General features: G+C 65.8%; 51 protein-coding genes and 2 pseudogenes (2 of these 53 only partly in view). 31 read left to right on the forward strand and 22 right to left on the reverse strand.

The window, feature by feature from the left end; all coding sequences use genetic code 11:
* From ACQCS0_RS18010 to ACQCS0_RS18025, 4 genes and pseudogenes are all read right to left on the reverse strand, one after another.
* A pseudogene (locus tag ACQCS0_RS18010) lies at positions 1–234 on the reverse strand (LLM class flavin-dependent oxidoreductase); it reaches 613 nt to the left of the window's first position.
* A gap of 74 nt (positions 235–308) precedes the next feature.
* Positions 309–707, reverse strand: a complete 399-nt coding sequence (locus ACQCS0_RS18015; RefSeq protein ID WP_426938881.1) for a hypothetical protein — start codon at positions 705–707, stop codon at positions 309–311.
* Positions 708–760: 53 nt separating this feature from the next.
* Positions 761–1,252 carry a DUF2848 family protein gene (locus tag ACQCS0_RS18020; RefSeq protein ID WP_426939940.1) on the reverse strand — a complete coding sequence of 164 codons (492 nt, stop codon included), beginning with the start codon at positions 1,250–1,252 and terminating at the stop codon, positions 761–763.
* A gap of 44 nt (positions 1,253–1,296) precedes the next feature.
* Positions 1,297–1,953 carry a GntR family transcriptional regulator gene (locus ACQCS0_RS18025; RefSeq protein ID WP_426938883.1) on the reverse strand — a complete coding sequence of 219 codons (657 nt, stop codon included), beginning with the start codon at positions 1,951–1,953 and terminating at the stop codon, positions 1,297–1,299.
* 32 nt (positions 1,954–1,985) lie between these two features.
* On the opposite strand from ACQCS0_RS18025, the gene ACQCS0_RS18030 reads away from it, so the two are divergent.
* Both ACQCS0_RS18030 and ACQCS0_RS18035 read left to right on the forward strand, forming a co-directional pair.
* Complete coding sequence (locus ACQCS0_RS18030; protein ID WP_354154527.1) at positions 1,986–2,780, forward strand: carbon-nitrogen hydrolase family protein; 795 nt, start codon at positions 1,986–1,988, stop codon at positions 2,778–2,780.
* Positions 2,781–3,147: 367 nt separating this feature from the next.
* A complete protein-coding gene (locus tag ACQCS0_RS18035) occupies positions 3,148–4,455 on the forward strand; it encodes an ammonium transporter (RefSeq protein ID WP_354154526.1) in 1,308 nt (435 codons plus the stop codon).
* 66 nt (positions 4,456–4,521) lie between these two features.
* Here ACQCS0_RS18035 and ACQCS0_RS18040 read toward each other — a convergent pair whose 3' ends face one another.
* Positions 4,522–5,118 carry a PadR family transcriptional regulator gene (locus ACQCS0_RS18040; RefSeq protein ID WP_354154525.1) on the reverse strand — a complete coding sequence of 199 codons (597 nt, stop codon included), beginning with the start codon at positions 5,116–5,118 and terminating at the stop codon, positions 4,522–4,524.
* A 213-nt stretch (positions 5,119–5,331) separates the two neighbouring features.
* Here ACQCS0_RS18040 and ACQCS0_RS18045 point away from each other — a divergent pair, with 213 nt between their 5' ends.
* Complete coding sequence (locus ACQCS0_RS18045; RefSeq protein ID WP_354154524.1) at positions 5,332–7,689, forward strand: transglycosylase domain-containing protein; 2,358 nt, start codon at positions 5,332–5,334, stop codon at positions 7,687–7,689.
* Between the two features lie 56 nt (positions 7,690–7,745).
* Here the strand turns inward: ACQCS0_RS18045 and ACQCS0_RS18050 are convergent, their stop codons facing one another.
* On the reverse strand, positions 7,746–8,336 hold the full coding sequence (locus ACQCS0_RS18050; protein WP_354154523.1) for a DUF1992 domain-containing protein: 591 nt from the start codon (positions 8,334–8,336) through the stop codon (positions 7,746–7,748).
* A gap of 104 nt (positions 8,337–8,440) precedes the next feature.
* Positions 8,441–9,478, reverse strand: coding sequence for an AsnC family transcriptional regulator (locus ACQCS0_RS18055; protein ID WP_354154615.1), 1,038 nt, complete (start codon positions 9,476–9,478; stop codon positions 8,441–8,443).
* Between the two features lie 145 nt (positions 9,479–9,623).
* Here ACQCS0_RS18055 and ACQCS0_RS18060 point away from each other — a divergent pair, with 145 nt between their 5' ends.
* The 4 genes from ACQCS0_RS18060 to ACQCS0_RS18075 all read left to right on the forward strand — a co-directional run bounded on the left by ACQCS0_RS18060 (position 9,624) and on the right by ACQCS0_RS18075 (position 13,489).
* The gene (locus ACQCS0_RS18060; protein WP_354154522.1) at positions 9,624–10,844 is read left to right on the forward strand and encodes a M20 family metallopeptidase; all 1,221 of its coding nucleotides are present in this window, start codon (positions 9,624–9,626) and stop codon (positions 10,842–10,844) included.
* Between the two features lie 26 nt (positions 10,845–10,870).
* Positions 10,871–12,163, forward strand: a complete 1,293-nt coding sequence (locus ACQCS0_RS18065; protein WP_354154521.1) for an MFS transporter — start codon at positions 10,871–10,873, stop codon at positions 12,161–12,163.
* 400 nt (positions 12,164–12,563) lie between these two features.
* Positions 12,564–13,106, forward strand: a complete 543-nt coding sequence (locus ACQCS0_RS18070) for a TspO/MBR family protein (RefSeq protein WP_354154520.1) — start codon at positions 12,564–12,566, stop codon at positions 13,104–13,106.
* Between the two features lie 185 nt (positions 13,107–13,291).
* The gene (locus ACQCS0_RS18075; RefSeq protein ID WP_354154519.1) at positions 13,292–13,489 is read left to right on the forward strand and encodes a hypothetical protein; all 198 of its coding nucleotides are present in this window, start codon (positions 13,292–13,294) and stop codon (positions 13,487–13,489) included.
* 85 nt (positions 13,490–13,574) lie between these two features.
* Here ACQCS0_RS18075 and ACQCS0_RS18080 read toward each other — a convergent pair whose 3' ends face one another.
* The 4 genes from ACQCS0_RS18080 to ACQCS0_RS18095 form a co-directional block, all read right to left on the reverse strand.
* Complete coding sequence (locus ACQCS0_RS18080; protein WP_354154518.1) at positions 13,575–14,258, reverse strand: DNA alkylation repair protein; 684 nt, start codon at positions 14,256–14,258, stop codon at positions 13,575–13,577.
* Between the two features lie 100 nt (positions 14,259–14,358).
* Positions 14,359–14,928 carry a GNAT family N-acetyltransferase gene (locus ACQCS0_RS18085; RefSeq protein ID WP_354154517.1) on the reverse strand — a complete coding sequence of 190 codons (570 nt, stop codon included), beginning with the start codon at positions 14,926–14,928 and terminating at the stop codon, positions 14,359–14,361.
* A 63-nt stretch (positions 14,929–14,991) separates the two neighbouring features.
* Entirely contained in the window at positions 14,992–15,171 is a 180-nt protein-coding gene (locus ACQCS0_RS18090) for a hypothetical protein (protein ID WP_282330225.1), read from the reverse strand.
* Between the two features lie 376 nt (positions 15,172–15,547).
* Positions 15,548–16,321: an oxygenase MpaB family protein gene (locus tag ACQCS0_RS18095; RefSeq protein ID WP_354154516.1), complete on the reverse strand. Its 774-nt coding sequence runs from the start codon at positions 16,319–16,321 to the stop codon at positions 15,548–15,550.
* 35 nt (positions 16,322–16,356) lie between these two features.
* On the opposite strand from ACQCS0_RS18095, the gene ACQCS0_RS18100 reads away from it, so the two are divergent.
* The 5 genes from ACQCS0_RS18100 to nboR all read left to right on the forward strand — a co-directional run bounded on the left by ACQCS0_RS18100 (position 16,357) and on the right by nboR (position 21,364).
* On the forward strand, positions 16,357–16,602 hold the full coding sequence (locus tag ACQCS0_RS18100; RefSeq protein WP_354154515.1) for a matrixin family metalloprotease: 246 nt from the start codon (positions 16,357–16,359) through the stop codon (positions 16,600–16,602).
* A gap of 240 nt (positions 16,603–16,842) precedes the next feature.
* A complete protein-coding gene (gene uraD / locus ACQCS0_RS18105; RefSeq protein ID WP_354154514.1) occupies positions 16,843–17,340 on the forward strand; it encodes a 2-oxo-4-hydroxy-4-carboxy-5-ureidoimidazoline decarboxylase in 498 nt (165 codons plus the stop codon).
* Entirely contained in the window at positions 17,337–17,678 is a 342-nt protein-coding gene (gene uraH, locus ACQCS0_RS18110) for a hydroxyisourate hydrolase (RefSeq protein WP_354154513.1), read from the forward strand. The genes uraD and uraH overlap by 4 nt, the downstream gene beginning before the upstream one ends.
* Before the next feature lie 173 nt (positions 17,679–17,851).
* Positions 17,852–20,617, forward strand: a complete 2,766-nt coding sequence (gene aceE, locus ACQCS0_RS18115; RefSeq protein ID WP_354154512.1) for a pyruvate dehydrogenase (acetyl-transferring), homodimeric type — start codon at positions 17,852–17,854, stop codon at positions 20,615–20,617.
* Positions 20,618–20,701: 84 nt separating this feature from the next.
* On the forward strand, positions 20,702–21,364 hold the full coding sequence (gene nboR, locus ACQCS0_RS18120; protein ID WP_354154511.1) for a nicotine blue oxidoreductase: 663 nt from the start codon (positions 20,702–20,704) through the stop codon (positions 21,362–21,364).
* Positions 21,365–21,386: 22 nt separating this feature from the next.
* On the opposite strand, the gene ACQCS0_RS18125 is transcribed toward nboR, so the two are convergent.
* The 8 genes from ACQCS0_RS18125 to ACQCS0_RS18160 all read right to left on the reverse strand — a co-directional run bounded on the left by ACQCS0_RS18125 (position 21,387) and on the right by ACQCS0_RS18160 (position 32,031).
* Entirely contained in the window at positions 21,387–22,166 is a 780-nt protein-coding gene (locus tag ACQCS0_RS18125) for an SDR family oxidoreductase (protein ID WP_354154510.1), read from the reverse strand.
* A gap of 41 nt (positions 22,167–22,207) precedes the next feature.
* A complete protein-coding gene (locus ACQCS0_RS18130) occupies positions 22,208–22,951 on the reverse strand; it encodes an aspartate/glutamate racemase family protein (protein WP_354154509.1) in 744 nt (247 codons plus the stop codon).
* 42 nt (positions 22,952–22,993) lie between these two features.
* Positions 22,994–24,568 (reverse strand): NCS1 family nucleobase:cation symporter-1, encoded by a 1,575-nt coding sequence (locus tag ACQCS0_RS18135; RefSeq protein ID WP_354154508.1) that lies wholly within the window; start codon positions 24,566–24,568, stop codon positions 22,994–22,996.
* Positions 24,569–24,830: 262 nt separating this feature from the next.
* Positions 24,831–27,665: a molybdopterin-dependent oxidoreductase gene (locus ACQCS0_RS18140; protein WP_426939941.1), complete on the reverse strand. Its 2,835-nt coding sequence runs from the start codon at positions 27,663–27,665 to the stop codon at positions 24,831–24,833.
* A 2-nt stretch (positions 27,666–27,667) separates the two neighbouring features.
* Positions 27,668–28,627: an FAD binding domain-containing protein gene (locus ACQCS0_RS18145; RefSeq protein ID WP_426939942.1), complete on the reverse strand. Its 960-nt coding sequence runs from the start codon at positions 28,625–28,627 to the stop codon at positions 27,668–27,670.
* Positions 28,618–29,856: an XdhC family protein gene (locus ACQCS0_RS18150; RefSeq protein ID WP_426939943.1), complete on the reverse strand. Its 1,239-nt coding sequence runs from the start codon at positions 29,854–29,856 to the stop codon at positions 28,618–28,620. The genes ACQCS0_RS18145 and ACQCS0_RS18150 overlap by 10 nt, the downstream gene beginning before the upstream one ends.
* Before the next feature lie 138 nt (positions 29,857–29,994).
* Positions 29,995–31,521 (reverse strand): NCS2 family permease, encoded by a 1,527-nt coding sequence (locus ACQCS0_RS18155; protein ID WP_426939944.1) that lies wholly within the window; start codon positions 31,519–31,521, stop codon positions 29,995–29,997.
* A 15-nt stretch (positions 31,522–31,536) separates the two neighbouring features.
* Positions 31,537–32,031 (reverse strand): nucleoside deaminase, encoded by a 495-nt coding sequence (locus ACQCS0_RS18160; protein WP_354161586.1) that lies wholly within the window; start codon positions 32,029–32,031, stop codon positions 31,537–31,539.
* 389 nt (positions 32,032–32,420) lie between these two features.
* On the opposite strand from ACQCS0_RS18160, the gene ACQCS0_RS18165 reads away from it, so the two are divergent.
* On the forward strand, positions 32,421–33,791 hold the full coding sequence (locus ACQCS0_RS18165; protein ID WP_426938892.1) for an 8-oxoguanine deaminase: 1,371 nt from the start codon (positions 32,421–32,423) through the stop codon (positions 33,789–33,791).
* A gap of 61 nt (positions 33,792–33,852) precedes the next feature.
* Positions 33,853–35,097, forward strand: a complete 1,245-nt coding sequence (gene ligD / locus ACQCS0_RS18170; protein WP_426938893.1) for a non-homologous end-joining DNA ligase — start codon at positions 33,853–33,855, stop codon at positions 35,095–35,097.
* Between the two features lie 17 nt (positions 35,098–35,114).
* Here the strand turns inward: ligD and ACQCS0_RS18175 are convergent, their stop codons facing one another.
* Positions 35,115–35,303 carry a hypothetical protein gene (locus ACQCS0_RS18175; RefSeq protein ID WP_354154501.1) on the reverse strand — a complete coding sequence of 63 codons (189 nt, stop codon included), beginning with the start codon at positions 35,301–35,303 and terminating at the stop codon, positions 35,115–35,117.
* Between the two features lie 362 nt (positions 35,304–35,665).
* Between ACQCS0_RS18175 and pucL the strand changes: the two genes are divergently transcribed.
* Together pucL and ACQCS0_RS18185 are read left to right on the forward strand one after the other, a co-directional pair.
* Complete coding sequence (pucL, locus tag ACQCS0_RS18180; protein WP_354154500.1) at positions 35,666–36,574, forward strand: factor-independent urate hydroxylase; 909 nt, start codon at positions 35,666–35,668, stop codon at positions 36,572–36,574.
* A 147-nt stretch (positions 36,575–36,721) separates the two neighbouring features.
* The gene (locus ACQCS0_RS18185; protein WP_354154499.1) at positions 36,722–38,221 is read left to right on the forward strand and encodes a nucleobase:cation symporter-2 family protein; all 1,500 of its coding nucleotides are present in this window, start codon (positions 36,722–36,724) and stop codon (positions 38,219–38,221) included.
* A 116-nt stretch (positions 38,222–38,337) separates the two neighbouring features.
* On the opposite strand, the gene ACQCS0_RS18190 is transcribed toward ACQCS0_RS18185, so the two are convergent.
* Positions 38,338–39,093, reverse strand: coding sequence for an IclR family transcriptional regulator (locus tag ACQCS0_RS18190; RefSeq protein WP_354154498.1), 756 nt, complete (start codon positions 39,091–39,093; stop codon positions 38,338–38,340).
* Positions 39,094–39,313: 220 nt separating this feature from the next.
* On the opposite strand from ACQCS0_RS18190, the gene ACQCS0_RS18195 reads away from it, so the two are divergent.
* The 9 genes from ACQCS0_RS18195 to ACQCS0_RS18235 all read left to right on the forward strand — a co-directional run bounded on the left by ACQCS0_RS18195 (position 39,314) and on the right by ACQCS0_RS18235 (position 49,607).
* Entirely contained in the window at positions 39,314–40,714 is a 1,401-nt protein-coding gene (locus ACQCS0_RS18195; protein ID WP_354222524.1) for an NAD-dependent malic enzyme, read from the forward strand.
* Positions 40,715–40,730: 16 nt separating this feature from the next.
* Positions 40,731–42,329 (forward strand): malate synthase A, encoded by a 1,599-nt coding sequence (aceB, locus tag ACQCS0_RS18200; RefSeq protein WP_354183772.1) that lies wholly within the window; start codon positions 40,731–40,733, stop codon positions 42,327–42,329.
* Positions 42,330–42,332: 3 nt separating this feature from the next.
* Positions 42,333–43,610, forward strand: a complete 1,278-nt coding sequence (locus tag ACQCS0_RS18205; RefSeq protein ID WP_354222526.1) for a DUF6986 family protein — start codon at positions 42,333–42,335, stop codon at positions 43,608–43,610.
* A gap of 10 nt (positions 43,611–43,620) precedes the next feature.
* Positions 43,621–44,433, forward strand: a complete 813-nt coding sequence (locus ACQCS0_RS18210; RefSeq protein ID WP_354222528.1) for a bifunctional allantoicase/(S)-ureidoglycine aminohydrolase — start codon at positions 43,621–43,623, stop codon at positions 44,431–44,433.
* A gap of 203 nt (positions 44,434–44,636) precedes the next feature.
* Complete coding sequence (locus ACQCS0_RS18215) at positions 44,637–45,392, forward strand: IclR family transcriptional regulator domain-containing protein (RefSeq protein WP_354222530.1); 756 nt, start codon at positions 44,637–44,639, stop codon at positions 45,390–45,392.
* Positions 45,389–46,369, forward strand: coding sequence for a formimidoylglutamase (gene hutG, locus ACQCS0_RS18220; protein ID WP_426939945.1), 981 nt, complete (start codon positions 45,389–45,391; stop codon positions 46,367–46,369). Before ACQCS0_RS18215 ends, hutG begins: the two co-directional genes overlap by 4 nt.
* A gap of 37 nt (positions 46,370–46,406) precedes the next feature.
* Complete coding sequence (locus tag ACQCS0_RS18225) at positions 46,407–47,912, forward strand: ABC transporter substrate-binding protein/permease (RefSeq protein WP_426939946.1); 1,506 nt, start codon at positions 46,407–46,409, stop codon at positions 47,910–47,912.
* Positions 47,912–48,643 carry an amino acid ABC transporter ATP-binding protein gene (locus tag ACQCS0_RS18230; protein WP_426938894.1) on the forward strand — a complete coding sequence of 244 codons (732 nt, stop codon included), beginning with the start codon at positions 47,912–47,914 and terminating at the stop codon, positions 48,641–48,643. The genes ACQCS0_RS18225 and ACQCS0_RS18230 overlap by 1 nt, the downstream gene beginning before the upstream one ends.
* 154 nt (positions 48,644–48,797) lie before the next feature.
* On the forward strand, positions 48,798–49,607 hold the full coding sequence (locus tag ACQCS0_RS18235; RefSeq protein WP_426939947.1) for a carbonic anhydrase: 810 nt from the start codon (positions 48,798–48,800) through the stop codon (positions 49,605–49,607).
* A 22-nt stretch (positions 49,608–49,629) separates the two neighbouring features.
* Here the strand turns inward: ACQCS0_RS18235 and ACQCS0_RS18240 are convergent, their stop codons facing one another.
* The gene (locus ACQCS0_RS18240; RefSeq protein ID WP_426939948.1) at positions 49,630–50,562 is read right to left on the reverse strand and encodes a threonine/serine dehydratase; all 933 of its coding nucleotides are present in this window, start codon (positions 50,560–50,562) and stop codon (positions 49,630–49,632) included.
* Positions 50,563–50,767: 205 nt separating this feature from the next.
* Between ACQCS0_RS18240 and ACQCS0_RS18245 the strand changes: the two genes are divergently transcribed.
* From ACQCS0_RS18245 to allB, 6 genes and pseudogenes are all read left to right on the forward strand, one after another.
* The gene (locus ACQCS0_RS18245) at positions 50,768–50,899 is read left to right on the forward strand and encodes a hypothetical protein (protein ID WP_426939949.1); all 132 of its coding nucleotides are present in this window, start codon (positions 50,768–50,770) and stop codon (positions 50,897–50,899) included.
* A gap of 179 nt (positions 50,900–51,078) precedes the next feature.
* The gene (locus ACQCS0_RS18250; RefSeq protein WP_426939950.1) at positions 51,079–51,879 is read left to right on the forward strand and encodes a hydroxypyruvate isomerase family protein; all 801 of its coding nucleotides are present in this window, start codon (positions 51,079–51,081) and stop codon (positions 51,877–51,879) included.
* Complete coding sequence (locus ACQCS0_RS18255) at positions 51,768–52,790, forward strand: 2-hydroxy-3-oxopropionate reductase (RefSeq protein WP_426939951.1); 1,023 nt, start codon at positions 51,768–51,770, stop codon at positions 52,788–52,790. The genes ACQCS0_RS18250 and ACQCS0_RS18255 overlap by 112 nt, the downstream gene beginning before the upstream one ends.
* Positions 52,791–52,942: 152 nt before the next feature.
* Positions 52,943–54,721, forward strand: a complete 1,779-nt coding sequence (gcl, locus tag ACQCS0_RS18260) for a glyoxylate carboligase (protein WP_354154485.1) — start codon at positions 52,943–52,945, stop codon at positions 54,719–54,721.
* Positions 54,722–54,746: 25 nt separating this feature from the next.
* The gene (locus tag ACQCS0_RS18265; RefSeq protein WP_354154484.1) at positions 54,747–55,934 is read left to right on the forward strand and encodes a glycerate kinase; all 1,188 of its coding nucleotides are present in this window, start codon (positions 54,747–54,749) and stop codon (positions 55,932–55,934) included.
* Positions 55,927–56,520: pseudogene (allB, locus tag ACQCS0_RS18270) on the forward strand (allantoinase AllB) (it continues 767 nt past the right edge of the window). The gene ACQCS0_RS18265 and the pseudogene allB overlap by 8 nt, the downstream one beginning before the upstream one ends.

Consider the following 56,520-nt stretch of genomic DNA (forward strand, 5'->3'; position numbering starts at 1 on the left):
TGGCGGTGGGCCATGTCTGCGTCGGTTTCATTTTCTGATGGCTGCCAGCAGCGGGAACGGGGACGCCTGCTGACGGGCGAAGTGGTGCACGCGGAAGAACGCGCCGTCGATTCCGACTTCCTCGGCGGCCACCGCCAGCTCAATGCCCTGACGCAGGGCCTCGCCGGCGGTTCTGGTGCGGGAGCCCTGGCCGGGGCCCCAATGGCCGAACGAAAGGAATCCAATGCGTCGCATGTATGGCCCAACCTCCCTGCGGCGGGCCGCATTCCCGGTTGGCCGTGAGCCTGCCGGTGTCCAGCCCCTGAACGTCAGAACATCGGCAGCAGGAAGCCGGCGATAAGCGCCACGGCGCCGATCCCGGCGAGCACCCGGCCAAGCACGACGGCGGTCCACCCCACCGATTCGGGCGCTGCGGTCTGCCACTGGGTGGGGCGCTTGGGGTGGTAGTAGATCGGCAGGGTGTCGCCAACGGCCAGGTCCTTGATGTCGTGGGGTGACATCGGGGCGTGGTGAACCTGGTACTTGCGGTCAAACCAGCGGAAGCCCGTTCCGGTAGCGTCCGCATAGACCACTGCTTCCGCAATGTTCCAAGGGTGCACAAACCGCCGGAGGATGCCCGAGTAGAACAACAGGGCAAGCCCCGGCGGAAGGCACAGCCAGGTCATCATTTCCAGAATGGGACCTGCCATTTCAAGCGCAGTGGGCATAGCAATGATGCTACCGGGAGTTCCGACCCCCAGCGTGAGCCTGCCCGGCGGAATCAGCCGACAGGCTCGGCCATCTGCTCCACCACGTACTGGGCGTCCACGGTGGATCCGGTCACGGGGTCTGTCATCTCCACTTTCCAGCTGCGGGCGAACCGGTTGACGCCGCTGGTCATGGCCACCGTGCCGGAAATGAGGACCGACCCCGGCTCATTCAGGCCGCGCTCGGTCGGCACGTCCAGCCAGTAGCCCGGGGTCAGCAGGGCTTCCAGCGGGCTGTCCTGGATCATCGCGTCCGGAGTTTCGCCCTCCCTCACCCAGCCCTTCAGCGTGATCTGGTCCAGGTTGACCAGCGCCCATTCAGCTTCCCCGGAGGTCCGGGCATGCTGCACGCGGACTTCGGAAACCTGCTGCGCCAGGTATGGCGAGACCGGGTAGAGCGCCGGCGGGGCGGTGGGGTCCGGAACGCCCAGGTGGGCCCGCCCACCTGGCAACCTCAACCGACGAAGCCAGCTATGCCGGCCGGAGTTTTTGTCCACATAATGCACCCAAAACGCCTTTTACCCCGCGTTATGTGGACAAAAACTCTCCATCAGGCGCGGAGCAGGATATCCCGGGTGACGGCCAGGTGATGGTCAATGGCCTCCTGCGCCTTAGCGGCATCGCCGGACACCAGGGAATCGAGGATGTCCTGGTGTTCGGCGCACACCTGTCCGCGCCGGTCACCGGTGCGGAACAGGGCAGCGACGCCCATCAGGATCTGCCGGACATGAAGTTTGCTGTACGTTCGGGAGATGAGCTCATTGCCCGCGGCGTCGATCAGCAGCTGATGGAAGAGGGTGTCCAGCCGGATGAACTCCTGCGCAGCCGCCGAGTTCAGGTCCTCGGGAAGCTGGGCCTGCTGGTCCAGGGTGTCCTGCATCGTTTCCGCAGGAACGCGGCGCTGTTCGATAACCAGGCGGGCGGCATGGCTTTCGAGCACACCCCGGAGCTCCATCAGTTCCGACATTTCGCGGCCCGTTACCGGCGGAACATAGGCACCGCGCTGCGGAATCAGTTCCACCAGGCCGTCGGAGACGAGCAGCAGAAGCGCCTCCCGGACCGGAGTTCGCGATACGCCGATCTCCGCGGCCAGTTCCTGCTCGTTCAGGAACTTCCCCTGCACCTCCGGGTCAATCAGGATGTTTTCCCGCAGGTACGCGTACGCCTTCTCGCGGCCGGACGCCGACGTAGCCGAACTTATTCGCATACATTATGTATACAACAGACTGGAGTAATTTCATGCGTTTAGCAGTTGCCCAAATCATCTCCGGCGCCGATCTGGCCGCCAACCTGGAGCTAATCCGAGACTACGCCACGCGGGCCAAAGCCGCCGGAGCCGAGCTCGTGGTGTTCCCGGAAGCCGCCATGCGCGCCTTCGGCAACAGCCTAACGGACATTGCCGAGCCGCTGGAGGGACCGTGGGCCGCCGCCGTCCGCAGCATTGCCCACGAGCTGGACATCACCGTGGTAGCGGGCATGTTCACCCCGGGCGGGGGCGGCCGGGTGCGGAATACCTTGCTGGTCACCGGCCCGGGCGTCGAGACCTCCTATGACAAGATCCACCTCTTTGATGCATTTGGTTTCGCCGAATCCGATACCGTCGACGCAGGAACAGCCCCCGTGACCTTCGAGGTGGGCGGCACCACTTTCGGCTTGGCCACCTGCTACGACGTGCGTTTCCCGGCACTGTTCACGGCCAACGCCAAAGCCGGCGCCCAGGTCAACATTGTCTGCGCCTCGTGGGGAGCCGGCGAGGGCAAAGCTGAACAGTGGGACCTCCTGGTCCGCGCCCGCGCCCTGGACAGCACCACCTTCGTAGTGGCCAGCGGTCAGGGAGATCCGGCAAGTGTCGGCATCGCCTCCGCCGGCAAGGCTCCCACCGGCGTTGGCCACAGCGCCGTCATCTCTCCCCTGGGTGCTGCCCTAATGGCCCTCGGCGGCAAACCGGAACTCGCCGTCGTCGACATTGACCAGTCCGTCGTTGCAGAGGTCCGCGGCAATCTGCCTGTCCTGGCTAACGCCCGGACCTTCTGACCCCCGGCCCGGCCCTGCGAATTCTCCCCGCGGTGCCGGCCGCAACGGCGGTGAGTCGCCGTTCATTTTCAGGAAACGTTGCCATTTCCAGCGCCCGACGGCGGCTTCTCACCACGTGCGCGCACCGTCGCCCGCCGTCGCTGGCACCAGGGGCGCAAGGCTTCCTGCCGGAGCGTCATTCAACAGGTTCTGTTTACACGCCCGAAACATCACGGTCATGCGATCTTCACGAATGACGCCGGTCCGTAACGTGTCCGCAACTTAGTGAAGAGCAATCGGAAACACGCGGCGGCAAATATTGATCGGGGGATACACGGGACACCTAAGAAAAGTCCCCGTATTCAGGATCAATGAAAGGGACCCACCGGTGGAGATCACTGCGCAACACGTCTGGATGATGATCGCGGCGGCAATGGTGCTGCTTATGACACCCGGACTCGGTCTTTTCTATGGCGGCATGACGCGTGCCAAGGCCGCACTGAACATGATCATGATGAGCTTCATCTCTGCCGGCATCGTGGGAGTTGTGTGGGTCCTGTGGGGTTATTCCATGACCACCGGCGACGGAATCCTGGGCATTTTTGGCAACCCTTTCGCCAACTTCGGGCTGCAGAACCTCATGGGCTCCCCTGACCTCATCAAAGCCGGTTTCAGCGCCACCTTCGCCATCATCACCGTGGCCCTCATCAGCGGCGCAATCGCGGACCGTGCCAAGTTCAGCGCGTGGGCAGTGTTTGTGCCGCTGTGGGTCACGCTGGTCTATTGCCCCCTGGCCTACATGATCTGGGGCGGCGGGCTCATGAGCGCCGGCGGAGCCATCACCCAGGTCTTCGGCCAGGTCATCGACTTCGCCGGCGGTGCAGTGGTGGAGATCAGCTCGGGCACGGCGGCCCTGGTCCTGGCCCTGGTGGTTGGCCAGCGCCACGGCTTCGCCAAGGATCCCAGCCACCGCCCGCACAATGTCCCCTTCATCATGCTCGGCGCGGCCATCCTGTGGTTCGGCTGGTTCGGGTTCAATGGCGGCGCCGCCACCACCGCGGAGCAGGCCGGCCTGATCTGGATCAACACCCTGGTCACCCCGGCCGCGGCCATGCTCAGCTGGCTGCTGACGGAGAAGATCCGCCACGGCCACCCCACGTCCCTGGGCGCAGCCTCCGGTGTTGTGGCCGGCCTGGTGGCTATTACACCGTCCTGCGCCAACATCAGCCCAGTGGCCGCCATCGGCCTGGGCCTGGTGGCCGGTGCAGCCAGCTGCGTGTTTGTTGACCTGAAGTACCGTTTCGGGCTTGACGACTCCCTGGACGTGGTGGGAGTACACCTCGGCGCCGGGCTCATCGGCACACTCGCCCTGGGCTTCATCGCCCTCCCCGTGGACGGCCAGGGCGGCGGCCTCTTCTACGGCGGCGGTCTCCAGCAGCTGACGGCTCAGGCCGTAGCGGTAGTGGTCACCGTGGCCCTCTCCGGTGGCGTGACCCTGGTGATCGGCCGGGCCATCAACAAGACCATCGGGTTCCGGGTGAGCTACGAAGCCGAGATGGTAGGCGTGGATCTTTCCGAGCATGCCGAGACCGCCTACGCCTTCGGTGGGCTGGGTAGCCACTTCAACCCGCTGGTCCGCCGGACGCCGGAACCTGCTGCGGCTCCCGCTCCCGCCAAGGAAGACACCTTCGCCTAACGACAGAGGCTACTGATCGCCTTCTGATGCCTCCGGTTGAGCCCGTTCAGCCTGACGTGAACGGGCTCAGTCGGCCAGGATCTGGTAGAGCGCGCGGCGGGTTTCGTCGAGCTTTTCCACCGCAGCATTACGCTGTTCTTCCGTGGCTGCCGTGCGGAACTGATGAATGACTCCCATCAGCTTGCCCACGCTCTGGTGGAAGGCGGGCCCGGACCCTTCCGCGTCGCTGTTCCACGCATTCTCCAGCTCCTCCGCATGCTCGGCCACGTAGGCTTTACCGGCGTCAGTGAGGGTGAAGTCGGTCCGCCGGCCCTCGCTGAGGGGCTCAATCAGGTCCTCGTCCACCAGCTGCTGCAGCGTCGGGTAGATCGACCCTGGGCTGGGCCGCCATGCCCCCGACGTTTTCTCCGCGATGGTCTTGATCAGGCCATAACCGTTGGAGGGGGCCTTGGCCAGGAGGGACAGGATGGCCCACCGGACATCACCCCTGCTTGCCCGCCGGGGACCCGGACCGAAGCCTGGACCAAACCCGCCCCCCGGACCGAAGCCCGGGCCGAATCCTCCGCCGCGGTGCCCGTGTGGTCCGCGCCTGCCCCTGCCGCGTTCAAACCGTCCCCGCCCGAAAGGAGGTTCCAAAAACTTGTCGTCGTGAATGCCTTTCATGGTGGCATCCTCCCTTTCCCTTATCTTAATGAATGGTTATCGGTCAACTACTCACCGATACTTAACGATACATCGGCATGTATCGCGAAACAAGGACTGGAACGAAAGTACAGGGCGGTAAGTACCGGCTTGGCATCAGTTAATCCAATATCTGGTTGCCGCAGGTCCCGGCGGCGTATCCTGTTCTCACGTCGCGAGCTCGAGGGCTGAACAATGGCGCAGCAAAAGAAACGCAGGCACCGGTTGGCCGCCACCTTGGGAAGGGTCATCGGGTTCTTTGCGGCGAGCGCCATGTGCGGAGTCCTGGCCGCAAGCCTGGTGGTCCCTGCGGTTGCGACGGTGGGCTTCGGCGTCAGCAGCTCCATCAGTTTCTTCGATGAACTCCCCTCGGAACTGATCGTTGGGCCGCCGTCGCAATCCACCAAAGTCCTCACCTCAGACGGCCAGCCAATAGCCACGTTCTATACCGAGAACCGGATCAAGATCCCCTTGGACCGGATATCCCCCTATGTCCGGGATGCCATCGTGGCCATCGAGGACAGCCGCTTTTATGAGCACCCGGGCATCGACCCGCAAGGGATTCTCCGTGCCGCGATCTTCAACCTGACGAGTGAGGGCAGGCAGGGCGCCTCCACCATCACGCAGCAGTACGTCACCAACGTGATCAATGAGTCCTTCGTGTCCCAGGACAAGACCGACGAAGTGGTCCTCAGCGGCCAGAAGAGCATCGGGGACAAGCTCCGCGAGATGAAGCTGGCCATTGCGCTGGAGAAGAAATTCAGCAAGGACCAGATCCTCGAGGGCTACCTGAACATCGTGTTCTTTAACCGCGAGGCCTACGGAGTCGAGGCGGCGGCGCGGTATTTCTTCAGCACCACGGCGGCCGATCTCACGCTGCCGCAGGCCGCCCTTCTGGCCGGTCTGGTCAACAGCCCCAGCTACTACAACCCCGCCGTCAATCCGGAGCATGCCACGAGCCGCCGGAACCAGGTTCTTTCCGAGATGCTGGCCAAGGGCAAGATCACCCAGGCGGACCACGACGCCGCCACGGCCACCCCCATCGAGCTCAAGCTCAGTCCGGGGAAGCAGGGCTGCGCCAACGCCCAGATGGCACCTTACTTCTGCGACTACATTTCGCATCTGATCCTGAACAACCCGGCCTTCGGCACAACCCTGATCGAGCGCCAGCGCAAGCTGTACCGCGGCGGGCTCACCATCGTCACCACCCTGGACAGCCGGCTCCAGGCGGCGGCCCAGGCACAGGTTGACAGCACCGCCGGAGCGAATCCAGATCGCTGGGGCGCGTCCCTGGTCTCGATCCAGCCGGGCACGGGGAAGATCCTGGCAATGGCGCAGAACACGGTATTCCTGCCGGCCGAAGGTAAGTTTGATACCCAACTGAACTTCAATGTGGATTCCCATGATCTTCAAGGCAATGACCTCAACGGGGCAGGCGGTTTCCAGCCCGGCTCCACCATGAAGCCCTTCACGTTCGCGGAGTGGCTGAACGAGGGCAAATCGCTGACCGGCGTGGTGGACGCCTCACGCCGGGTGTATCCGCTGGGTTTCCCGTGGCGCTCCAGCTGCGGAAAGGTCTTGGGCGCTTACAGCACGGCGCAGAACAACCCCGAGCTGGGCGCCGCCGATGACCTGCAGAATGCTGACGAGGGCTATTACCGTCCCATGCCCGTGAACTACGGGCTGTACAACTCCATCAACACGGCCACGTTCGCTGAGGCTACCCAGCTCGACTTCTGCGGCATCCAGAAGATGGTGGACAGCGTGGGGCTGCACAGTGGACTGGATGGCGCCCAGATCAACATGCATCAGCTGGGCAATCTGCTCGGGGCCATCGGCGTCGCACCGGTCCACCTGGCCAATGCATTCGCCACCTTCGCCAACGATGGCCGGTACTGCTCCCCTGTCGCCGTACTTGAGGTGACGGAGGTGTCGGGCGGGAAACTCGCCGGCCAGACCAGTGACTGCCGCGACGCCGTCAAACCGGAGGTTGCCCGAGGCGTAAACGCGGTGCTCCAGGACGTGCTGAAGGTCGGCTCCGGGGTGTGGATCAACCCCAAAATCCACACGCTGATGCCCGTTGCCGCCAAGACCGGTACCTCGAACAACAACGGCTCCACCTGGGTGGTGGGCTACACCTCGGGGCTGGCCACAGCGTCCTTCTTCGGCGATGCGCTGGAAGGCCAAAACCGTCCCGGCCAGAACGTCACCGTCAACGGCCAGTTCTACCCCCGCCTTGACGGCTACATGATCGCCGGGCCGCAGTGGGTCAACTACATGCTCCAGGCCGCCCCGCTCTACCCGGCGAACCCGTTCCCGGCCCCGCCGGCGTCCATGGTGGCTCCGCCGAAACCGACTCCGGCACCGGCCGCGCCGAGGCCTGCACCCGCCCCGGCGCCCGCACCCGCTCCCGCTCCCCCGCCGGCTCCCGTGCCAGAGCCACCTCCTGCTCCTGCTCCTGCTCCCGCGCCCGTCCCGCCGCCCGTCCCGCCGCCCGCGTCCGAGATTCCGGGCTTTCCGCCTCAGAACGGCTTCCCGGGCGGAAGACCCTAGGAGCCGACGACCCTGACAGCCGACGACGGCGGGTGGCGCCGCCGTCGTGCGTTCTCCTAAGTGGTGCCGCGCCAGAGCCGCTGCCACCACGGACGCTTCGGTTCCCGTTCGGGAGGTGCGTCTTGTGCGAGGGCGGCACGGCGTTCGCGCCAGCGCGCCACATCCGTTTCGACGTCGCGTGTTTTGGTGATGACGGGCGGACCGCCCTGGAGCTGGCGCCGGGCGTCAACCACCCGGGCGTTGAAGTCTGCGAGGAGGTCCCGGACCTGCTTTTCGGTGAACTGGGCATCCAACCGCCCGTCCAGTTCGGCGTCTTCGGTGCGGAGCAGGATGGCCTTGGGGCCCAGCCCGCTGATGTTCTCGCGCTGAATCAGGCCCTTCACCCACCAGTCAGGATCGTAGGCCTCCCCCAGCCCGGGGATCGGCTTGCCGGCGTATTTGAGGTTGTCGAATTTGCCCTGTGCCATGGCGTCCCGGATCAGGTACTCCGCCCGCCGCGCATCGTCCACCTTCTTGCTAATATCCCGGTCCTTGGCCTCGGCGGCCTCGAGTTCGGCCTCTTCCTCGGCACTGATGCCGGCTCCGCGGTAGGACCGGAGCTCGGCAGCCCGTTCCAGCCGGCGCCTGAAGGCGCTCTCGCCGCCCATGTTCAGTCACCGCCTCCGCGCTCGTCCCGATCCTCTCAGACTTCCAGTATTCAGAAGGCCGGTACAGGTTTCAACGAGGGCCACCCACGGCTGGCACCGAAAGCTCAGGGGAGCCCCAGGACCGGCAGCTCCGTGCCCGAGACCACAACGGCGCCGCTCGCCGTCGAATCCGGGTTCAGCATCCAGCCCACCCGCTTGGCGGTGTTCAGGATCACGACGCTCTCCACGAGCTCGATCTGCGGGATGCGTTGCTGGAGGGCCAATTCGGCGTTCATCACATCGGCCAGCGAATGCAGCCACATGACGATGACAAAATTTGTGCTCCCTGTGGTGGACGCGCTGAGCCGGACAGTGCGGAGGCTGCGGAGTTCGGCAGCAGCGGCCTCGTGCTGGCCCGCCGGCACGTTGACGAACCATTGGCAGCTCACTGGATAGCCGGAGAGCTTCTGGGCAATTTCACAACGGAAGGACAGCAGCCCGCTTGCCAGCACCCTGTTGAGCTGCCGTTGGACTGTCGCCGGGCTCCTGCCCAGGCTCCGGGCAATCTCCGCGGCGCCCGCGCGCCCGTCCCGAGCAAGGAACGGGATCAGATCCAGGTGGCTGGGCGGCAGCGGAGCTCCGGTCATCGGGGCCGCCGGACCGGTGGCCACCGGACCGGCCAAGGCCTTGAGCGCATTTTGCTTCGCCTTGTCCAAAATGTTGAGCCGCCACGCATAGCCACTGGAATGCAGTCGGGTGCACAACGAGGTCCGGTACTTCAGTAGTCCGGGGATCTCCTTTAACCGCGGAAGTACCTCCTCCGTGAACCGGGCCAAGGTGGGCGCTATGACTGTCAGCATAAGATCCCGGTTGCTTCCAGCTTCCTCCACCGTGACCACTTCGGGGATTGCTGCAAGCGCCGCGGTCACCTCGTCCCGCTGCCGCATTTCGCAGTCCACGTCCACCAACGCCAGGCACATCTGTTTGGGATCTCCAATCAGGTGGGCCGTCGTCCAGGCCGCCCCGGACAACTTCAGCCTGTCCCAGCGTGCGGCCAGCGTGGTGGCATTCACTCCCAGCACCGTGGCCGCATCCGACCAGCTGATCCGCGGTGCAATCTGCAGCGCGTTGATCAGTGCCAGGTCTTCCTCGCTTAGCACCACTTCGTCAACCTCCACGCTTCAGTGAATGAATCCTGCCATTTCAATCATACTTTTGGTTTTTTCCAGCAATTTCGGCGCTTGTGAACCGCATCACTTCACAATGGAAGCGGGTTACTGACCAAACGTTCAGAAATTAGGAGAGCATATGTCGATCACCACCGACGCCAGGGAACTCCAGGACGAGATCGCCCGGTTCCGCCACGAGCTGCATCAGGAACCGGAGATCGGACTGCACCTTCCCCGGACCCAGGAAAAGGTCCTGAAAGCCCTAGACGGCCTGCCGTTCGAGATCACCCTGGGCAAGAGCACGACGTCGGTCACCGCAGTTCTTCGCGGCACCGCACCGCACGCATCGGCAACAAAACCAACAGTCCTCCTGCGTGCTGACATGGACGGTCTCCCCGTCCAGGAACGGACCGGCGTCCAGTTCGCGTCCAAGATCGACGGCGCCATGCACGCGTGCGGCCACGACCTCCACACCGCCATGCTCGCCGGCGCAGCCACGCTCCTGTCCGAGCGCCGGGATCATCTGGCCGGCGACGTCGTGCTGATGTTCCAGCCGGGCGAGGAAGGCTTTGACGGGGCGGGCCACATGATCCGCGAAGGCGTGCTGGACGCGGCCGGACGCCGGGTTGACGCCGCCTATGGGATGCACGTGTTTTCCGCCTTGGAACCGCATGGCCGGTTCTGCACCAAACCCGGCGTGATGCTGAGCGCCTCGGACGCCCTCACCGCCACGGTTCTGGGCGCCGGCGGCCACGGTTCGGCCCCTCACACAGCCAAGGACCCCGTTACGGCGGCCGCCGAAATGGTGACCGCCCTGCAGGTGATGATCACCCGCCAGTTCGACATGTTCGATCCCGTGGTCCTGACGGTGGGTGTCCTCCACGCAGGCACTAAGCGAAACATCATTCCGGAATCGGCGCGCATCGAAGCCACCATCCGAACCTTCTCGGAGGCCTCCCGGGAGCGGATGATGTCCGCCGTTCCCACCCTGCTGAAGGGCATCGCCGCAGCCCACGGCCTCGAGGTGGACGTCGACTACCGCCACGAGTACCCGCTCACCGTCAACGACGACGACGAAACACGCACCGCAGAAAAGACCATTGAAGACCTCTTTGGACACTCGCGCCTCACCCGCTGGGCCACTCCACTCAGCGGATCCGAGGATTTTTCCAGGGTGCTCGCGGAGGTACCCGGGACGTTTATCGGGCTCAGCGCCGTCGCCCCCGGCGCCGACCACAACGAAACCGCGTTCAACCACTCCCCCTACGCCGCCTTCGACGACGGCGTGCTCTCCGACGGAACCGCGCTCTACGCAGAGCTGGCCGTCTCCCGCATCGCAGCCCTGGCCTCGGCCAACTGAACTCCCCTCACCCCTTGGAGCATGAAATGACTACAACTGCAGGCGCCCCAGCTGACGTCCAGGTTCACAAGTCCCACCTGCGCACGCTCGTCGGCACAGGCATCGGCAACGCCGTCGAATGGTACGACTGGGCAATCTACGCCACCTTCTCGCCATTCATCGCGAGCGCACTGTTCAGCAAGGCGGATCCGACGTCGGCCTTCCTCGCCACCTTGGCGATCTTCGCCGTCGGCTTTGTCGCCCGTCCGTTCGGCGGCTTAGTGTTTGGCTGGATCGGTGACCGGATCGGCCGCAAGACGTCCATGACGTTCGCCGTGGGCCTCGCCGCCCTGGGCAGCCTGATCATTGGCGTCGCCCCCACCTTCGAAGCCGTGGGGGCCTTCGCATCGGTCCTGCTGCTGGTGGCCCGGCTCATCCAGGGCCTTGCCCACGGCGGCGAGCTGCCGTCGTCGCAAACGTACCTCTCGGAGATGGCGCCCAAGGAAAAGCGCGGCTTCTGGGCAACGCTCATTTACACTTCCGGTACGGTGGGCATCCTTGCCGGAACCACGCTCGGCGCCATCCTGTCCAACGTGTTGAGCACGGCCGACATGAACGCCTGGGGCTGGCGGGTGCCATTCCTGATCGGCGGCGCCCTGGGCCTCTACGCCCTGTTCATGCGGGCCCGCATGAAGGAAACTGCGGCGTTCGAGGCAGAGTCGCCCAAGGAAAAGCGCGAGCCGATGTGGCCGCAGATTTACAAGCACCGCAAGCAGGCCCTCCAGGTGATTGGCCTGACCGTCGGCCTGACTGTGTCCTACTACATCTGGGGCGTGGTGACTCCAAGCTACGCCTCGACGGTACTGAAGATGGACCGCGGAGAGGCCCTCTGGGCCAGCGTGATCGCCAACGTACTGTTCATCGCCGCCCTGCCCTTCTGGGGCAAGCTTTCGGACCGGATCGGCCGCAAGCCGGTCATGATCTTGAGCGCCGCCGGCTCCGCGCTGTTCCACTTCCCGATGACCTGGCTGCTGAAGGACTCCCCGTGGCAGCTTGCGGTCACCATGTCCGTCATGCTGTTCTTCATCGCCGGCAGCGCAGCAATCGTCCCGGCCGTTTACGCCGAACTGTTCCCCACCAGGATCCGCACGGTGGGCGTGGGCGTCCCCTATTCGATCTGCGTTGCAGCCTTCGGTGGTACCGCACCGTACCTGCAGGCCTGGCTCGGCACCATCGGACAGGGCAACCTATTCAACGTCTACGCCGTGGTCCTGCTGGCCATCAGCATCGCGTTTGTGTTCACCATCCCTGAAACGAAGGGCAAGGACCTGACGCACTAACCGGCAGCGCCGCCTCCGTAGGAGCGACCACCACCACGCGCGAAAGGACACTTGAGGACTCGGATCCTGGGGCCGCAAGTGCCCTTTCGCGCTCGCCTTTGCGTGAAAGGCGCCAGCCCGTTCAGGCGCGGGCGTGTTGGGCGAGCAGGGCGTCGCTCTGCCCTGCCGCTTCCCGCATGCCCTCTTCCATGCCCATCCGGACCATCTGCTCTTCTCCTTCGTTACCAGGGAGGCCCGTTCCAGCACCGCTACATGCCTCTGGACGGCGGCGAAACGTCCGAATCTCTAAGCTGATCTACAACCATTTGGTTGTTTCATATGCCCGGGGCGGCAGGGTGTCAAGACACCGCGGCAGCCTCCCGGTTTGACGCGGGTGCCCACCATTGCCCACAGTGGGTCAGTGCCTGCCACTATCCCCACCGAAGTGCAAGGTCCGGCGGCCCCGGACATGCCGTCCCGACGGCGGCAGATCGCTGCCCTGATCGGCTTCCTCGCGCTCTCCTGGTCCGTGTCGTTCGTGGGAGCCCTCCCGGTCCGCGCGGCTACGGGCGGCTGGTATGCCCTGGCCGACAAAGCCCCCTGGACGCCTCCCGGGCTGATGTTCACGTCCGTCTGGCTGGTCCTGTACGCGGCCATGGCCGTGGCGGCCTGGCTGGTGTGGCGGCAGCGGCGCCTCCCCCGCCGCCGCGCACTCACGCTGTACGGGCTCCAGCTGGCCCTGAACCTGCTCTGGCCCATGACGTTCTTCGGCCTGCACTCCGCGCTGGGGACAGCGGCGCTCTGGCTGGCCCTGTCCCTCCTCGCCGCCCTCACGCTCACGGCGGTCCTGACAGTCCTGCGCTTCGGACCCATCAGCCAGACTGCCGGCGTCCTGATGCTGCCGAACGTATCGTGGCTGGTGTTTTCGGCGTCCCTGAACCTTTACGCAGCCGTCAGTAACTAAGGCCGGCGTGGGCGTGTAATCGCTCACACTTTCGCCGTTTCTGTTGCATATCCCGGCGGCAAGCATGAACCATGAGATCGGGACCCCGTTCCCGCACTACCAAGATCAGCAATCCTCACCGACGAGGATGCGGCCCCCTCAAGGACGACGCGGAGCCGTTAACTGCATGAGCGAAAGTACTGACAATGACGTTTGAAAACACTGACTCCATCACGCTGAAAATCTGGGACCGGTCTGCGATTGAGCACACCCTTGAGAGCATTGTGCACGACCTCTCGGTCAAGGCGAACACCACCAAATGCCGCATCGCGGTCCAGTGCAGCGGCCCCAACACTTTCACGGTCAGCGTCCGTAACCAGGAACGCCAGCTCGCCACCGCCTGATCGGTTCACAGCCAAAAACTGAAGCGGACGACGGCGGGAGGTTCCCGGCGTCGTCCGCTTCCGTTTTGCGTCCGGGCCAATAGCCTTACGCCCGCGCCTGGCGGCTCACCATCTCGTTGATCCAGCTCGGCGCGAACGGCGAGGTGCAGTTCGGCGGTGTCGGATAGTCCTTGAGGACCTCGAGCCGTTCGCCGATATCGAGCGCGCGGGCCCGGAGCTCCTCGCGCTCGATGCCGATGAAGGCCAGCGTGTGGTTCATCGCCCACTGCAGCCGGTCCGGGGCGTCCTTCATCTCCGCCTCGATGGTGTCCAGAAGCCCCGGGAGGTCGAGCCCCGTGGGCTTCTTCGCCACGCGTTCGCTGGTCAGGGCCCAACCGGCGCTTGCCACGACCGGATCCGGATCCGCTGACCAAGCCACGCGCAGGTCCTCCGCGTGCGGGCTTTTCTTCACCACATAGTTCACCAGCCAGTCGTGCACCTTGGGGGCACGCGCCTCGCGCAGCATGGTCTCCAGCTCGTCGCGTTCGAAGGCCTTCGGCCGGCAGATCAGCAGCGCCACAAGCCTCGCCGGAGTGTCGTTCGTGGCCCAGAGTGCGCGCGCGAGTTCCTGCTGCGTCTTCAACCGCTTGGCGACAGCGCGCAGCTTGGACAGGTTCACGCCATGGTCATCGCCGCGCTTCTCGTTCGCCTCGCGCACCTTCGGGTCCTCAAACACGGCCAGCTCGGCCATCACTTCATCCAGCAGCCCCGCCGTCATCGTCTCCGACATTGTCACCCTTCCGGTCACCGTCCTGTCGGTTCCAGCCTACGGCTGACAGCGCGTTTGCAGCAGATGCGACCGTCAGTGGCCCGCGTCAGTTATGCGGCCATTACCGGCCGCCGGTGGCCACCCAGGAACCGAGCGGCTCGGCCGCCACTTCTGTGTCCTCTTTCTCGGTCCCGCACGGCACAAAGCCGCGCGCCTGGTAGTTCGCCAAGGCCGCGGGACCATCGAGGCTGCAGGTGTGGACCCAGACACGGGACACCTGCGGGAGGTCGACGCGTTGCGTCAGCGACCAGGCCGCCGTAATGCCGTGCTCCAGCAGCAGGCCGCCGAGGCCCCGGCCGATCGCCTCCTCGGAAAGGCCGAAATACCTGACCTCCACGTGCGTGCCATCTTCGGCCACGACGGGTTGAAGGTGGACATACCCCCACGGCACGCCCTCACCATAGAGGACCCAGAATTCCGTCCCGGTCACCGCGAGTTCCTCGGCCCACTGCTGCCGCGTCCACTCGAGCCGGTCCGTCCAGTGCCACGGTCCGCCGACCAGGCCATAGAGGAAGCGGCCGAACTCCGGAGTGACTCCATCAGCCCGGTCCAGCCGTGCCTCCTCGGGCAACGGGCGCGCCGTCCAGGCGGGCGGCTGGAGCATCTGGAGCGTTGTGGTGGTGACCTTCATAGACAGCTCAAATTTTCGATCTCGATCATCTGTCAATCCTATTTGCGACCGAGAGTAGGGCGTCTACTCTTCGCCGTTGTCCCGCGCTTCCAGGTGCTTCGCCATGGCCTCGCAGGCCTGGTTCCAGCGAGCCGTGAGGGCCTGCCGGTTCAACGGTTCGAACATGCTGTTGAGGACTTTCTCGACTGCGTCGTATGCGGCGTCCCGAACCCGTTCCTGCGCTGCTTGGCTGTAATAGTTCATGACAGGGATTCGTTGCGGCAACGCCGAAAGATGGTCTGCCACGGCCACCATGGCTGGGCCAGGCGCCGCGGGCAGGGACGGACGACGGCGGGTCCTCCCGCCGTCGTCCTCCCGTCTTTGGTGCTGGCCGTCTTTGGTGCTGGCCGCCGAAGGCGACCTTTTCCCAGGCGAGGATGTCAGCCCCCTTCGCGCTGTTTCCTGCCACGGTGAACCTGACGTAGTTGAAGCGGTTCGATTCCTCGAGGATGGTCCGTACGATTTCACGGAAGCCGGGAACCGCTCGGTTTCGGGGCAATGGACAGCGAGCAACCCCGAAGGCAAGCGAACGACGGCGGGAACCTCCCGCCGTCGTCCGTTTTCCCCGCGCAGTGGTTCCCTACGAGGTGCGGAGCCGGCCAAGGCAGTAGTTTTTTACGCAGTGCCGGACCGGCCGCGGCAGCCGCGGATACACCAGGGCTGACCACCGGGTGGTGCGGTGGAACAGGCGGCTGTGGCGGTCGCTCCACGGCAACCCGAAACCGGCTCGCAAGTGGTCCGGCAGCAGGCCGGCGGTGATGAACCGGATCAGCGGCATGCTCATCCGCAGCCAGAGCGGACCCGCCAGTGGGTACAGGAGGTCGCGTCCGACTCCGGCGGTCACGGCGTCCAGTTCCAGAGTCCGAAGGGACTCGTCCCAGTATGTCCTGAAGGCTGCGCGGTCAGCGGGCCACAGGTCCGCCGGCAGTTGCAGGACCGTACCGATTCTTGCGTAGTCGCTGTACATGAGGTCGGCTGCGTCGTCGTCCAGCGGGCCGTAGATTTTCTCGTAGACGGTGATGGCAGTGTCGTACAAGGTGGCCACCACCCATAATTGCGCCTGGGCATCGAACGCGCTGTACCCGCGGGAGCCGGCGTCGGGTTTTCGACGGACCGCAGAGTGGGCCCGATTGACTTTGCGCCGCACGGCCGCGACTTGGTCCTCGGTGCCGTAAACCACGGCGTAGACGTAGGTGACAGTGGCCCGGAAACGGTCCAGCGGCCGGGCAGTAAAGTCACTGTGCTCGGCGACGCCATGGCCAACCGCGGGGTTGGCGATCTGCAGCAAAATGGCGCGGCCCGCGCCGGCGAGCAATACGCCTTCAGCACCGATATCGGCCAGGGTCCGCACCATGGACCCACGATACGCCCATTGCCGGCGAGCCCTATGTGTTCGTCGCCGGCCAGGTGACCCTCGATGCACCGGGCCTTTCGGAAACACTGGCCTGGCCGGAGGGGCCTGCCCACATCCGTGCGATCCTCATGCACGAGCTGGGGCACGTCCTGGGACTGGACCACGTGGATGATCCCACGCAGCTCATGTATGCGGAAAACAGCGGGCAGTTCGAGTTTGGCGATGGCGACCGTGCGGGGTTGGCGTTGCTGGGAACCGGGGAATGTGTGCCGCGGCTGTAACCGCACGGTAACCACGGCGGGGCGGCTGACCGTTTGCCCGTCAGCGGACGACGGCGGGGACCTCCCGCCGTCGTCCGCTTTCCGTTGTGGCACTTCCCGGCATCGTCCCGGAAGTTGACACCCGCAGGTGCGTGCGGTTGACTTTTGCATATGCTGAAATAACAGTTCCATGATGCGGAATAAAATATCCGCATAGCCTTACACCGTGGATGCCAGCATCGAAACACGAGGACTTGCCTCATGCATCTTGAACAGTTCAACGCGGCCGGCCGCGCCGAGGCCGCCGATTTCCTGCGCCCCTGCCTGGACATCCAACGCTGGATCGACGAGCTCGCCGACGCTCGGCCCTATTCCAGTCCCGACGCACTCTTGGCGGCAGGCCGCGACGCAGCCAATCCCTTCACCCCGGCAGAGATCGAAGCAGCCCTCGCCCACCATCCGCGGATCGGCGAGCGGGCGCAGGGCGACAGCGCGGAAGCCAAGCTGTCCCAGTCAGAACAGGCCGGGCTGGGCGTGGCCGACGCGGCCATCGCCGAGGCCCTGGCTGAAGGCAACCGGGCCTACGAGGAGAAGTTCGGGCAGGTGTTCCTGATCCGCGCCGCCGGCCGCAGCCGGGAGGAGATCCTGGCCGCCCTCAACACCAGGCTCGCTCACACCCCCGAAGCAGAGCAATCAATCATTGGCCAGCAGTTGCGGGAAATCGCAGTGCTCCGACTCGAAGGACTGATGGGCAAATGAGCATTTCCCACGTCACCACCCATGTACTCGATACCGGTTCCGGAAAACCGGCGGCCGCGGTCCCGGTAACCCTCCACATGCTCGACGGCGAGCGTTGGGTCCGGATCGCCGACGGCGCCACCGACGCGGACGGACGCATCAAAGAGCTGGGACCAGAGCGGCTGCCCTCGGGGACGTACCGCCTGGCGTTCGACACAGGCAAGTACTTCGCCGCCAGCGGCACCGAGACGTTCTTCCCGGAGGTGACCCTCACGTTTGGCGTGGTGGAGTCGGAGCCGCACTACCACGTGCCGCTCCTGCTGAGCCCGTTCGCGTATTCCACCTACCGGGGCAGCTGAGTAGTCAGGCAGTACCCCCTTGGCGGCCGCGCGCTGGAGCCCCTCGCCGCCGATTGTGACTGTCTGCTCGCCTTGACGCGCGGATCGTCGCCTAGATAATCTCGACATGCAATAAAGTTTTCTCACAGAACGAAAACTTGAGCCAACTATTCAACGATGAAAAGAGGCTGGACGTGGCTGCAGGAGAAGAGACCTCCCATATCCTCAGCGGGTTGACAAACCAGCTGCCCGATCGTGATCCGGAAGAGACCGCCGAATGGGTTGAGTCCCTGGATGCGCTGATACAGGAACAGGGCACCGAACGTGCCCAATACATCATGCGCAGCCTGCTGCAGCGCGCCGGCGCCCAGAGCGTCGGAGTTCCGATGGTGACCACCACGGACTACGTGAACACCATCCCGGCGGACCAGGAAACGGCGTTCCCGGGGGACGAAGAGATCGAGCGGAAGTACCGGTCCTGGCTGCGCTGGAACGCCGCCATCATGGTGCACCGGGCGCAACGGGCCGATATCGGCGTGGGCGGACACATCTCCACGTACGCCGGCGCCGCCACTCTGTACGAAGTCGGGTTCAACCACTTCTTCCGTGGCAAGGACCACCCCGGCGGCGGCGACCAGGTCTTCTTCCAGGGCCACGCCTCCCCCGGCATGTACGCCCGCGCGTTTATGGAAGGCCGGCTCTCCGAAGAGGACATGGACGGATTCCGGCAGGAAAAGTCCAAAGAAGGCCACGCGCTCTCCTCCTACCCGCACCCGCGCCTCATGCCGAAGTTCTGGGAATTCCCCACCGTGTCCATGGGCATCGGCCCGATGAACGCGATCTACCAGGCCCAGTCCAACCGGTACCTGCACAACCGCGGCCTCAAAGACACCTCCGACCAGCAGGTCTGGGCGTTCCTGGGCGACGGCGAAATGGACGAGCCCGAGTCCCGCGGCCTGCTCCAGCTCGCCGCGAACGACAAGCTCGACAACCTGAACTTTGTGATCAACTGCAACCTCCAGCGCCTCGACGGACCCGTCCGCGGCAACGGCAAGATCATGCAGGAACTCGAAGCGTTCTTCCGCGGCGCGGGCTGGAACGTCATCAAGGTCGTCTGGGGCCGGGAGTGGGATGACCTGCTCACCCAGGACTCCGACGGCTCCCTGGTGAAGATCATGAACGAAACCCCGGACGGGGACTACCAGACCTACAAGGCAGAATCCGGCGGATTCGTCCGCGAGCACTTCTTCGGCAAGTCCCCGCAGACCAAGGACATGGTCGCGGACCTCTCCGATGATGAAATCTGGAACCTCAAGCGCGGCGGCCACGACTACCACAAGGTCTTCGCCGCGTATAAGGCAGCCACCGAATTCAAGGGCAAGCCCACCGTCATCCTGGCCAAAACGGTCAAGGGCTACGGACTCGGACCCCACTTCGAGGGCCGCAACGCGACCCACCAGATGAAAAAGCTCACCCTCGATGACCTGAAGAAGTTCCGCGACTACCTCCGCATCCCCATCACGGACGAACAGCTCGACGCGGACCTCTACCGGCCCCCGTACTATCACCCCGGGATGGACTCCCCCGAGATCCAGTACCTCATGGAACGCCGCCGCACCCTGGGCGGTTTCGTCCCCGAGCGCCGGCCGGACCACGCTCCGGTGGAGCTGCCGGACGCCAAAACCTATGAGGTTGCCAAGCGCGGTTCCGGCAAACAGCAGGCCGCCACCACCATGACCTTCGTACGCCTGCTTAAGGACCTGCTCAGGGATAAGAAGTTCGGGCACCGTATTGTCCCGATCGTTCCGGATGAGTCCCGGACCTTCGGCATGGACGCGTTCTTCCCCACGGCCAAGATCTACAATCCGGACGGCCAGGCGTATCTGTCCGTGGACCGGGACCTGGTCCTGGCCTACAAGGAATCCGCCCAGGGCCAGCTGATCCACCCCGGCATCAACGAAGCCGGCGCGGTCGCAGCGTTCACGGCCGCCGGCACCGCCTACGCCACCCACGGCGTCCCGCTGATCCCGGTCTACGTGTTCTACTCCATGTTCGGCTTCCAGCGCACCGGTGACGCCTTCTGGGCCGCCGCGGACCAGATGACCCGCGGCTTCATCATCGGCGCCACCGCCGGCCGGACCACCCTGACCGGTGAAGGCCTCCAGCACGCCGACGGCCACTCCCCGATCCTCGCCTCCACCAATCCGGCCGTACTCACGTACGACCCGGCCTACGGGTACGAGATGGGCCACATCATCCGCGACGGCATCGAGCGCATGTACGGACCGGCCGCAAGCGGCGATGGAACCGGACCTGTAGCCGATAAGAACCTCATGTACTACATCACGGTCTACAACGAGCCCATCTCCCAGCCGGCCGAACCTGAGAACCTCGACGTCAACGGAGTGCTGAAAGGCATCTACCGGGTGTCGGCGTCGGGTCTTGAAGGGCCCAAGAGCCAGATCCTGGCCTCCGGCGTCTCCGTCCCCTGGGCTCTTGACGCCCAGCGGATCCTCGCCGAGGACTGGGGTGTCTCCGCCGACGTCTGGTCCGTGACGTCCTGGAACGAACTGCGCCGCGACGGGCTAGCCGCCGAGGAAGAGGCGTTCCTGAACCCGGGCAAGCCCGCCCGCGTCCCGTTCGTCACGCAGCAGCTCGCCGATGCCCAGGGGCCAGTGGTGGCGGTGACCGACTACATGAAAGCCGTCCCGGACCAGATCCGCCAGTTCCTCCCGCACCAGTTCGCGTCGCTCGGAGCTGACGGCTTCGGCTTCTCCGACACCCGTGCAGCTGCCCGCCGCTTCTTCAAGAACGACACCCACTCGATTGTGGTGAAGACTCTGCAGTTGCTGGCTTCGCGCGGCGAGGTAGACGGCGGCGTGCCCGCCTATGCGATGGACCGCTACAAGCTCCTGGACGTCAACGCCGGGACCACCGGCGGCACCGGCGGCGACGCCTGACTCACTCGTCGAGACACACGTTGACGGCAGTGTTCCCCGGGAACACTGCCGTCATTTGTCATGTGGCTGGATTAGGCTGGGGCGATGGCTGACCTGGACAAACCACGCACGACGGCGGTGCTGCTAGCCGCCGGCGCCGGGACGCGGCTGGGGCTCGGGCCCAAGGCGTTGCTCCGGTTCCGCGGCAGCACTCTCGTTGAAGTCCTGGCAGACGTGCTGCTCGCGGGCGGCTGCCGGGAAGTAGTGGCGGTGCTCGGCGCGGACGCGGTAACGGTGCGTGCCGCCACCGACCTGAGCCGGCACCGGGTCATCGACAACCCGGACTGGGCCGGCGGAATGGGAAGTTCGTTCCGGGCCGGGGTCGCCGCAGCAGCCCCGGAGGACCATGTGCTTATCGCGCTGGTGGACCAGCCCGGCCTGACGGCAGAAACCGTCGCCAGAATGCTGGCATCCCATCAGCCTGGCCGGGTGGCGGCGGCCGCCTACCGTGGCCCGGACGGAAATCTCCGGCGGGGGCATCCGCTGCTCCTGGATTCCAGCCTCCGGGCTGAGGCCGCCGACACTGCAACCGGCGACGCCGGGGCACGCCATTTCCTCCAGGCCCACCCGGAACTGATCGACCTCGTGGACTGCAGCGACCTCTCCGGCGGCGAAGACCTCGATACCCCCGGGCAGCTCCACCTGCTCGAAACAACAACGCGGGGTCAGATACGGCCCATAAATCCTTGCAACATGGGCCGCATCTGACCCCGCGTTGGTTTCATCGCGCTTAGCCCCGGCCGATGAACGGCATTCCGGCGGCGGTGATCACCACCGAGCCCACACTGGCCGACGGCGGCATGCCAGCCATCAGGAGCACGGCACGCGCGGCGTCCTGCACCGGGAAGGTGGGCTCCACCCTGCGGCTGCCGTCAGCCTGCAGGGCTCCGGAGTCCACGCCGATGGTGGCCATGATGTCCGTGGCTGTGTTTCCGATGTCGATCTGGCCGCAGGTGATGCCGAAGCCCCTGCCGTCCAGCTCAATGCTCTTGGTCAGGCCCGTCATGGCGTGCTTGGTGACGGTATAGGCCACTGTCCGCGGCCGCGGCGAATGCGCTGAAATGGACCCGTTGTTGATGATCCGGCCGCCCTGCGGGTTCTGGGATTTCATGGCCCGGACGGCCGCGGCGGCGCACAGCATCGAGCCGGTCAGGTTCACCGCCACCACAGCGTCCCAGTCGGGAATGCTGATTTCATCCACCGACGCCGCCGGGCCGAACACGCCGGCGTTGTTAAACAGCAGGTCAACCCTCCCCCACGTCCCGGCGGCAGCAGCGAAAAGGCGCTCGACGTCGTCGGGCACTGTGACGTCGCAGGGCACAGTGAGCGCCTGGCGGTGGCCGGCCGCGGACTCCAGCAGCGGAGCCTCACGGCGGCCGGCCAACACCACGCGGTAGCCGTCGGCCAGCAGGAGCCGCGCCACGGCCCTGCCAATTCCGGAACCGGCACCGGTCACGACGGCGACCGGTGCCGGCCGGTGGGGTTGTACGGGCCGGTGGGTTGCAGTCATGGGGTCGCTCCTTGTGTTGAGGCCGGGCTGTTGACCGCGGCCTAAGGTGCGGCGGGTACTTCCGCCGCCGTTAGGGGCCAGCCTATGACTGTCTTGGGCCGCGGAGTGGCATACGTCCGGACCTTTGAGGTGCTCAGCCGCAGCCGGACCAGCGATTCCGCAATCGTGACAGCAGCCGCCACGCCGTCCACCACGGGGACGCCCGCCCGCTTGCGGATCTCCTCATCCAGGCCGGCCATGCCGCCGCATCCAAGCACAATGACTTCCGCTTTGTCCTCGCGGACGGCGAGCAGCGCCTGTTCGATGATGGCTTCCACAGCGCGCTCCGGCTCCTCCTCCAGTTCCAGGACGGCCATGCCACTGGCCCGGACCGAGGCGCACCGGGCGTCGAGACCGGCCAGCTTCAGCCGGTCCTCGATCAGCGGAACGGCACGGTCCAGGGTGGTGATCACGGAGTACTTGTGGCCAAGGAACATCGCGGTGCTCGCGGCCGCCTCGGTGATGTCCACGACCGGAACGTCAAGTAGCTCCTGGAGCCCTTCGCGGCCGTGTTCGCCGTAGCCGGCCTGGATGACGGCGTCGAAGGGTTCCGGGTAGCTGACCACGGCGTCCATGACGGCGATGGCCGCGAGGTAACTCTCAAAGTTCCCCTCGCAGGAGTCGGCGCCGAAGCGGGGAGTGATTCCCACGATCTCCGTCTCCGGAAGCGCAGCCATCCGTGCCTGAGCGGCGATCGAATCGGTCATGGACTGAGTGGTGTTGACGTTGGCCACAAGGATGCGCATGGTGCTTTTCTCTTTCGGGAAAGGTAATTCGGGACAGGTACGTCAGTGGGCGCTGGCGACGGCGATTGACTCGCCGTCAACGTCGTCGAGCCGCTGCCTGCGGTCCGAGATGACGTAGTAGACCACCGCGGCGATGCCGGCCGCGACGAACCACGCGAACGGGGCGGCGGCTTCCAGCGCCGGAACAAAGGCGATCAGGAGCGCGATGGCGGCAGCCGGCACCATGGCGATGATGGCCCGGGGATTGAAGCCGTTCTTGTAGAAGTAGGCACCCGCCGGGTCCTCGGAGTAGAGCTCAAGCACGTTGACCTTGCCGCGGCGAATCAGCCAGTAATCGGCCATCACCACGCCGAACAGCGGGCCAAGCAGCGCACCAAGTCCGCCCAGGAAGTACACAATCACCAGCGGGTTGTTGTACAGGTTCCACGGCAGGATGATGAGGCCGATGGTGCCACTGACCCAGGCCGCTTTGCGGAAGTTCAGGTGCTTCGGGAAGAGGTTGGTCAGGGCGTAGACGGGGGCTACAAAATTGGCCATCAGGTTCACGGCGATGGTCAGGATCAGCAGCGCGAGGCAGGCCAGGACAAGGAACAGTGTGTTCGGGATGGTCTGGACAATGTCCGACGGGCTCTGGATGACCGTGCCGTTGATCTTGAACTGTCCACCGGCCATCACCACCACGATCGCGCCAAAGAGCAGCATGTTGATGGGGATGCCCCAGAAGTTACCGCGGACCACTGCCTGCTTGGAGACCGCCGACCGGGTGAAGTCGCAGAAGTTCAGGACGAACGTCCCGTAAATTGCCACCCACAGGGCACCGCCGGCAAAGATGGTGCGCCACATTTCGGCGCCTTCAAGCGCGTTGTCGCCGGCCCAGGCGATGGAGCCGCCGGCTTCCACGAAGATCCAGACGGCGATGGCCGCCATGGTGACCAGGATGATCGGCCCGGCGAACGCCTCATACTTGCGGATCATCTCCATGCCGAAGCTGACGATGACCAACTGGATAATCCAGAGGAACACGAACGATGCCCAGCCCAGGGTGGACAGGCCGAGGATGGAGTTGGTGTCCAGCTCCCGCAGGGAAGGAACCATTGCCACCAGCATGACGCGGAGCACCACGGAGGCGAGGTAGGTCTGGATGCCGAACCAGGCCACGGCCACCGCCCCGCGCAGGAGGCTGGCGATCTGGGCGCCCCTGATGCCGAAGCTGATCCGGCTCATGACAGGGAATGGGACGCCGGTCTTGACGCCCATAAAGCCGGAGAGGCTAAGCAGCGCAAACAGGAGGACAGCTCCGACTCCCAGGGCGAGGAGGATCTGCCAGCCGCCCAGCCCGAGGGCGAAGAGTCCGATGGCGAACGCGTAGTTTCCAAGGCTATGGACGTCGTTGGCCCAGAGCGTGAAAATACTGTAGCTGGTCCAGCGGCGACCTTCGCGCTTGGTCGGGGCCAAGTCGATGTTGTACAGGGTGGGGCTAATGGTCCGGCCGGAGGCGGCGCTGGCGGCATCGCAAAGCGCATCGACACCCATGGAGGGGTGGGCAGCTTTGCCCTCGTCAATGTCAACGGCTGGCCCGGGTGTCGGATCGACGCCGGTCAACGGGGTTGTCTGCATCGTGGTCTCACTTCTTGAAGATGTCTTCCAGGTGTTCCGCAGTGTGATTAATGCCGGAAACGACCGGAAGGAGCGTCGTTGCAATTTCCACAATACGGAAAATGGGTATCGAGTAGTGAAATAACGGTATGACCCGGATCACGCATCAGTCAAGGGTTGCCGGAACAGGCCCGGTCACAAACGGTTGCTTCGACAGCAACGCGGGGTCAGATCTGGCCCAATAAACCCTCCTCCATGGGCCGTATCTGACCCCGCGTTGGTTTTAGCGGGTGTGGATTAACGTTCCTTCCTTCAGGCCCAGGTAGATCTTGTCCCGTCCGATCGGCAGCTCCGCGAACCGGACCCCCGTGGCGTTCCGGATGGCGTTGGCCAGCGCCGGCGCCACGGGATTGAACGGGCTCTCACTCATGGACTTTGCGCCGAGCGGGCCCATTTGGTCGTTGGTGGAAGCGAAGTAGACCTCGCTGCGCGGCACGTCCGCGAAAGACGGGATGTGGTACTGCCGCAGGATATCCGTGGTGACCCGGCCGTCGTCGTCCACCCGGACCTCCTCATACAGTGCAGCACCCAGCGCCTGCGCGATGCCGCCTTCGATCTGGCCGCGGCACTGCCGCGGATTGACCACCACACCGGCGTCGGCGGCCTGCACGCTCTGCAGGATCCGCAGCTCGCCTGTACCCGTGTTGACCGCTACCCGGAAGCCGTGGACGTTGAACGCCACTGATCGCGGGGTCCCGTCCCAGTTGCCCTCGACGGCAAGCTGCACGCCCTGGTGCTGCGCGGCGCCATGGATTTCCTCGAGCGGAACCCGCCGCCCGGCACAGTCCACGCCGCCGCCGTCGAGCACGCACTCGGACTCCGGAACGCCGGCCAGCGCCGCGGCGACGGTGACGATCCGGGAGGCGAGCTCGGTAGCCGCCATCAGGGTGGCCTTGCCGGCCACTACCGTCCCGGCCGAACCGAACGCACCGGTGTCGTGCTCCACCAGGTCGGTATCGGACTGCCGCACGGCCACCTTGCCCGCCGTGGTGGCGAGTGCCGTCGCGGCCAGCTGCGCGTGCACCGTGGTGGTGCCGTTGCCGAATTCGGCGGTCCCGACGTCGGCCGCGAAGGTGCCATCCGGGAGCAGGCTCACGCGGGTGTGGGCGAAGTGGCCGCGGGGCGGGACCGTGTCGATCATGGAAAGCGCGGAACCTTCGCCGGTGACCCAGTCCGGGCCGAGGTCGTCGAGCCCGGCGTCGCGGTAGCGCTGCTTGCCGCGGTCCAGGGCATCACGCACCAGGGAGATGCACTGGTCCAGGCCGTAGCTGCCGTAGTGGACGTCCTCCTCCGGCTCGGGCGTGGTGGAGAGCATGTCATCGCCCTCGCGCACCATGTTCCGGCGCCGGAATTCCAGCGGATCCATCCCGATGCCAACAGCCAGCTCATCGATGGCCGACTCGATCGCGAAGATCATCTGGCTCAACCCGTAGCCCCGGAACGCCCCGGCCGGCACGGTGTTGGTGTAGACGGCATGCGCGTCCACTTTCTTGTTGGCGCACTTGTACACGGCCAGCGATTCGCCGCAGCCGTGGAACATCACGCCGGGCGCGTGGTTGCCGTACGCGCCGGTGTTGGTGACCACGTCCAGCTGCAGCGCGGTGAGGAGCCCGTCCTTTCCGGCGCCTGCCTTGAGCTTGATGGTAAAGGGGTGCCGCGTGGTGGTGGCGGTGAACTGCTCCGAGCGCGTGAACTCCACCTGCACCGGCCGTCGAAGCGTGAGTGCGGCGAGGGCAACGAGGTCCTCGGTGAGCACCTCCTGCTTGCCGCCGAAGCCGCCGCCAACGCGACCGGCCAGAACGCGGATGCGGTCCTCCGGCAGGTCGAACACCCGGCCCAGCGTGCGCCGGACCAGGAACGGGACCTGGCTGGAGGTCCGGACCACGAGGCGGTCTTCGGCATCGAGCCAGGCGATGGAGGAATGCGTTTCCAGGGCGACGTGCTGCACGCGCTGGGTCCGGTATGTGTGCTCGTGGATGAAGTCGGCCACGGCGAACCCGTCCGCAACGCTGCCCAGCTCCGAATGCAGCTCGGCCACCACGTTCTGCCGCGGGCGCGAGATTCTGGCCTTCCCGGCGTCCTTATCCCCGTGCAGGGCTGGAGCGCCGGGGAGCATGGCGTCCTGCGGGCTGAAGACGGTGTCCAGCAGCTCGTATTCCACGTGCAGGGCGCGGGCCCCGGCCTCGGCGGCACCCACGGATTCGGCCACAACGGCGGCCACCCGCTGGCCGATGAACCGCACCACGTCATCGAGGACGCGGGTGTCGTCGGGGTCATCGGTGTAGAGCTCGTGCTGGGCCGTGGAGAAGTGTTGAGCCGGGGCGTCCTCGTGGGTGAAGACCGCGACGACCCCTGGCACCTGGAGTGCGGCCGTCCTGTCGATGGAGACGATCCGCGCGTGCGCGTGGGGTGAGCGCAGCAGCTTCAGGTGCAGCAGGCCTTCGAGCTCTTCCGCCGGGACGTCGAGGGTGTAGCGGGCCGTGCCGGTGACGACGGCGGCGCCTGCCGGGGCGGGCACGTTGTCGCCGAGCTGCCCGGCCCGGGATGTTGTGGCTGCGGCCGCGGCGGTGCCATCCGTGGAAGCCGGACGGGCCGCAGGATCTGCCACGCCGCCGTCGTGATTGTGCCTGTTGTGGGTCCCGCAGACGGCGTCCGCGATGGAGCGGTAGCCCGTGCAGCGGCAGAGGTTGCCCTTGAGGCTGCGGGGCAGGTTGGCCTTCTGCGCGTCATCGAAGGTGGCGGCGGTCATCATCATGCCGGCGGTGCAGAAGCCGCATTGGAAGCCCTGTTCGGCCAGGAACTGTTCCTGCACGGGGTGCAGCGCACCGCCCTGGGCGAGGCCTTCGATGGTGGTGACGGCCTTGCCCTCGGCGCGGACGGCCGGGTAAATACAACTGTGTACGGGGGTGCCGTCCACGTGGACGGTGCAGGCCCCGCAGTCGCCGCCGTCGCAACCCTTCTTGACGCCGAAGTTGCCCTGTTCGCGCAGAAAGCTGCGCAGGCACTGGCCGGGGCGGGGTGTGGCCGGGGCGGCGGTTCCGTTGATTTCGATAGCCATACTCAGGCCTCCTTCTGCTGTTTGGGGGTTGATGCGGGTGCGGGTTGCGCACTCGGTTGCGCGCTCGGCTGCGGCGACAAGGCGTGCGGCCGGCCGGCCGGTCCGGTCCAGAAATCGCCCGAGACGGTGACCCGTTCTTCCAGCAATTCCGCACGGATCTCCTCGGCAAGCCGGAGGGTCATGTCCCGGCGCCATTCGGGCAGCCCGTGGAAGTCGTCGTGGTACAGCTCCGCGGGAATGGCCTTCCCGACGGCGGCCGCCAGTGCCGCGGGGCCAGCCATCTTGGCAGCGGTGAACCGCAGCTGCACGGGGCGCTTCGTGGCGGCCGTGACGGTGACGGCGAGGCCGCCGTCACCGTCGCGCCGTCCGATCAGCAGCACCCCGGAACGGCCGAGGTTGCTGAGCGAGAGCCGCCGGAAAGCCACTTTCGCGGACAGGGCCGACGCCGGGATGTGGATGCTTCGCAGGAGTTCCCCTGGTGCCAGGCTGTTTTGCCCGTCCCCGGTGATGAACGTGGCCACCGGGACCGTGCGGCTGGTGCCGCCGGGGCCGAGGATGGTGGCGGTGGCGTCCAGCCCGGCGCAGAGCGAGATCATGGGTCCCGCCGGCAGCGAGGTGCACAGGTTGCCGCCCACGGTGGACATGTTCCAGATCTTGAAGGATGCCACGAAGGAGTCGCAGCACGGCCGGAACAAGTCCAGGCCAGGCCAATTCCTGCCGGCAACGGACTCCGAAGCCGGCAGGGCGTAGAGCTCCGCGACGGTGCACGTCGCGGCCAGTTCAATCCCGGCGTCGCTCACGGTCACCGCCGGCCAGCCCGCTTCACCCAGATCCAGGAGCCGTTTCAGGACAGTACTGCCGTAGGAGAAGAGCACCGTGCCGCCGGCGAGCCAGGCATCGCCGTCGCGCCAGTCGGTGGGGTCCGTCGTTGGGACGACTTCCTGGATGGTGTTCATGTCCATGGGCCCTCCTGGCGGGGTTCGTGCGTGCGGGGTTCGTAAGAGTGGCGTTCTGGGTGGTGGATGGGGCCGCTGCCGTCCTTGAGCGAAGCGGCCGTGGGCGCTTCCTTCGATGCGGCCACACGGGACACGAGGATCTCGGCGGTGATGGAAACCGCGACTTCGGCCGGGGTGACTGCGCCCAGGTCCAGGCCGATGGGTGAATGGAGCCGCTCCAGCGCTTCAGCCGGCGTCCCGTCCGCCAGCAGCGCGTCGATGCGCTGGCGGTGGCTGCGCCGCGACCCCATGGCGCCCACATAGGCGAGGCCCAGGCCGAGCGCGGTTTCCAGCAGCGGGATGTCGAACTTGGGGTCGTGGGTCAGCACGCACACCACGCTCCGGCCGTCCACGCGCCCTGCGGCAGCTTCGGCGGCAAGGTAGCGGTGCGGCCAGTCCGTGACCACACGGTCGGCGGCGAGGAAGCGGCCCTGGCTGGAGAAGGCCGGCCGGGCGTCGCACAATGTGACGTCATAGCCCAGCAGTTTCCCGGCCGGCACCAGTGCGGCGCCGAAGTCGTTGGCGCCGAAGATCAGCATCCGGGCTGGCGGCAGCCGGCTTTCCACAAACAGGGTGATGGGCTCCGGCTCAGGCACCGTGGTCCCCCAGCCTTCGGCCGGGGGCAGCCGGACCAGGCCGGCCCGGCCACCGCGCAGCAGGGGTTCGAGCTGCACGGCTGCCGCCCGGATCACGGAGGCATCGCCGCCCAGCAGGGCTGCCAGTGCGGCCGATCCCGCTACCGTGAAGCGAGCGGGATCGGCCACCAGCACGGGTCCTCCCCCGGACACGCCGCCGGCGTCCAGCCGGCGGATGATGGCGAGGGAGGATGGCGCGTCTGCGTGGGCAAAGCCGCGCAGGGCGGCCAGGTGCAGGCCGGCGGTTCCGGTCGGCTGGATGTGGACTTCCAGCTGCCCACCGCAGGTCAGTCCGACGGCGAATGCGTCCTCGGCGCTGTAGCCGAACGCCTCAAGGCGGCTGCCGCCGTCGCGCATTGCCGCAAGCGCGGCCTCCACCACGGCGCCCTCTACGCATCCGCCGGACAGGCTGCCCAGGACGTCCCCGTGTTCGGAGACCACCATTGAAGTACCGAGCGGCCGGGGCACGGAACCGCAGGCGGCCACGATGGTGGCGACGGCGCAACGCTGGCCGGAGACCGCGGGCTGCCACCTTCCCAGTGAGGGGATCAGATCCAGCATGGCAACACGTCCTTTACCACTGGGGTTCCGGACGGAAAGCCTGTCCGGAACAGAGCGCGGTCTTGCCTCATAGTCTCATTCCTTGCAGGTGTAGAGGGAGGGTCACGGTGGTTGGATTGAGGCGCCCGGATGGGCGGGTTACGCGCCCAGCAGGACGTTGATCGGCCCGCGGGCGAAGTAGATCAGGAAGCCCACGGTGACCACCCACATCAGCGGATGGACCTTCCTGCCCCTCCCGGACGCCGCGCTGATGACCGCGAAGGAGATGAATCCGACGCCGATCCCGTTGGCGATCGAGTAGGTCAGCGGCATGGTGACGATGGTCAGGAAGGCCGGCAGTGCGATCGAGAACTTGCTGAACTTGATCTCACGGATCTGTGCCATCATCATTGCGCCCACCACTACCAGGGCGGCAGCTGCCACTTCGAGCGGCACCACCGAGGTCAGCGGCGTAAAGAACATCGAGCCCAGGAACAACAGTCCGGTGACCACGGAGGCCAGGCCGGTGCGGGCGCCTTCGCCGATGCCGGCCGCGGAGTCGATGTACACCGTGTTCGACGAGCCGGACGTCCCGCCGCCCACCACTGCGCCCAGACCTTCGACGATGAAGGCCGACTTCAGCTTGGGGAACGTGCCGTCCTTGTGCGCCACGCCGGCACTCTTGGCAAGCCCGGTCATGGTGCCCATCGCGTCGAAGAAGTTGGTGAACACCAGGGTGAAGACCAGCATGATGGCGGCCAGGCCGCCGATCCTTGAGAACGAGCCGAAGAGATCGAACTGGCCCACCAGGCTGAAGTCCGGGAGGGACACCAGCTGGCCGGACAGCACCGGGGTGTTGAGGTGCCAGCCACCGGGGTTGTCGGCGCTGCCTGGACCGATATGCATGGTGGCCTCAACGACGGCGGCGAGGGCAGTTGTGGCGACGATTCCGATCAGGAGGCCGCCTTGGATCTTGCGGGCAACGAGGATGCCCATGACCAGCAGCCCGACGATGAACACGAGGGTGGGGATGGAGGTGATGGAGCCGTCGTTGCCGAGCTGGACCGGCGGGCCGCCCTTGGTGGGGCGGACGAACCCGGAATCCACAAAGCCGATGAAGGCGATGAACAGGCCGATGCCCACGGTGATGGCGGCCTTGAGTTCCTTGGGGACTGCCCTGAAGATCGCCGTCCGGGCCCCCGTGGCGCCGAAGAGGACAATCAGGACGCCGTTGATGACCACCAGGCCCATAGCTTCTGGCCAGGTGACCTCCTGAATGACCGCGACGGCGAGGAAGGAGTTGATGCCCAGGCCGGCCGCGAGCCCGAAGGGCAGGTTTGCGACGAGGCCGAACACGATGGTCATAACGCCGGCGGTGAGGCCGGTAACGGCTCCCACCTGCGCTGCCGGAAGCCAGCCTCCGGCGACGTCGGTGGGGGCGTTCTCGGCCGAGAAGCCGCCCAGAATCAGCGGGTTGAGGATCACGATGTAGGCCATCGTGAAGAACGTGACGATGCCGCCGCGGAATTCGCGGGCCAGCGTGGAGCCACGCTTGGTGATCTGGAAGAAGCTGTCCAGGAAGGATTTTGCCGCCGGGGGGCGGGGTGCCGCTGTGTGCCCTGCGCCTGCGGGCGCAGCCTGCTTTTCAGTTGCCGATCGCATTTCTGCGGGGTCCAGGATTGTCATGTCAGCCACCGGACCCTAGTAGTCAATCCTGGAGTCGAGCGTGTTCCAGGTGTTGAACGGTTCCAGGATGGCCGGGGCCTGGGGGTGACCCAGTTCCAGCTTGGCGACCGGCATCAGTGCATCCCGGTCTTCGTTCTCGAAGTACTCGTAGAAGACGGCGTCGTCAAAGCCCACGGAGGCGGCGTCGTGCCGGTCTGCGGCGAAGACCACATTGCCGATCCGGGCCCACAGGGCTGAGGCCAGGCACATGGGGCAGGGTTCGCAGCTGGTGTAGAGAGTGGCTCCGCTGAGATCGAACGTGCCGAGTTCGCGGCAGGCGTTGCGGATGGCGGTGACCTCGGCGTGGGCTGTGGGGTCGTTCGTGGCGGTGACCCTGTTGACGCCTTCGAAGGCGCGGCCATCCGCGGTGACTATGACGGCGCCGAACGGGCCGCCGCTGTTCAGGACGTTGGCTGTTGCCAGTTTTATGGAGGTGGCCAGGAAATGTTCGGCCGTGACGGTGGTACTCATTTTGCGACTTCCTTAGTGGCAAGGAAGCCCAGTAACCCTGAGACGGGGGACGCGCCAGTGAGATGGCTACCAGGCTTCAGCATGTGCTTTTGAAGGTTCGCCTGGTAGATAGCTTCCCGGAGTCCGGGTGCCCGCCTTTGGCAAGGTCGAGATTAGCACCGGATGTGTGAGTGGCGCCATAGTTTCTGAAAACTTAATTTCGTGATGTGAAATTGCGTAGCAACGCGGGGTCACATATGGCCCATCCGGAGGCGCGGAATGGGCCGTATGTGACCCCGCGTTGCATTGACTTCCGTCGTGGCAGCATCCTAGGCTGACGCCACCTGGATCAGCAGACAGGGCCTAACTGAGCTGGAACGCCCTCACGCTGACCAGACAAGGAGCCATCCATGGCCCACCCGCACTCCCCGTCCCCGCCCAGGCTCTGGATCAGGAACCCGCTCGCCGTTTTCACCGCCAACGGGCTCGACGCCGGCGGCGGCATAGTGGTCAGCGGCGGCATCATCGCTGAGCTCGTTCCGGCAGGCGCTCAGCCGTCCGCACCCTGCGATAAGACCTTCGATGCCGGCAGCCACGTGATGCTGCCCGGCCTGATCAACACGCACCACCACTTCTACCAGACTCTCACCCGCGCCTGGGGACCGGTGGCCAACGCCCCGCTGTTCCCCTGGCTGCAGAACCTCTATCCGGTCTGGGCGCGGCTGACTCCCGGGAGCCTGGAACTCGCGGTGAAAGTGGCCCTTGCCGAGCTGCTGCTCTCCGGCTGCACCACGGCAGCCGACCACCACTACCTGTTCCCCGCGGGACTGGAGGACGCGATCGACGTGGAGGTCGGCGTCGTACGCGAACTGGGCATGCGGGCCACCCTCACACGCGGCTCCATGACATTGGGAACGGACGACGGCGGCCTGCCGCCGCAGTCCACGGTGCAGCGGCCGGAGGTCATCCTGTCAGACAGTGAACGCCTCATCTCGCAGTACCACGAACGCGGCGACGGCGCTGTCATCCAGATAGCGCTGGCCCCGTGTTCGCCGTTCTCGGTGACCAAGGAAATCATGACCGAGAGCGCCCTGCTGGCCGAGCGGATGGACGTGCGGCTGCACACCCACCTCGCCGAAACCATTGACGAGGAGGACTTCTGCCACGCGATGTTCGGGCTGCGCTCCGTGGACTATCTGGAAAGCGTCGGCTGGCTGGGCAACCGCACGTGGCTGGGGCATGGCATCCACTTCAACGACGACGAGATCGCACGGCTGGGAGCCGCGGGCACCGCCGTCGCGCACTGCCCGACGTCGAACATGCGGCTCGCGTCAGGCACCGCCCGCGTGCTGGAACTTGAGGCCGCAGGGGTGCCGGTGGGGCTGGGTGTGGACGGATCGGCGTCGAACGATGCCTCCAACATGATGCTCGAGGCCCGGCAGGCGCTGTATTTGCAGCGACTGCGGTACGGGGCATCCGTTCCCGTGGAGCGGGCCCTTGGCTGGGCGACGCGCGGATCCGCCGCGGTCCTGGGGCGCTCCGATATTGGTCAGCTGGCCCCGGGGATGCAGGCGGACCTGGCCCTCTTCCGCCTCGACGACCTGCGGTTCTCCGGCAGCCACGATCCGGTGGCGGCGCTGCTGCTGTGCGGAGCGGACCGCGCGGACCGCGTCATGGTGGGCGGGAAATGGCGCGTGGTGGACGGGCAGATCCCGGGGCTGGACGTCGCCGGGCTCGTCGCGATGCACTCGGCCGCGGCGAGGAAGCTTGTGGCGGGGTAACCCATTGCTGACCGCCGCACCAACTCTGGCCGCAACATCCGATCGTTGCTAGCGTGGCGGCATGAGCCCGTCGAAGACCCCGGCCGAGATCCTCACCATTGGCGGCACCGAGGTGCGCATCTCGAGTCCGGACAAGGTGGTGTTCCCCGAACCCGGACTGACAAAGTTCGATCTGGTGCGCTACTACCTTGCCGTGGCAGATGGTGCGCTGCGCGGCGCCGGCGGCCGGCCCATGGTGCTCAAACGCTTCCCGAAAGGCATCGACGCTGAGCCGTTTTTCCAGAAGCGCGTGCCCGAAAACCACCCCGACTTCATCGATACAACCACGCTGCACTACGCATCGGGGACGTCGGCCGAGGAGGCCGTCATCCGGGATGCTGCGGGCCTGGCGTGGGTGGTGAATCTTGGCTGCCTGGACCTCAACCCGCATCCCGTGCGCGCCGAGGACCTTGAGCACCCCGACGAACTCCGGGTCGACCTCGATCCGATGCCGGGAGTCAGCTGGTCCCAGATCGTCGACGTTGCGTATGTCGCGCGCGAGGTGCTCGACGACGTCGGACTGGTGGGGTGGCCGAAGACGAGCGGGTCGCGCGGACTCCACATTCTGGTGCGGATCGCGCCGCAGTGGTCCTACCGCGACGTGCGGCTCGCCGCCGAGACCCTCGCCCGCGAGATCGAGAACCGCGCTCCCGGCCTCGCCACCGCGCGGTGGTGGAAGGAGGAGCGCGGCGAGAGCGTCTTTGTCGATTTCAACCAGAATGCCAAGGACCGCACCGTGGCATCCGCGTACTCGATCCGGCCCCTGCCCGACGCCCGGGTGTCGACGCCGCTCACCTGGGACGAGGTGCGCTCGATCCGTCCGGAACAATTCACGGTGCGCACGGTGCCCGGGCGTTTCGCCGATGCGGGTGACCCGCACGCCGGGATCGACGGTGCGGTGGGTGCACTCGACGGGCTCCTGGCGATGGCGGCCAAGCTTGGCCCCGCGGAGAAAGCGCCCCGCAGCGGAGACGGCTCCGGCCGCCGGCTGTCGGTAATGCCCCTCATCGAGGTGGCCCGGACCAAGTCCAAAGCCAATGCGGTCGCGGCGCTCGACGAGTGGAAGACCCGGCATGCAGACATCGTTCCGGCCCTGCATCCGGCCGATGTGCTCGTCGACGGAATGCGCGGGTCCAGCTCACTTTGGTACCGGGTGCGGGTGAACTTGCAGCACGTCCCCGAAGCGGAGCGCCCGCCGCAGGAGGAGCTCATCTCCGACTACGACCCCTGGGCCGGCAAGCAGTGGCCAGGGCGCCCGGGGCAATAGAGCTAGCGGCGCTGGAGCTAGCGGCGCCGGCTGCCGAAGCCCGGCAGGCCCTGGACCCAGCGGGAGAAGCGGCCCGGAATATGCTCCCGGTCTGCGGGCAGATGGAAGTCCGGATCCGTCCCGCCTCCGAGGGGAAGGTAGAACTCCTGGACGGCGGGGGCCGCCGTGTGCTCCGGTGCGACCGGCGTTGTGTCCTTCTGGTACATCTGATCCTCCTCTGAGGTGGTTGCTATTCCTGCAATGATTCCACTAAGTGGAAAATAACTTTTGCTATATGAAATAGCCTAGACCGCCGGGTCTCAGTACGTCAACGGTCCCGAAGGCCCTCGGTCACAAAGTGATTTTTCAGATTGTGATGTACACCACCGCAAAGCTGGGCTATTGTGATATTCAACTCGTGGCGCAAGTCACGTAACCTGGGAGCAGCAGGCAGGGTCGTAATGAGCTGACATCGATTGATGTCGGCTCATTTTTTGTTGGGCCGACGGCACTGGAAACGCGCGGTAAATGCGCGCTTAATTTCTATGTGGAACCTTGGTCCCACATACCTGAAGTTGGGAATCTGACCATGAGCAGCAACATCATCCTCGGCCACAACCAGTACGGAAAGGCTGAAGTCCGGGTTGTCAAAATCACCCGCGATACAGACCGCCACGAGATAGAGGACTTGAACGTCACCTCGCAACTGCGCGGAGACTTCGAGGCCGCCCACCTCGAGGGCGACAACGCCCACGTGGTGGCAACGGACACCCAGAAGAACACGATCTACGCCTTTGCCCGCGAAGGCGTCGGCTCCCCCGAAGCGTTCCTCCTGCGCCTCGGCGAGCACTTCACGTCCAGCTTCGACTGGGTCACCGGCGGCCGCTGGGAAGCCGAGTCCTACAGCTGGGACCGGATCCAGGCGCACGGCAGCGAACACGACCACTCCTTCGTGCGCAACGGCCAGGAAGTCCGCACCGCCGTCCTGGTCCGCGACGGCGCTGCAACGCACCTGATCTCCGGGCTCACGGACCTGACCGTCCTGAAGACCACACAGTCCGGCTTTGTGGGCTACCCCAAGGACAAATACACCACCCTCCCGGAAACCACGGACCGCATCCTGGCCACCGACGTTTCCGCCCGCTGGCGGTTCAAGACCGGTACGGACCTGAGCACCTTGGACTTCAACAAGAGCTACGAGGACGTCAAGGGCCTCCTGCTCGAGGGGTTCACGGAGAGGTACTCCCACGCCCTGCAGCAGACGCTGTTCGACATGGGCACCAAGGTCCTGGAAGCCCACAGCGAAATCGACGAGATCAAGTTCTCCATGCCCAACAAGCACCACTTCCTGGTGGACCTCTCGCCGTTCGGGCTCGACAACCCCAACGAGGTCTTCTTCGCAGCCGACCGGCCATACGGCCTGATCGAGGCCACGGTCCTGCGCGACGACGCCACACCGCCGGACCTCGCCTGGTCCGGCATCGCCGGGTTCTGCTGACCCAACCGCTGTGATCGGGCCTGTCGAGGATCCACCGGGTTTCGACAGGCTCGACCACCGGGAGAAATCCACCGGGCAAGTGCCCACATTTTTAGCCAGACCACGTTAGCCAGACGAAGACGTCTGCCATGAACCAGAAAGTCTGCCATGAACCTCAAGAAAAAGTCCGTCGGCACCGTCAAGACCCGCCGCCAGCGTACTGACCGCCCCGAAGACCAGCGACTGTCCCTCGGGAGCAGCTTCGCCTACGGCTTCCAGCACGTCCTGACCATGTACGGCGGCATCATCGCGGTACCGCTGATTGTCGGCCAGGCTGCGGGTCTCGCCCCTGCCGATATCGGAGTCTTGATCGCCGCGGCACTCTTCATGGGCGGGCTTGCCACCATTCTCCAGACCGTGGGTATCCCGTACTTCGGTTCCCAGTTGCCGCTGGTCCAGGGCGTCTCCTTCGCCAGCGTGGCCACGATGGTGGCCATCGTTACGGGCCCGGGGGGAATCCAGTCCGTCTTCGGCGCCGTGATCGTCTCGGCGGCCATCGGGTTACTGATCGCTCCGGTCTTTTCCAAAATCGTGCGGTTCTTCCCACCGGTCGTAACCGGGACCGTCATCACCACCATCGGTCTGACACTCATGCCGGTGGCTGCCAACTGGTCGATGGGTGGGAACAGAAAAGCCGAGAACTACGGGAGCATGGAGAACATCGGGCTTGCCGCCATCACCCTTGCCCTCGTTCTTCTGCTCAGCAAGCTCGGCAATGCCACCATTTCCCGGCTATCGATCCTGCTGGCCATGGTCATTGGAACCCTGGTGGCTGTGGTGACCGGAATGGCCAACTTCTCCAAAGTCGGGGAAGGCCCAATCGTTGCGTTCCCCACGCCTTTCCACCTCGGCGCCCCGACCTTTGAAGTAGCTGCGATCATTTCCATGGTGATCGTCGTCCTGGTTATCCTGACGGAGACCATGGCCGACATTCTGGCCGTTGGCGAGATCGTCGGAACCAAAATCGATTCGAAGCGAATTGCTGCCGGACTGCGCGCTGACATGGGCTCCAGCCTCCTCGCCCCGGTGTTCGGATCATTCACCCAGAGTGCCTTCGCCCAGAACGTCGGCCTGGTAGCCGTCACCAAGATCAAGAGCCGTTACGTGGTGGCAGCCGGCGGCGTGATCCTGGTCCTGCTGGGACTGTTGCCCGTCCTCGGCCGCGTAGTGGCCGCCGTTCCCACAGCGGTTCTGGGCGGGGCAGGCATCGTCCTGTTCGGCACCGTCGCTGCCAGCGGCATCCGCACCCTGGCTAAGGTCGAATACCGCAACAATATGAACCTCATCATCGTGGCCACCTCCATCGGCTTCGGCATGATCCCGATCGCCGCCCCGGCCTTCTACGACAAATTCCCCAACTGGTTCGCCACGATCTTCCACTCCGGCATCAGCTCCGCCGCCGTGATGGCCATCCTGCTGAACCTGCTCTTCAACCACCTCAAAGCCGGCAACTCCGAAAACCAGTCCGTATTCGTGGCGGGCACCGGCCGGGTAGTCCGGGAAGAAGACCTCAAATGCCTTACCGACGGCGACCGCTACGAAGGCGGCAAGCTGATCGACGCGGAAGGCCAGGAAGTCCCGGTGGAGTCCTCAAAGTCTGAGCACTAGCGTCACAGCCACCACGCAAAGCGCGAACTGGCAGCAAATGCCCTCAAATGTGGAACCTGAGGGCATTTGCTGCCAGTTCGCGCTGTTGTGATTGGACGCTGTTGTGGTTGGGCGGGTCAGTTCTGGTTGAGCTCCGCAGAGATGGCCATCGCGGCCTGGCGCAGCAGCGGCACGGCGCGGTCGGCGAAACTCTGGTCCACGCGGCTGATCGGCCCGGAGACCGAGATGGCGGCAGGGGTGGGCGCGTTGGGCACGGCCATCGCAAAGCAGCGCACGCCGAGCTCCTGCTCTTCCTCGTCGATAGAGTAGCCGCGTTCACGGATCAGCTTGAGATCGGCGAGGAGGGCATCAACGTCGCCGATGCTCTTGGCCGTGGGGGTGGGCATGCCGGTGCGGGCCACGATGCCGCGCACCACCTCGTCGTCCAGCTGGGCCAGGATCGCCTTGCCCACGCCGGTGTCGTGCGTGTGGGCACGGCGGCCCACCTCGGTGAACATGCGCATGGAGTGCATGGACGGCACCTGGGCCACATAAATGACCATGTCCGAGTCCAGCACGGCCATGTTGGAGGTTTCGCCGAGGCGGTCCACGAGGTTCTTCAGCTGCGGGCGTGCCACGGCACCAAGCTGCTTGCTGGCGCCTTCGCCAAGCCGAATCAGCCGGGGGCCCAGTGCGTAACGGCGGTTGGGCAGCTGGCGGATGTAGCCAAGCGAGACCAACGTGCGCAGCAGACGGTGGATGGTGGGCAGGGGCAGATCCGTGGAGGAGGAGAGCTCGCTGAGCGTCACGTCACCGCCCGCGTCTGTGATGAGTTCCAGCAGTTCGAAGACGCGCTCTACGGACTGCACGCCTCCGGAGGCTTTTTCAGCCATTCCGTTGTCTCCTATGGCTCGGATTCTGACATCTCTTATCCACATCGTGAAAAGAGTTGCTTAGAACACTCAACATACAGCACCCACAAGCCCCACGCGATGTCCCCAAACATGACCATCAAGGGGTTGCATTTCCACTTTGTAGATAATAATATCCATAATACGAAAACATTCGGTTGCACCAGTGGTCCGGCAACGGACCCAACGAGGAGGAAATTCAATGGCGAACCCGAGCCCCGGAAATTCGATCACCCTGCGCGTCGCGGCGCCGTCGAGCTTCACCGCCACAAGTGAGCTCGCTGCCGCCGTTGGCGCAGCCGGCGCCGCCATCACGGCGCTTGACGTCACGGAATCCCACCACGACACCCTGGTTGTGGACGTCACCTGCAACACCACCGACGACGACCACGCCGCCCTCGTCAAGGATGCCCTGAACGCGCTCGACGGCGTCACGGTCCAGCACGTCTCGGACCGCACCTTCCTGATGCACCTCGGCGGCAAGCTCGAGGTGGTCCCCAAGGTGGCCCTGCGCAACCGTGACGACCTGTCCCGTGCCTACACACCCGGCGTCGCCCGCGTCTGCCTCGCCATCGCGGAGGACCCGTCGGCGGCCCGCAACCTGACCGTCAAGCGCAACACCATCGCCGTCCTCACCGACGGTTCGGCTGTCCTGGGCCTGGGCAACATCGGCCCCGCCGCGGCCCTGCCCGTCATGGAAGGCAAGGCCGCACTGTTCAAGCAGTTCGCCAATGTCGACGCCTGGCCGGTCTGCCTGGACACCCAGGATACCGAGGAAATCATCATGATCGCCAAGGCCATGGCCCCCGTCTACGGCGGCATCAACCTTGAGGACATCGCGGCGCCGCGCTGCTTTGAAATTGAAAAGCGCCTGCGCGACGAACTCGACATCCCCGTCTTCCACGACGACCAGCACGGCACCGCGATCGTCACCTTGGCAGCCCTCCACAACGCCCTGCGTGTGGTGGACAAGAAGCTCTCCGAGGTCCGCATTGTTGTCTCCGGCGTCGGCGCTGCAGGCTCGGCCATCATCCAGCTCCTCAAGGCCCAGGGCGCGCAGCACATCGTTGCCGCCGGCCGCTCCGGAGCCATCCACTCGGGCAAGGAGTACGACGACGAGCACCGCGCCTGGATTGCCGCGAACACCAACGAGGACGGCTTCTCCGGAACCCTGCACGAGGCCATGACCGGCGCCGACGTCTTCATCGGCGTCAGTGCCCCGCATGTGATCGGCGAAGAGCAGGTTGCCGCCATGGCCGAGAACGCGATTGTCTTCGCCATGGCCAACCCGACGCCGGAGATTGACCCCGTCATCGCGTCCAGGCACGCCGCCGTGGTGGCCACGGGCCGCAGCGATTTCCCCAACCAGATCAACAACGTGCTGGCCTTCCCGGGCTTCTTCCGGGGACTGCTCGACGCCGGTGCCAGCGATATCACGCCGGAGATGCTGGTGGCCGCCGCAGACGCGATTGCAAACCGGGTAGCTGACGACGAGCTCAATGCCAGCTACATTATCCCCAGCGTCTTCGATCCTCATGTCGCCGCCGATGTGGCTGCTGCGGTAGCTGCAGCTGCGCACGCAAACGCAGCCCGCGCTCTCTAGATAAGGACTTACGAATATGGCTATCACTGTCACCGACCGCCAGCCGGTCGACCGCGCGGAACAGATCCTCACCCCGAAGGCCCTGGCCTTCCTGGAGGAGCTGCACCGGCGCTTCGCCGGCACGCGCAACGGGCTGCTCGAGGCCCGCCAGGCCAAGCGCGACGGCGTGGCCCGCACCAGCCGCCTGGACTTCCTCCCGGAGACGCAGGAAATCCGCGACGGCGACTGGAAGGTCGCCGAGGCACCCGCCGCGCTGCGTGACCGCCGCGTCGAGATGACCGGCCCGGCCACCCCGGCCAAAATGGCCATCAACGCCCTGAACTCCGGCGCCAAGGTCTGGCTGGCGGACCTTGAGGACGCCAGCACGCCCACGTGGGCCAACGTCATCGACGCCATCCTGAACCTGCGTGACGCCGCAACGGGCACCTTGGCTTTCACGTCGCCGGAAGGCAAGGAGTACAAGCTCCGCACTGACGCTCCGCTCGCCGTTGTGGTGGCCCGTCCGCGCGGCTGGCACATGCCGGAAAAGCACCTGCTGATCGACGGCGAACCCGCGGTGGGTGCGCTGGTGGACTTCGGCCTGCACTTCTTCCACACGGCCAAGCAGTTGCTCCTCAACGGCCACGGCCCGTACTACTACCTGCCCAAGATGGAATCGCACCTCGAGGCCCGCCTCTGGAACGAGGTGTTCGTCTTCGCCCAGGACTTCCTCGGCATCCCGCAGGGCAGCATCCGCGCCACCATGCTGATCGAAACCATCCCGGCCGCTTTCGAAATGGACGAGCTCCTCTACGAACTCCGGGACCACGCCTCAGGCCTGAACGCCGGACGCTGGGACTACCTGTTCAGCATCATCAAGTACTTCCGGGACGCCGGCGAGGAATTTGTACTCCCGGACCGCGCCTCGGTGGTCATGACCGCACCGTTTATGCGCGCCTACACCGAGCTGCTGGTGAAGACCTGCCACAAGCGCGGCGCCTTCGCCATGGGCGGCATGGCCGCCGTCATCCCCAACCGCCGCCACCCGGAGGTCACCGAGGCCGCCTTCGCCAAGGTCCGCGCGGACAAGACCCGTGAGGCCAACGACGGGTTCGACGGCTCCTGGGTGGCCCACCCGGACCTGGTCCCCACCTGCCGCGAGGTGTTCGACGCCGTGCTCGGCGAGCGCGCCAACCAGCTGGACAAGCAGCGCCCCGACGTTTCGGTCACGGCGGACCAGCTGCTGGACATCGCCTCGGCCGACGGCCAGGTCACCGAAAGCGGGCTGCGGCTGAACCTGTATGTCGCCGTCGCCTACACCGCGGTCTGGCTCTCCGGAAACGGCGCCGTGGCCATCCACAACCTGATGGAGGACGCCGCCACCGCCGAGATCTCCCGCTCGCAGGTGTGGCAGCAGATCCGCAACAAGTCCGTTCTGGCGGATACCGGAAACACCGTCACCCGGGAACTGGTGGAAAAGATCCTGGGCGAGGAAACGGAGCGGCTCCGGACCGAATTCGGGGACGAGGCGTTCCGCCGGTACTACCAGCCCGCCAGCAAGCTGATCGCCGAGATCTGCCTGTCCGAGGACTACACGGACTTCCTCACCACCCCGGCCTACGAACTGGTGGGCTGAGGCATGGCGGTCTCCCCCACGCCGTCGCTCTCAGCGGCGGACCTCGCCGCCATCGACGCACAGCTGGCCGCTACCGACCAGCTGCTGGAACGGAACTACCCGGGCGACGACGGCACCCGCCAGCCAGTGCACACCGTGTACGTGCCGGCGGACCGTTTCACGCCGTCGTTCGCTGCCGACTGGGGCGCCCAGGCGCTCACGACTGCGGAGGCACACGGCGGGTTCGAGAAGCTCGGCGCGCTGCTGGGCCAGGACGCCGAACTCGCCGGGGCAGTAGCCTCGCGGGTCGCGGCCAAGCTGCGCACCGAACCGATCGAGGACCTGCGCCTCGACTTCGAGGATGGCTACGGCGACCGCGGCGACGAAGCAGAGGACGCTGCCACGGTTGCCGCGGCCCGGGCTGTCAGCGAAGCAGTTGCCGCCGGCACCGCACCGCCGTTCATCGGCATCCGGTTCAAGTGCTTCGAGGCGCCCACCAGGGCCCGCGGCCTGAAAACCCTTGACCTGTTCGTCTCCACGCTCGCGCAGGCCGGCGAACTGCCTGCCGGGCTCATCCTGACCCTGCCCAAGGTCACAACCGTGGCCCAGGTCCAGGCAATGGACTTTGCTGTGTCCCGGCTGGAGGAAGTCCACGGTCTTCCCGCCGGCCGGCTCCGCTTCGAGGTGCAGGTGGAAACGCCGCAGCTGATCCTCGGGCCGGACGGCACCTCCCCCGTGGCGCAGTTGCCGCACGTGGTTCCGGGGCGCATCAGCGCCCTGCACTACGGCACCTACGACTACTCCGCGTCGCTGCAGATCTCGGCCGAGTACCAGTCCATGGAGCACCCGGTGGCGGACTTCGCCAAGGAAGTCATGCAGCTGGCCGTTGCGGGCACGGGTATCCGCCTCTCGGACGGTTCCACCAACATCATCCCGGTGGGTGACGCGGTCGAAGATGCCTGGAAGCTGCACGGACGGCTCGTCCGGCGTTCGCTGGAGCGGGGCTACTACCAGGGCTGGGACCTGCATGCTGCCCAGCTGCCCAGCCGGTTCGCAGCCACGTATGCGTTCTACCGCGAGGGCCTCCCGGCCGCCGCGGCACGCCTCCGCAACTATGTCGACCACACCGAAGGCGGGGTCATGGACGAACCCGCCACCGCCCGGGCCCTGGCCGCCTTTGTCCTGCGCGGCGTCCAATGCGGCGCAGTGGGGACCGAAGAGGTCCAGGCGCTCGCCGGCGTCGAACTTTCCCAGCTGACCGCGCTGGCGCACCCGCGGCTGGCACACACCACTTCGAAGTAAGGATCCCACGATGGGCAAGTACTACACCCCACAGGGCGGCCTGCCGCCGCAGACGCATCTGACCACGGAACGGGCAATCGTCACGGAGGCCTACACGGTCATCCCCAAGGGCGTCATGACGGACATCGTGACCAGCACCCTGCCCGGTTTCAGCAACACCCGGTCCTGGATCCTGGCCCGGCCGATCTCCGGGTTCGCCACCACGTTCTCCCAGCTGATCGTGGAGATCGGCCCCGGCGGCGGCGCCCCCAAGGCCGAGTTTGAGGCAGGCGTCGAAGGGGTCATCTTCGTCACCAAGGGCAAAGTCAACCTGACGCTCGACGGCGAACTGCACCAGCTCGAGGAAGGCGGCTACGCCTACCTGGCCGCCGGTGCCACCTGGGGCCTGGAAAACGTCTCAGACGACGTCGTTTCCTTCCAATGGATCCGCAAGGCCTATGAGCGGCTCGAGGGTTACGAGGCCAAGTCCTTCGTCACCAGTGATTCCGAGGTGGAACCCACCGCGATGCCGGACACCGACGGCGCCTGGAAAACCACCCGCTTCACGGATTCCAGCGACCTGGCCCATGACATGCAGGTGAACATCGTGACGTTCCAGCCGGGCGGGGTCATCCCGTTCCCGGAGACCCACGTCATGGAGCACGGCCTGTACGTGCTGGAGGGCAAGGCCATGTACCTGCTCAACAACGACTGGGTTGAGGTGGAGGCCGGCGACTTCATGTGGCTGCGCGCCTTCTGCCCGCAGGCTTGCTACGCGGGCGGCCCGGGCGAGTTCCGCTACCTGCTCTACAAGGACATGAACCGCCAGATCCGCCTCACCTAGGCCGCCGCTTACCGGCCCGCCTCTTTAGTGGCCGGCCGCCTAAATCGCCGGAACCATGCCGGGTCGCTGCAAATTTGCGGCGACCCGGACACGGTTCCGGCGATTTTGCGTTAACGGCCAGTTCCCACCCGGCGGAAAATAAATTCCCACCCTATGGGAACATCTTAAGGCTGTCTGTGATTCCAGCCACTAACGTCGCTTTTATGCACACAGATCCGAGCCATTCCGTGATATCGGAAGGCAACGCCTCGCGGTTCGTTGACATCCTGCTCGAATTCGCGAGGCACCGGACCCTGACTGCAGCCCAGATCACTAAAACGACGGGCATCCCCACCAGCGCCGTGTACCGGCACCTTGCACTCCTGATGCAGTCCGGGCTGGTGGCGCAGACCCGGCGCCGCGGCCAGTACAGCGCTGGCCCGGAAACGCTGCGCCTCGCCGCCAACTTCCACCAGGAAGCCATGGTCAAGGGCCGCATCTCGGAGCAATTACAGCTGCTGTCCGATGAGACCCAGGAACTGGCCGCCTACCTGGTGGTCCGCGGTGCTGAGGCACTCTGCGTGGATGCCATCGAGGGCCCGCAGATGCTGCGCTGCAGCTACTCGCCGGGCCGCTCACTCCCCCTGCTCAGGGGCGCCAGCGCGCTGGCCCTGCTCGCGCATCTGGACCCCCAGGAACAGGGCAGGATCGTGGCAGGCCTTGGACTGAGCCAGGAGGACGCAGAGGACCTGAACCACGAGCTCCAGATCGTTCAGGACCGCGGCTTCGGCCTCAGCTACGGGGCGGTGGATGCCGGCGTCTGGGGCGTCAGTTTCCCCGTGCTCGACGACGGCGGCCGGCTTTTGGGTGCCGTCAGCACCATGGCTCCCGCGGACCGGGCGATCCGGCGCGAAAAGCAACTCATAGCAAGCACCCGTGACGCCGCATTGGCGCTCGGACATGGAGAAGGATCCCGATGACCAACCCCACCATCCAACACACGTGGACGGGCCGCGACGACGGTCCCGGCCCGGAACACCGGCGCTGGCACCACGCAGTGAACATGGCCCAGGCCGGCACGGTCCAGAACGGCGCTGTCCAGACGGGCGCTGCCGGGATCGCCATCCTGGGATTCCGCAGCGATGAAGGCGTCCGGCGGAACAAGGGCCGGGTCGGCGCCGTCGACGGTCCTGCAAGCATCCGCTCCGCCCTCGCCCCCATGGCGGCCCCGGCGAACCTCGTGGTTCAAGACCTTGGCGACACCAGCGTTGTGGACGGAAACCTCGAGGACGGCCAAAAGCGCCTCGGCGCGGCCGTCTGCCTGGCCCTGGACGCAGGCCACCTGCCTGTCATCCTGGGAGGCGGCCACGAAACCGCCTTCGGGACCTACACGGGCCTGCGCGCAAGCCAGGTCACCGATGGACGCCGCGTCGGCATCATCAACCTGGACGCGCACTTCGACCTGCGCGCCGAAGAGGTCCCGTCGTCGGGCACCCCTTTCCGGCAAGTGGCCGCGGCCGAGCAAGCCCTGGGGCACGGGTTCAACTACACGGTGCTGGGCATCAGCCAGCCCGGCAACACCGAGGCACTGTTCCAGACAGCCCGGGACCTCGGCGTCAAGTACCTCCTGGACGAGGAATGCACCGAGTCCAGGGTTGAGCAGGTCCGCCAGTTCACGCAGGACTTCATCGACTCCGTGGACGTCCTCTACCTGACGATCGACCTCGATGTCCTTCCCGCGTACGTCGCCCCCGGCGTCAGCGCACCGGCGTCGTACGGGGTTCCCCTTTCCGTTGTCTTGGACGTATGCCGTCACCTGGCCCGCTCCCCCAAGCTCACCGTCGTCGACGTCGTTGAACTGAACCCCACATTCGACGTCGACTCCCGCACCGCCCGCACGGCCGCACGCCTCATCCACACCATCGCCACCGAGCGATCCGGGCACCGGCATGCGTAGCCGGACGTCCGACTCCCCTCCCCAGAAACGAGCACAGATGAAGAACCGATTCCCGCGATTCGGATGGGCTGCCACGACGGCTGCCCTTCTGGCCGTGTTGCTGGGGCTGGCCGCGCCGGCAGCCCAGGCCGAGACCACCCCGGCAACCCCGTCCGCCGGCAAGTTGGCAGATCTGCGCTCCGGCAAGAGCACCCTTAAGGTCGGCACCGACGCCTCCTTCCCGCCGTTTGAATTCACCGATGCCAACGGCACCAAGATCGGCTTCGACATCGACGTTGTGCGAGAGCTCGCGTCCAAGTCCGGCATCAAAAACGTCGAGTTTGTGCAGATGCCGTTCGGCAACATCGTCCCGGCGCTGCAGGCAAACCAGATCGATGTCGGCGCTTCCGCCATCTATATCAGCCCCGAACGCGCCAAGGTGGTGGACTTCTCCGAGATCTACTACCCCGGCGGCCTGGGCATGTTCGTTTCCACGTCCAACGACACCGTCAAGACGCTCGCGGACCTCGCCGGCAAGAAGGTTGCCGTGCAGGTAGGCACCAAGTCCGTGGAGTGGCTGCGCCAGAACCAGCCGCAGGCCGAACTGGTCCAGGTCCAGACCAACGACCAGATGTTTTCCTCGGTCAAACTCGGCCAGGCCGACGCCGTGGTCACCGGGCAGCCCGGCGGCCGGTACTTCATCCACGAGCAGGGCGGCCTGAAGCAGGTCGGCGAGCGCCTGACGAATGAGAACTACGGCTTCGCGTTCCAGAAAAGTGATTCGGACATCCGCGAGGCGTTCAACACGGCACTGAAGGACATGCAGTCATCCGGCGACTTTACCAAGGCCACCGCCAAGTGGTTCGGCGACGAATCCAGCACCGCCACCGGGCCCACCAAGGAGCACAGCCTCTTCAACGTCTCCTCGATCACCAACTCCTGGGGCCCGCTCATGCAGGGCCTGGGAACCACGTTGCAGATCATCGCGCTGTCACTGGCCCTGAGCCTGCTGTTCGGCATGCTGGGCGGCTTCGCCAAGCTCTCGCATATCCGGCCTATCCGCTGGATCGGCAAGGTGTACGTCTCCGTGGTCCGCGGCACCCCGTTCATCGTCCAGCTGTTCTTCATCTACTTCGGCCTGCCGCAGCTGGGCATCCAGCTCTCGCCGATGGTGGCCGGCATCCTGGCCCTGGGCCTCTACAGCGGCTCCTATGTCACGGAAATCGTCCGCGGCGCTATCCAGTCCGTGGACAAGGGCCAGATGGAAGCCGCCCGGTCCTGCGGCATGAGTTCCGCTTCCGCGCTGCGCCACGTGATCATCCCGCAGGCCTTCCTGCGCATGCTCCCGCCGCTCGGGAACGAGTTCGTCTCCCTGACCAAGAACTCCGCGCTGGTGTCCTTCGTGACCATCAGCGAACTGTTCCTGGTGGGTCAGACCATCATTTCCCGCACCTTCGATGCACTGACGGTGTACGTCTTCATCGGCCTGGTGTACTACGTCCTCACAAACATCATCGGCCTGGCCGCAAACGCAATCGAGAAGAAGATGGCGGTTTACATCTAATGGCACTCCTGGAAACGAAAGACATCACCAAGTCCTACGGTGACCACCACGTCCTCAAAGGCATCGACTTCACCATCGAGCCCGGCGAAGTTGTCGCCGTCATCGGCCCCAGCGGCGGCGGCAAGTCCACCTTCCTGCGCTGCCTGAACCTACTCGAGACGCCCACCTCCGGACACGTTGTATTCGACGGCGAGGACCTCCTGGCGCCGAAAGTGGACCTGGACCGCCTGCGCTCCCGCATGGGTATGGTGTTCCAGCAGTTCAACCTGTTCCCCAACATGACGGCCCTGAAAAACGTCATGCTTCCGCAGATGGATGTTCTGAAGGTCAGCAAAAAGGACGCGGAAGCACGCGCCATGGAACTGCTCGAAAAAGTCAACATGACCCACCGGGCGCACGTCTACCCGAACCGACTCTCCGGCGGCCAGAAGCAGCGCATCGCGATCGCCCGCGCCGTGGCCATGAACCCCAAAGTGATGCTCTTCGACGAACCCACCAGCGCCCTGGACCCCGAAGTGGTCCATGACGTCCTGGATGTCATGGCCGGCCTCGCCGCCGACGGCATGACCATGGTGGTGGTCACCCACGAAATGGGCTTTGCCCGCAAAGTGGCGGACCGTGTGGTGTTCATCGACGGCGGAAAGATCGCCGCCGACCTCCCGCCGGAAGAGTTCTTCGCCGAAAGCAACACCAACCCGCGCATCCGGTCGTTCCTGGAGAAGGTTCTGTAGCCCGGGACCCCTTCGGGAACCTGCACCCCGGCAACACCGTGGGTCACATCCTGCAGCGAGGCTCTGTGACAAGACCTGCCACCGGGCCCCGTGATAGTCGTCGTAGGTCCGGCCGGGCTCTCCGGTACGGACTTACACGACCCGAAGGATGGAAATGCGCAGCGCCACAATAATGACCAGGAAGTCTTTGCTAGTTGGATCCGGCCTGGGGCTGGTGGCACTGATCACCGGCTGCGGCAAGCCCGCCGCCGGGGTCCCGGCACCCTCGCCGGCCACCCCCGCAGCGCCCCACGCCTGGTCCTACGACGGCGCCGAAGGCCCCGATCACTGGGGCGCGTTGAGCTCCGATTTCGGTTCCTGCTCTTCCGGCACCGCCCAGTCCCCCATCGACGTCGGAGGTGCTTCCGGCATTAGGCCGGCGCCGATCACGCTGGCCTATTCGGCTTCGGAGGGCGAGATGACCGACAACGGCCACACCACCGAGCTGCGCGCCCTCACGGCCCAGGGCATAACAGTGGAGGGCAAGCAGTATGACTTCAAGCAGATGCACTTCCACGCACCGTCCGAGCACACGCTGGAGGGCGTCCGCTACGAGGCCGAGTTCCATTTCGTCCACCAGGCCGACGACGGCGGGCTTGCCGTGATCGGGATCCTCGCCACTGTTGGGGCTACCAATGCGGCGTGGGCGCCGTTCACGGACGGTGTGCCTGCCGCAGCCGATGGGCAGAAGGTGGCGGCCGGCGTCGTGGACTTCCCGGCACTGTTCCCGGCGTCACTGGACCATGTCGCGTATGACGGCAGCCTGACCACACCGCCCTGCTCGGAAGGCGTGCGCTGGCTGCTCCTCGAGACCACCGTCGAGCTGGGAGTCGGGCAACTCGCCGCACTGCGCGCGGCGCACGCGGGCAACAACCGGCCGGTCCAGCCGCTCAACGGCAGGGACGTGGCTGTGGTCGATCAGTAGGGCCTCAGGGCACGCGCCGGCCTCAGACCGTGGCGGGATCCGTGTTGGCCCCGCAGAGGATCACGGCAACGCGTTCCCCGTCCGCCGGAATATAGGCGCCGGAGTGCAGGGCGGCGAAGGCCGTGGCCGCGCCGTGCTCCACGATGATGCGGTACTGCTCCCACAGCAGTGAGCGGGCGGCAACGATGTCCTCGTCGGTGACCAGCACGGCGCGGACGCCGGTACGGACGGCCACTTCGAAGCCGATCCGGCCGATCTGCCGGGCCCCCAGGGAGTCCGCGGCGATCCCGGAGACGGCCACGTCCACGGGTGCCCCGGCCGCGAGCGCGGCATGGAGGGTGGGCGTGGATTCAGACTCGACGCCCACCACTTTGGCCCGGCCCTCCACGGCGGCCGCGACCCCCGCCATGAGCCCGCCACCGCCCACGGCCACCACTACGGTGTCCACGTGACCCAGCTGCGTCAGCAGCTCGGTTCCGATGGTGCCGGCGCCGGCAGCGATCTCGGGTTGGTCGTAGGCATGGCAGTAGACCGCGCCGGTCTCGGCGGCGTAGGCCATCGCGGCGTTGTACGCCTCGGAGTATTCGGCACCGTGCTGGATGACGTTGGCGCCGATGGCCCAGAGCTTCTTGACCTTCACGGCCGGGGCGGTCTCGGGAACGAATACGGTGGCCGGGACGCCGACTTCCGCGGCGGCGTAGGCGTTGGCGAGGCCGGCGTTGCCGCCGGAGGCCACCACGATGCCCACGTCGTCCTTCAGTTCGCCGCGCTCCCGGCAGGCCAGGACCCGGTTGAACGCGCCCCGGGCCTTGAAGGTGCCGGCGTGCTGCATGAACTCGCACTTGAACCACACGTCGTCCGGGAATGGGCCGCGGTCTGCCGCCAGCACGGGCGTGATGCGGATCCGCCCGGCAATCCGGGCAGCGGCTTCGTCGATGTCGGCACGTGTGACCATGGGGAAATCCTCGTTCCGGGTGGGGCTGGGTTCAATGTTCAGGCTATCGCGCGAAATATCCCACGAGCGCCGGTGTTGCCCCGGTTCCGATCCTCTCCTCAGGTCTGATCGGGGTTCCGCGGCAATGGCTGGCCCGGCCAGGCGGAAACAAGCCGACACGGCCTACTGTCGACCCGCTGGATTTACGTGAACACTGAAGACAAACTTGCCCGGCCTCACCCTGGACATCCCGCTGATCCCCGCCCTCTCAAGCGAAAGGGCCCGCACCTACGCGCGGCGGGACCGCAAGGAGCCCAAACGGGATTCGACGCGTCCCGGCGGCCGTGCGGCGTTCTGAGCTGCGGCAAGTCCCACCGGCCTCTTCCAGCCCCCGCCCGTCCCGACACTCCCCTTGACTCCAGCGTCCACCTTCCCTAAACTTTTCATAAAGCAGAATCTAAATTCCACAAAGCGGAAACCCGCATAGGGTCAAGACAGCGGAAGATAGATCAAAGCCCCTCCCCGGAAGGACCTACGATGACGTACACAGTGAACTGCTCCATCCTCTTGACGGAGCTTCCCCTGCTCGAGCGCCCCGCAGCCGCAAAGGCTGCTGGCTTTGACGCCGTCGAGTTCTGGTGGCCCTTCGAGACCTCCGTCCCCACGGACGCCCAGGTCACCGGGTTTGAGAACGCCATCAAGGACGCAGGCGTCCAGCTCACGGGCCTGAACTTCAACGCCGGCAACATGCCCGGCGGCGACCGCGGCCTGGTTTCCTGGCCCGCCCGCTCCACCGAATTCCTGGACAACATCGACGTCGTTGCCGGCATCGGCGAGCGTCTGGGCTGCAAGGCCTTCAACGCCCTCTACGGCAACCGCATCGACGGCGAATCGGCCGAGAAGCAGGACGCCGTCGGCGCCGAAAACCTCGCCGCGGCAGCTGCCGGCGTCGCGGGCATCGGCGGCACCGTCCTCCTCGAACCCGTCAGCGGCGCCCCCAAGTACCCGCTCCTCACGGCCGAAGACGCACTCAAGGTCATCGCCCGCGTCAAGGCGGAATCCGGCGTCGAGAACATCAAGCTCCTCGCGGATTTCTACCACCTGGCAGTCAATGGCGACGATGTCGCAACCGTCATCGAAAAGCACGCAAAGGACTTCGGCCACATCCAGATAGCCGACAACCCCGGCCGCGGGGCTCCCGGAACCGGTGAGCTTCCTCTCGGCGAATGGATCGCCCGCAGCCGCGAACTCGGCTACGACGGCTACATCGGCCTCGAATACAAGGAACCGGCGGAAACCGCGTTCGCCTGGGCCATCCGCCAGCGCGTCGCCCGCTAATCCACCATCAGACTTTCAGCAAAGGAACCACAATGAGCAACGTTGCAGTCATCGGACTCGGAATCATGGGCCTGCCCATGGCCATCAACCTGGTCAAAGCCGGCCACACCGTCACCGGCTTCAACCGCAGCCAGGACAAGATCGACAAGCTCGTCTCCGAAGGCGGCCAGGGTGCCACGAGCATCGCGGACGCCGTGAAGGACGCCGACGTCGTCATCACCATGGTGCCGGACTCCCCCGACGTTGAGGGTGTAGTCAGCGGCAAGGACGGCGTCTTCGCCAACGCGAAGAAGGGCACCCTCTGGATCGACGCGTCCAGCATCCGCCCGGACGTTGCCAAGCGCCTCTCCGACGACGCCCAGGAGGCCGGCATCCGCCCCCTCGACGCCCCGGTATCCGGCGGCGAACAGGGCGCCATCAACGCCGCACTCTCCATCATGGTGGGCGGCGAGGCAGCCGACTTCGAGGCAGCGCAGGACGTCCTCAATGCGGTCGGCAAGACCATCGTCCACGTCGGCCCGGCAGGATCCGGCCAGACCGTCAAGGCAGCCAACCAGCTGATCGTCGCCGTCAACATCCAGGTCCTGGGCGAAGCGATCGCCTTCCTCGAGGCCTACGGTGTCGATACGGACGCGGCCCTCAAGGTCCTCGGCGGCGGCCTGGCCGGCTCCAAGGTCCTGGAGCAGAAGGGCCAGAAGATGCTGGACCGCAACTTCGACCCCGGCTTCCGCCTCGCCCTCCACCACAAGGACCTCGGCATCGTCACCTCGGCAGCCCGCGAAGCCAATGTCGCCGTCCCGCTTGGCGCCGTCGTCGCACAGCTCGTCGCCGCAACCGTCAACCAGGGCGACGGCGGCCTCGACCACTCCGGCCTCTTCAAGCAGGTCCTGCAGCTCAGCGGCCGCAAGTAGGCCTAGCGACCAACCGATAGTTTTTGTCCAGATAACGCCCTCAATTCCCCCTCTACACGGCGTTATCTGGACAAAAACTATCTTCAGCACACCAAAAATCGGGCTTCACCAAGCTCAGCCACCGAAAAACACAGACTTTCAAGGAGTACACAATGACGAAGATGCGCACTGTTGACGCTGCCGTCGCGATTCTGGTAAAGGAAGGCGCCATCGAGGCCTTCGGCCTGCCAGGCGCGGCAATCAACCCGTTCTACTCGGCCATGCGGAAGAACGGCGGTGTCCGCCACACGCTGGCCCGCCACGTTGAGGGCGCCAGCCACATGGCCGACGGGTACTCCCGGGCCCAGGACGGCAACATCGGCATCTGTATCGGCACCTCGGGCCCTGCCGGCACGGACATGATCACCGGCCTGTACGCGGCCTGGGCGGATTCCATCCCCATGCTCTGCATCACCGGCCAGGCCCCCGTGGCCAAGCTGCACAAGGAAGACTTCCAGGCCGTGGACATCCAGACCATCGCCGCCCCGGTCACCAAGTTGTCCATGACCATCATGGAGCCGGGCCAGGTTCCGGGCGCCTTCCAGAAGGCCTTCCAGCTGATGCGCTCCGGCCGTCCGGGCCCGGTTCTGCTGGACCTGCCGTTCGACGTGCAGATGGCCGAGATCGAATTCGACATCGACGCCTACGAGCCCATCGTGGTCCAGAAGCCCACGGCCTCCCGCAAGCAGCTGGAGAAGGCCCTGGACATGCTGACCGCAGCCGAGCGCCCGCTGATCGTGGCCGGTGGCGGCATCATCAACGCCGGCGCCTCCACGCAGCTGGTGGAACTGGCCGAACTGCTGAATGTTCCGGTCATCCCCACCCTGATGGGCTGGGGCACCATCCCGGACGACCACGTCCTGATGGCCGGCATGGTGGGCCTGCAGACCAGCCACCGCTACGGCAACGAGACCATGCTGGCCTCCGACTTCGTGATCGGCATCGGCAATCGCTGGGCCAACCGCCACACCGGCGGCCTGGACACCTACACGGCCGGCCGCAAGTTCGTGCACATCGACATCGAGCCCACCCAGATCGGCCGCGTGTTCTCGCCGGACCTGGGCATCGCGTCCGACGCCGGTGCGGCGCTGGACGGGCTGATTGAGCTGGCACGCGAGCGCCAGGCAGCGAAGTCCCTGCCGGACTACTCCGGCTGGGTTGCCGAGTGCACCGCACGCAAGGGTTCCCTGCAGCGCAAGACGCACTTCGAGAACGTGCCGATCAAGCCGCAGCGCGTGTACGAGGAGATGAACAAGGCGTTCGGCAAGGACACCACCTACGTTTCCACCATCGGCCTCTCGCAGATCGCCGGCGCACAGATGCTGCACGTCTTCGGCCCGCGCAAGTGGATCAACGCCGGCCAGGCAGGCCCCCTGGGCTGGACCGCCCCGGCCGCCCTCGGCGTAGTCCGCGGCAAGCCGGACGAGACCGTTGTTGCCCTGTCCGGTGACTACGACTTCCAGTTCATGATCGAAGAGCTGGCCGTGGGCGCGCAGTTCAACCTGCCGTACATCCACGTGGTGGTGAACAACTCGTACCTGGGCCTGATCCGCCAGTCGCAGCGCGGCTTCGAGATGGAACAGAACGTGTCCCTGGCGTTCGAGAACATCAACTCACCGGAAACAAACGGGTACGGCGTGGACCACATCAAGGTGGCCGAAGGCCTGGGCTGCAAGGCCATCCGCGTGGAAAACCCGGCGGACCTGCCGGCCGCGTTCGACAAGGCCAAGGCCCTGATGAACGAGTTCAAGGTTCCCGTGGTGGTTGAAGTGATCCTGGAAAAGATCACCAACATCTCCATGGGCGTTGAGATCAACGCCGTGAACGAGTTCGAGGAGTTGGCCGCCCGCGGCGAGGACGCCCCCACCGCGATCATCGCCCTGCTGGACTAGTCAGAAACCGATAGGAGGTACCGGAATGCGTGTGGTCATCGCCCCGGACAAGTTCAAGGGCTCGCTGTCCGCCCCCGACGTCGCCAGCCGCCTGAGCGCGGGACTGCAGTCAGTTGTGGCGGACCTCGAGACCACACTCATTCCGGTGGCCGACGGCGGCGAGGGCACCCTCGACGCCGCCGTCGGCTCCGGCTTCACCCGCCGGAGCGCCACCGTCACCGGCCCCACCGGCCAGCCGGTTCGGGCCGACTTCGCGGTCCGCGGCCGGGAGGCCGTGATCGAAATGGCCGCAGCTTCCGGGCTCGCGCTGCTGCCCTCCGTCATCGCAGGCGGCAGCCCTGACTCCGGAACGGCCACCACCGCCACGAGCCTGGGCACCGGCGAACTGATCCGGGCCGCCCTGGACCTGGGCTGCCGCAAGTTCATCCTGGGTGTGGGCGGCAGCGCCAACACCGACGGCGGCGCCGGAGTTCTGCAGGGCCTCGGGGCAGTGCTCCTGGACGCCGAGGGCAACGAGCTCCCCGGCGGCGGGGCCGCCCTGGCCCGCCTGGACCGGATCGATTTCTCCGGCCTGGACGTCCGGCTGGAGGATTCCCGCTTCACCCTGGCATCCGACGTCGACAATCCCCTTCTGGGGCCCAGCGGCGCCGCCTCGATCTTCGCACCGCAGAAGGGCGCGACGCCGAGTGACGTCGTCGCGCTGGACGCGGCGCTGACGAACTTTGTCTCGGTCCTTGCCGGCGAGATCGGCGTCCGCGCCGAGCATGCCGCCGTCGCACCCGGCGCAGGTGCAGCCGGCGGCGTCGGCTACATTGCCATCGCGGCGCTGGCCGCGGCACGCAGGCCGGGCATCGACGTCGTACTCGAATTCACTGAACTGGAGCAGCGGCTGGCCGGCGCGGACCTGGTGATCACCGGCGAAGGCAGCCTGGACGAGCAGAGCCTGCTCGGCAAGACCCCCATGGGCGTGGCCCGCGCCGCCGCGCGCGCCGGAATTCCCGTGATTGCCGTCTGCGGCCGCAGTACGCTGAGCCAGGAACAGCTCACGGAAGCCGGGTTCAGGGCAGTTCACGCCCTGACCGATTTTGAAAACAATGTAGAGAAATGTATGGCCGAAGCAGGCCCGCTGCTTGAAGAATTAGGTAAGCACATCGGCATGCACCTGCCTGCAAGTGCAGCGCGTACCGACACCAAGGAGAACGTCCATGTCTGAAGAAACCACCCTGGCGGCCGGCGCGTTTGACCTGGTCATCCGTGGCCAGCGCATCCTCACCACCGCGGGCATCACCGCCCGTGAAGTGGGCATCCGCGACGGCGTGATCGTCGCCATCGAACCGTTCGGCAACGGCCTCACCGGCGGCCAGGTCATTGACCTGGCCGACGACGAAACCCTGATCCCCGGCCTCGTGGACACCCATGTCCACGTCAACGAGCCCGGCCGCACCGAGTGGGAGGGCTTCGCCTCCGCCACCCGCGCAGCCGCCGCCGGCGGTGTCACCACCATCATCGACATGCCGCTGAACTCCATCCCGCCCACCACCACCGTGGAGAACCTCAAGCTCAAGCGCGAAGTGGCCGAGGACCAGGCGTTTGTGGACGTCGGCTTCTGGGGCGGTGCCGTACCGGGCAACAAGAAGGACCTCCGCGGCCTCCATGACGAGGGCGTCTTCGGCTTCAAGTGCTTCCTGCTGCACTCCGGCGTGGACGAATTCCCGCACCTCGAAGCAGACGAGATGGAGGAGGACATGGCCGAGCTCAAGTCCTTCGACTCCCTGATGATCGTCCACGCCGAGGACTCC

This window comes from Pseudarthrobacter sp. S6 (assembly GCF_050156575.1).
Taxonomy (GTDB): domain Bacteria; phylum Actinomycetota; class Actinomycetes; order Actinomycetales; family Micrococcaceae; genus Arthrobacter.

What these genes read in the sequence shown, in the direction of transcription:
- ACQCS0_RS18015 (WP_426938881.1), bottom strand. Translation starts at nt 707, where the DNA reads ATGCCCACTGCGCTTGAAATGGCAGGTCCCATTCTGGAAATGATGACC.
- ACQCS0_RS18025 (WP_426938883.1), bottom strand. Translation starts at nt 1,953, where the DNA reads ATGCGAATAAGTTCGGCTACGTCGGCGTCCGGCCGCGAGAAGGCGTAC.
- ACQCS0_RS18030 (WP_354154527.1), top strand. Translation starts at nt 1,986, where the DNA reads ATGCGTTTAGCAGTTGCCCAAATCATCTCCGGCGCCGATCTGGCCGCC.
- ACQCS0_RS18040 (WP_354154525.1), bottom strand. Translation starts at nt 5,118, where the DNA reads ATGAAAGGCATTCACGACGACAAGTTTTTGGAACCTCCTTTCGGGCGG.
- ACQCS0_RS18045 (WP_354154524.1), top strand. Translation starts at nt 5,332, where the DNA reads ATGGCGCAGCAAAAGAAACGCAGGCACCGGTTGGCCGCCACCTTGGGA.
- ACQCS0_RS18050 (WP_354154523.1), bottom strand. Translation starts at nt 8,336, where the DNA reads ATGGGCGGCGAGAGCGCCTTCAGGCGCCGGCTGGAACGGGCTGCCGAG.
- ACQCS0_RS18060 (WP_354154522.1), top strand. Translation starts at nt 9,624, where the DNA reads ATGTCGATCACCACCGACGCCAGGGAACTCCAGGACGAGATCGCCCGG.
- ACQCS0_RS18065 (WP_354154521.1), top strand. Translation starts at nt 10,871, where the DNA reads ATGACTACAACTGCAGGCGCCCCAGCTGACGTCCAGGTTCACAAGTCC.
- ACQCS0_RS18075 (WP_354154519.1), top strand. Translation starts at nt 13,292, where the DNA reads ATGACGTTTGAAAACACTGACTCCATCACGCTGAAAATCTGGGACCGG.
- ACQCS0_RS18080 (WP_354154518.1), bottom strand. Translation starts at nt 14,258, where the DNA reads ATGTCGGAGACGATGACGGCGGGGCTGCTGGATGAAGTGATGGCCGAG.
- ACQCS0_RS18085 (WP_354154517.1), bottom strand. Translation starts at nt 14,928, where the DNA reads ATGAAGGTCACCACCACAACGCTCCAGATGCTCCAGCCGCCCGCCTGG.
- ACQCS0_RS18090 (WP_282330225.1), bottom strand. Translation starts at nt 15,171, where the DNA reads ATGAACTATTACAGCCAAGCAGCGCAGGAACGGGTTCGGGACGCCGCA.
- ACQCS0_RS18095 (WP_354154516.1), bottom strand. Translation starts at nt 16,321, where the DNA reads ATGGTGCGGACCCTGGCCGATATCGGTGCTGAAGGCGTATTGCTCGCC.
- uraD (WP_354154514.1), top strand. Translation starts at nt 16,843, where the DNA reads ATGCATCTTGAACAGTTCAACGCGGCCGGCCGCGCCGAGGCCGCCGAT.
- uraH (WP_354154513.1), top strand. Translation starts at nt 17,337, where the DNA reads ATGAGCATTTCCCACGTCACCACCCATGTACTCGATACCGGTTCCGGA.
- nboR (WP_354154511.1), top strand. Translation starts at nt 20,702, where the DNA reads ATGGCTGACCTGGACAAACCACGCACGACGGCGGTGCTGCTAGCCGCC.
- ACQCS0_RS18125 (WP_354154510.1), bottom strand. Translation starts at nt 22,166, where the DNA reads ATGACTGCAACCCACCGGCCCGTACAACCCCACCGGCCGGCACCGGTC.
- ACQCS0_RS18130 (WP_354154509.1), bottom strand. Translation starts at nt 22,951, where the DNA reads ATGCGCATCCTTGTGGCCAACGTCAACACCACTCAGTCCATGACCGAT.
- ACQCS0_RS18135 (WP_354154508.1), bottom strand. Translation starts at nt 24,568, where the DNA reads ATGCAGACAACCCCGTTGACCGGCGTCGATCCGACACCCGGGCCAGCC.
- ACQCS0_RS18140 (WP_426939941.1), bottom strand. Translation starts at nt 27,665, where the DNA reads ATGGCTATCGAAATCAACGGAACCGCCGCCCCGGCCACACCCCGCCCC.
- ACQCS0_RS18145 (WP_426939942.1), bottom strand. Translation starts at nt 28,627, where the DNA reads ATGGACATGAACACCATCCAGGAAGTCGTCCCAACGACGGACCCCACC.
- ACQCS0_RS18150 (WP_426939943.1), bottom strand. Translation starts at nt 29,856, where the DNA reads ATGCTGGATCTGATCCCCTCACTGGGAAGGTGGCAGCCCGCGGTCTCC.
- ACQCS0_RS18155 (WP_426939944.1), bottom strand. Translation starts at nt 31,521, where the DNA reads ATGACAATCCTGGACCCCGCAGAAATGCGATCGGCAACTGAAAAGCAG.
- ACQCS0_RS18160 (WP_354161586.1), bottom strand. Translation starts at nt 32,031, where the DNA reads ATGAGTACCACCGTCACGGCCGAACATTTCCTGGCCACCTCCATAAAA.
- ACQCS0_RS18165 (WP_426938892.1), top strand. Translation starts at nt 32,421, where the DNA reads ATGGCCCACCCGCACTCCCCGTCCCCGCCCAGGCTCTGGATCAGGAAC.
- ligD (WP_426938893.1), top strand. Translation starts at nt 33,853, where the DNA reads ATGAGCCCGTCGAAGACCCCGGCCGAGATCCTCACCATTGGCGGCACC.
- ACQCS0_RS18175 (WP_354154501.1), bottom strand. Translation starts at nt 35,303, where the DNA reads ATGTACCAGAAGGACACAACGCCGGTCGCACCGGAGCACACGGCGGCC.
- pucL (WP_354154500.1), top strand. Translation starts at nt 35,666, where the DNA reads ATGAGCAGCAACATCATCCTCGGCCACAACCAGTACGGAAAGGCTGAA.
- ACQCS0_RS18185 (WP_354154499.1), top strand. Translation starts at nt 36,722, where the DNA reads ATGAACCTCAAGAAAAAGTCCGTCGGCACCGTCAAGACCCGCCGCCAG.
- ACQCS0_RS18190 (WP_354154498.1), bottom strand. Translation starts at nt 39,093, where the DNA reads ATGGCTGAAAAAGCCTCCGGAGGCGTGCAGTCCGTAGAGCGCGTCTTC.
- ACQCS0_RS18195 (WP_354222524.1), top strand. Translation starts at nt 39,314, where the DNA reads ATGGCGAACCCGAGCCCCGGAAATTCGATCACCCTGCGCGTCGCGGCG.
- aceB (WP_354183772.1), top strand. Translation starts at nt 40,731, where the DNA reads ATGGCTATCACTGTCACCGACCGCCAGCCGGTCGACCGCGCGGAACAG.
- ACQCS0_RS18205 (WP_354222526.1), top strand. Translation starts at nt 42,333, where the DNA reads ATGGCGGTCTCCCCCACGCCGTCGCTCTCAGCGGCGGACCTCGCCGCC.
- ACQCS0_RS18210 (WP_354222528.1), top strand. Translation starts at nt 43,621, where the DNA reads ATGGGCAAGTACTACACCCCACAGGGCGGCCTGCCGCCGCAGACGCAT.
- ACQCS0_RS18215 (WP_354222530.1), top strand. Translation starts at nt 44,637, where the DNA reads ATGCACACAGATCCGAGCCATTCCGTGATATCGGAAGGCAACGCCTCG.
- hutG (WP_426939945.1), top strand. Translation starts at nt 45,389, where the DNA reads ATGACCAACCCCACCATCCAACACACGTGGACGGGCCGCGACGACGGT.
- ACQCS0_RS18225 (WP_426939946.1), top strand. Translation starts at nt 46,407, where the DNA reads ATGAAGAACCGATTCCCGCGATTCGGATGGGCTGCCACGACGGCTGCC.
- ACQCS0_RS18230 (WP_426938894.1), top strand. Translation starts at nt 47,912, where the DNA reads ATGGCACTCCTGGAAACGAAAGACATCACCAAGTCCTACGGTGACCAC.
- ACQCS0_RS18235 (WP_426939947.1), top strand. Translation starts at nt 48,798, where the DNA reads ATGCGCAGCGCCACAATAATGACCAGGAAGTCTTTGCTAGTTGGATCC.
- ACQCS0_RS18240 (WP_426939948.1), bottom strand. Translation starts at nt 50,562, where the DNA reads ATGGTCACACGTGCCGACATCGACGAAGCCGCTGCCCGGATTGCCGGG.
- ACQCS0_RS18250 (WP_426939950.1), top strand. Translation starts at nt 51,079, where the DNA reads ATGACGTACACAGTGAACTGCTCCATCCTCTTGACGGAGCTTCCCCTG.
- ACQCS0_RS18255 (WP_426939951.1), top strand. Translation starts at nt 51,768, where the DNA reads ATGGATCGCCCGCAGCCGCGAACTCGGCTACGACGGCTACATCGGCCT.
- gcl (WP_354154485.1), top strand. Translation starts at nt 52,943, where the DNA reads ATGACGAAGATGCGCACTGTTGACGCTGCCGTCGCGATTCTGGTAAAG.
- ACQCS0_RS18265 (WP_354154484.1), top strand. Translation starts at nt 54,747, where the DNA reads ATGCGTGTGGTCATCGCCCCGGACAAGTTCAAGGGCTCGCTGTCCGCC.